Annotated in this window: 49 protein-coding genes, 2 tRNA genes and 1 pseudogene; 26 read left to right on the top strand and 26 right to left on the bottom strand. The window is 58.0% G+C overall.

What is annotated here, in order from left to right:
* The first annotated feature begins 396 nt into the window (after positions 1-396).
* Positions 397-675, top strand: a complete 279-nt coding sequence (locus Q1J43_RS15815) for a hypothetical protein (RefSeq protein ID WP_301103472.1) — start codon at positions 397-399, stop codon at positions 673-675.
* A gap of 20 nt (positions 676-695) precedes the next feature.
* Here the strand turns inward: Q1J43_RS15815 and Q1J43_RS15810 are convergent, their stop codons facing one another.
* The 5 genes from Q1J43_RS15810 to uvrA form a co-directional block, all read right to left on the bottom strand.
* On the bottom strand, positions 696-965 hold the full coding sequence (locus tag Q1J43_RS15810; RefSeq protein ID WP_301103471.1) for a hypothetical protein: 270 nt from the start codon (positions 963-965) through the stop codon (positions 696-698).
* A gap of 241 nt (positions 966-1,206) precedes the next feature.
* Positions 1,207-2,217 carry a Fic family protein gene (locus Q1J43_RS15805; RefSeq protein WP_301103470.1) on the bottom strand — a complete coding sequence of 337 codons (1,011 nt, stop codon included), beginning with the start codon at positions 2,215-2,217 and terminating at the stop codon, positions 1,207-1,209.
* 190 nt (positions 2,218-2,407) lie between these two features.
* Positions 2,408-2,483 (bottom strand) — tRNA-Ala (locus tag Q1J43_RS15800).
* Between the two features lie 188 nt (positions 2,484-2,671).
* Positions 2,672-3,019 carry an HU family DNA-binding protein gene (locus Q1J43_RS15795; RefSeq protein ID WP_301103475.1) on the bottom strand — a complete coding sequence of 116 codons (348 nt, stop codon included), beginning with the start codon at positions 3,017-3,019 and terminating at the stop codon, positions 2,672-2,674.
* A gap of 112 nt (positions 3,020-3,131) precedes the next feature.
* A complete protein-coding gene (gene uvrA / locus Q1J43_RS15790; RefSeq protein ID WP_301103469.1) occupies positions 3,132-5,978 on the bottom strand; it encodes an excinuclease ABC subunit UvrA in 2,847 nt (948 codons plus the stop codon).
* Between the two features lie 119 nt (positions 5,979-6,097).
* On the opposite strand from uvrA, the gene Q1J43_RS15785 reads away from it, so the two are divergent.
* Both Q1J43_RS15785 and ssb read left to right on the top strand, forming a co-directional pair.
* On the top strand, positions 6,098-7,279 hold the full coding sequence (locus Q1J43_RS15785; protein ID WP_301103474.1) for an MFS transporter: 1,182 nt from the start codon (positions 6,098-6,100) through the stop codon (positions 7,277-7,279).
* A 43-nt stretch (positions 7,280-7,322) separates the two neighbouring features.
* A complete protein-coding gene (gene ssb, locus Q1J43_RS15780) occupies positions 7,323-7,799 on the top strand; it encodes a single-stranded DNA-binding protein (RefSeq protein WP_301103468.1) in 477 nt (158 codons plus the stop codon).
* Between the two features lie 87 nt (positions 7,800-7,886).
* Here ssb and Q1J43_RS15775 read toward each other — a convergent pair whose 3' ends face one another.
* The 4 genes from Q1J43_RS15775 to Q1J43_RS15760 all read right to left on the bottom strand — a co-directional run bounded on the left by Q1J43_RS15775 (position 7,887) and on the right by Q1J43_RS15760 (position 10,816).
* Positions 7,887-8,321: a hypothetical protein gene (locus Q1J43_RS15775; protein WP_301103467.1), complete on the bottom strand. Its 435-nt coding sequence runs from the start codon at positions 8,319-8,321 to the stop codon at positions 7,887-7,889.
* 36 nt (positions 8,322-8,357) lie between these two features.
* Positions 8,358-8,690 carry a cytochrome c gene (locus Q1J43_RS15770; protein ID WP_301103466.1) on the bottom strand — a complete coding sequence of 111 codons (333 nt, stop codon included), beginning with the start codon at positions 8,688-8,690 and terminating at the stop codon, positions 8,358-8,360.
* A 22-nt stretch (positions 8,691-8,712) separates the two neighbouring features.
* Entirely contained in the window at positions 8,713-8,967 is a 255-nt protein-coding gene (locus tag Q1J43_RS15765; RefSeq protein WP_301103465.1) for a c-type cytochrome, read from the bottom strand.
* 178 nt (positions 8,968-9,145) lie between these two features.
* On the bottom strand, positions 9,146-10,816 hold the full coding sequence (locus Q1J43_RS15760) for a nitrite reductase (protein WP_301103464.1): 1,671 nt from the start codon (positions 10,814-10,816) through the stop codon (positions 9,146-9,148).
* Between the two features lie 203 nt (positions 10,817-11,019).
* On the opposite strand from Q1J43_RS15760, the gene cobA reads away from it, so the two are divergent.
* The gene (cobA, locus tag Q1J43_RS15755; RefSeq protein ID WP_301103463.1) at positions 11,020-11,802 is read left to right on the top strand and encodes a uroporphyrinogen-III C-methyltransferase; all 783 of its coding nucleotides are present in this window, start codon (positions 11,020-11,022) and stop codon (positions 11,800-11,802) included.
* Positions 11,803-11,812: 10 nt separating this feature from the next.
* Here cobA and Q1J43_RS15750 read toward each other — a convergent pair whose 3' ends face one another.
* The 5 genes from Q1J43_RS15750 to rluD form a co-directional block, all read right to left on the bottom strand.
* Positions 11,813-13,312, bottom strand: coding sequence for a tripartite tricarboxylate transporter permease (locus tag Q1J43_RS15750; protein WP_301103462.1), 1,500 nt, complete (start codon positions 13,310-13,312; stop codon positions 11,813-11,815).
* A gap of 36 nt (positions 13,313-13,348) precedes the next feature.
* Complete coding sequence (locus Q1J43_RS15745; RefSeq protein ID WP_301103461.1) at positions 13,349-13,810, bottom strand: tripartite tricarboxylate transporter TctB family protein; 462 nt, start codon at positions 13,808-13,810, stop codon at positions 13,349-13,351.
* A 36-nt stretch (positions 13,811-13,846) separates the two neighbouring features.
* A complete protein-coding gene (locus tag Q1J43_RS15740; protein WP_301103460.1) occupies positions 13,847-14,824 on the bottom strand; it encodes a tripartite tricarboxylate transporter substrate binding protein BugD in 978 nt (325 codons plus the stop codon).
* A 105-nt stretch (positions 14,825-14,929) separates the two neighbouring features.
* Positions 14,930-15,700, bottom strand: a complete 771-nt coding sequence (gene pgeF / locus Q1J43_RS15735; protein WP_301103459.1) for a peptidoglycan editing factor PgeF — start codon at positions 15,698-15,700, stop codon at positions 14,930-14,932.
* A complete protein-coding gene (gene rluD, locus Q1J43_RS15730) occupies positions 15,666-16,787 on the bottom strand; it encodes a 23S rRNA pseudouridine(1911/1915/1917) synthase RluD (protein WP_301103458.1) in 1,122 nt (373 codons plus the stop codon). Before rluD ends, pgeF begins: the two co-directional genes overlap by 35 nt.
* Between rluD and Q1J43_RS15725 the strand changes: the two genes are divergently transcribed.
* Positions 16,786-17,580: an outer membrane protein assembly factor BamD gene (locus tag Q1J43_RS15725; protein WP_301103457.1), complete on the top strand. Its 795-nt coding sequence runs from the start codon at positions 16,786-16,788 to the stop codon at positions 17,578-17,580. The genes rluD and Q1J43_RS15725 overlap by 2 nt on opposite strands.
* Before the next feature lie 187 nt (positions 17,581-17,767).
* Here Q1J43_RS15725 and Q1J43_RS15720 read toward each other — a convergent pair whose 3' ends face one another.
* From Q1J43_RS15720 to gloB, 7 genes are all read right to left on the bottom strand, one after another.
* The gene (locus Q1J43_RS15720) at positions 17,768-20,173 is read right to left on the bottom strand and encodes a serine/threonine protein kinase (RefSeq protein WP_301103456.1); all 2,406 of its coding nucleotides are present in this window, start codon (positions 20,171-20,173) and stop codon (positions 17,768-17,770) included.
* A 168-nt stretch (positions 20,174-20,341) separates the two neighbouring features.
* On the bottom strand, positions 20,342-20,755 hold the full coding sequence (locus tag Q1J43_RS15715) for a DUF3293 domain-containing protein (protein WP_301103455.1): 414 nt from the start codon (positions 20,753-20,755) through the stop codon (positions 20,342-20,344).
* Positions 20,752-22,104 carry a DNA recombination protein RmuC gene (gene rmuC, locus Q1J43_RS15710; RefSeq protein ID WP_301103454.1) on the bottom strand — a complete coding sequence of 451 codons (1,353 nt, stop codon included), beginning with the start codon at positions 22,102-22,104 and terminating at the stop codon, positions 20,752-20,754. Before rmuC ends, Q1J43_RS15715 begins: the two co-directional genes overlap by 4 nt.
* A gap of 299 nt (positions 22,105-22,403) precedes the next feature.
* Entirely contained in the window at positions 22,404-22,862 is a 459-nt protein-coding gene (locus Q1J43_RS15705) for an AP2/ERF family transcription factor (protein ID WP_301103453.1), read from the bottom strand.
* 106 nt (positions 22,863-22,968) lie between these two features.
* Positions 22,969-23,316 carry a GFA family protein gene (locus tag Q1J43_RS15700; protein WP_301103452.1) on the bottom strand — a complete coding sequence of 116 codons (348 nt, stop codon included), beginning with the start codon at positions 23,314-23,316 and terminating at the stop codon, positions 22,969-22,971.
* A 105-nt stretch (positions 23,317-23,421) separates the two neighbouring features.
* Complete coding sequence (locus Q1J43_RS15695; RefSeq protein WP_301103451.1) at positions 23,422-26,835, bottom strand: DUF748 domain-containing protein; 3,414 nt, start codon at positions 26,833-26,835, stop codon at positions 23,422-23,424.
* Positions 26,836-26,925: 90 nt separating this feature from the next.
* Positions 26,926-27,687, bottom strand: a complete 762-nt coding sequence (gene gloB / locus Q1J43_RS15690) for a hydroxyacylglutathione hydrolase (RefSeq protein WP_301103450.1) — start codon at positions 27,685-27,687, stop codon at positions 26,926-26,928.
* 27 nt (positions 27,688-27,714) lie between these two features.
* On the opposite strand from gloB, the gene Q1J43_RS15685 reads away from it, so the two are divergent.
* From Q1J43_RS15685 to Q1J43_RS15640, 10 genes and pseudogenes are all read left to right on the top strand, one after another.
* A complete protein-coding gene (locus Q1J43_RS15685) occupies positions 27,715-28,428 on the top strand; it encodes a class I SAM-dependent methyltransferase (protein WP_301103449.1) in 714 nt (237 codons plus the stop codon).
* Position 28,429: 1 nt separating this feature from the next.
* A complete protein-coding gene (rnhA, locus tag Q1J43_RS15680) occupies positions 28,430-28,882 on the top strand; it encodes a ribonuclease HI (protein ID WP_301103448.1) in 453 nt (150 codons plus the stop codon).
* Between the two features lie 47 nt (positions 28,883-28,929).
* The gene (gene dnaQ, locus Q1J43_RS15675; protein ID WP_301103447.1) at positions 28,930-29,649 is read left to right on the top strand and encodes a DNA polymerase III subunit epsilon; all 720 of its coding nucleotides are present in this window, start codon (positions 28,930-28,932) and stop codon (positions 29,647-29,649) included.
* A 176-nt stretch (positions 29,650-29,825) separates the two neighbouring features.
* Complete coding sequence (locus Q1J43_RS15670) at positions 29,826-30,110, top strand: hypothetical protein (RefSeq protein ID WP_301103446.1); 285 nt, start codon at positions 29,826-29,828, stop codon at positions 30,108-30,110.
* 504 nt (positions 30,111-30,614) lie between these two features.
* On the top strand, positions 30,615-31,526 hold the full coding sequence (locus tag Q1J43_RS15665) for a recombination-associated protein RdgC (RefSeq protein WP_301103445.1): 912 nt from the start codon (positions 30,615-30,617) through the stop codon (positions 31,524-31,526).
* 21 nt (positions 31,527-31,547) lie between these two features.
* Positions 31,548-31,772, top strand: a pseudogene (locus tag Q1J43_RS15660) (GIY-YIG nuclease family protein); the annotation flags it as partial.
* Between the two features lie 138 nt (positions 31,773-31,910).
* Positions 31,911-33,015, top strand: a protein-coding gene (gene prfB, locus Q1J43_RS15655; protein ID WP_301103473.1) for a peptide chain release factor 2 whose coding sequence is annotated in 2 segments (ribosomal slippage) — positions 31,911-31,991 and positions 31,993-33,015 — 1,104 coding nt in all. Because the reading frame shifts where the segments join, the coding sequence is not laid out codon by codon here.
* A gap of 46 nt (positions 33,016-33,061) precedes the next feature.
* Entirely contained in the window at positions 33,062-34,576 is a 1,515-nt protein-coding gene (gene lysS / locus Q1J43_RS15650) for a lysine--tRNA ligase (protein ID WP_301103444.1), read from the top strand.
* 130 nt (positions 34,577-34,706) lie between these two features.
* Positions 34,707-35,978 carry an aminotransferase class I/II-fold pyridoxal phosphate-dependent enzyme gene (locus Q1J43_RS15645; RefSeq protein ID WP_301103443.1) on the top strand — a complete coding sequence of 424 codons (1,272 nt, stop codon included), beginning with the start codon at positions 34,707-34,709 and terminating at the stop codon, positions 35,976-35,978.
* A 99-nt stretch (positions 35,979-36,077) separates the two neighbouring features.
* Positions 36,078-36,986 carry a GGDEF domain-containing protein gene (locus tag Q1J43_RS15640; RefSeq protein WP_301103442.1) on the top strand — a complete coding sequence of 303 codons (909 nt, stop codon included), beginning with the start codon at positions 36,078-36,080 and terminating at the stop codon, positions 36,984-36,986.
* Between the two features lie 58 nt (positions 36,987-37,044).
* On the opposite strand, the gene Q1J43_RS15635 is transcribed toward Q1J43_RS15640, so the two are convergent.
* Positions 37,045-37,129 (bottom strand) — tRNA-Leu (locus tag Q1J43_RS15635).
* Between the two features lie 87 nt (positions 37,130-37,216).
* Here Q1J43_RS15635 and queA point away from each other — a divergent pair.
* From queA to Q1J43_RS15595, 8 genes are all read left to right on the top strand, one after another.
* Positions 37,217-38,269 (top strand): tRNA preQ1(34) S-adenosylmethionine ribosyltransferase-isomerase QueA, encoded by a 1,053-nt coding sequence (queA, locus tag Q1J43_RS15630; protein ID WP_301103441.1) that lies wholly within the window; start codon positions 37,217-37,219, stop codon positions 38,267-38,269.
* Positions 38,259-39,380, top strand: a complete 1,122-nt coding sequence (tgt, locus tag Q1J43_RS15625; protein ID WP_301103440.1) for a tRNA guanosine(34) transglycosylase Tgt — start codon at positions 38,259-38,261, stop codon at positions 39,378-39,380. Before queA ends, tgt begins: the two co-directional genes overlap by 11 nt.
* A 98-nt stretch (positions 39,381-39,478) precedes the next feature.
* Positions 39,479-39,757: a preprotein translocase subunit YajC gene (gene yajC, locus Q1J43_RS15620; protein WP_366141933.1), complete on the top strand. Its 279-nt coding sequence runs from the start codon at positions 39,479-39,481 to the stop codon at positions 39,755-39,757.
* Between the two features lie 89 nt (positions 39,758-39,846).
* Entirely contained in the window at positions 39,847-41,721 is a 1,875-nt protein-coding gene (gene secD, locus Q1J43_RS15615) for a protein translocase subunit SecD (protein ID WP_301103438.1), read from the top strand.
* Between the two features lie 12 nt (positions 41,722-41,733).
* Positions 41,734-42,678, top strand: a complete 945-nt coding sequence (gene secF, locus Q1J43_RS15610) for a protein translocase subunit SecF (protein ID WP_301103437.1) — start codon at positions 41,734-41,736, stop codon at positions 42,676-42,678.
* A 76-nt stretch (positions 42,679-42,754) separates the two neighbouring features.
* Positions 42,755-43,447, top strand: coding sequence for a cytochrome b/b6 domain-containing protein (locus tag Q1J43_RS15605; protein ID WP_301103436.1), 693 nt, complete (start codon positions 42,755-42,757; stop codon positions 43,445-43,447).
* A gap of 96 nt (positions 43,448-43,543) precedes the next feature.
* Positions 43,544-43,756, top strand: a complete 213-nt coding sequence (locus tag Q1J43_RS15600; RefSeq protein ID WP_301103435.1) for an antitoxin MazE family protein — start codon at positions 43,544-43,546, stop codon at positions 43,754-43,756.
* Positions 43,753-44,079 carry a type II toxin-antitoxin system PemK/MazF family toxin gene (locus Q1J43_RS15595; protein ID WP_301103434.1) on the top strand — a complete coding sequence of 109 codons (327 nt, stop codon included), beginning with the start codon at positions 43,753-43,755 and terminating at the stop codon, positions 44,077-44,079. The genes Q1J43_RS15600 and Q1J43_RS15595 overlap by 4 nt, the downstream gene beginning before the upstream one ends.
* A 46-nt stretch (positions 44,080-44,125) precedes the next feature.
* Here the strand turns inward: Q1J43_RS15595 and Q1J43_RS15590 are convergent, their stop codons facing one another.
* The 4 genes from Q1J43_RS15590 to purB all read right to left on the bottom strand — a co-directional run bounded on the left by Q1J43_RS15590 (position 44,126) and on the right by purB (position 46,720).
* Positions 44,126-44,587 carry a cytochrome c gene (locus Q1J43_RS15590; protein ID WP_301103433.1) on the bottom strand — a complete coding sequence of 154 codons (462 nt, stop codon included), beginning with the start codon at positions 44,585-44,587 and terminating at the stop codon, positions 44,126-44,128.
* Between the two features lie 119 nt (positions 44,588-44,706).
* On the bottom strand, positions 44,707-45,045 hold the full coding sequence (locus Q1J43_RS15585; protein ID WP_301103432.1) for a DUF2322 family protein: 339 nt from the start codon (positions 45,043-45,045) through the stop codon (positions 44,707-44,709).
* Positions 45,042-45,344, bottom strand: coding sequence for a hypothetical protein (locus Q1J43_RS15580; protein WP_301103431.1), 303 nt, complete (start codon positions 45,342-45,344; stop codon positions 45,042-45,044). Before Q1J43_RS15580 ends, Q1J43_RS15585 begins: the two co-directional genes overlap by 4 nt.
* Positions 45,344-46,720: an adenylosuccinate lyase gene (gene purB, locus Q1J43_RS15575; protein ID WP_301103430.1), complete on the bottom strand. Its 1,377-nt coding sequence runs from the start codon at positions 46,718-46,720 to the stop codon at positions 45,344-45,346. Before purB ends, Q1J43_RS15580 begins: the two co-directional genes overlap by 1 nt.
* 104 nt (positions 46,721-46,824) lie before the next feature.
* Between purB and Q1J43_RS15570 the strand changes: the two genes are divergently transcribed.
* The 3 genes from Q1J43_RS15570 (at position 46,825) to Q1J43_RS15560 (ending at position 52,080) form a co-directional block, all read left to right on the top strand.
* Positions 46,825-47,433, top strand: coding sequence for a glutathione S-transferase (locus Q1J43_RS15570; RefSeq protein ID WP_301103429.1), 609 nt, complete (start codon positions 46,825-46,827; stop codon positions 47,431-47,433).
* Between the two features lie 208 nt (positions 47,434-47,641).
* The gene (locus tag Q1J43_RS15565) at positions 47,642-49,288 is read left to right on the top strand and encodes an FAD-binding oxidoreductase (protein WP_301103428.1); all 1,647 of its coding nucleotides are present in this window, start codon (positions 47,642-47,644) and stop codon (positions 49,286-49,288) included.
* Positions 49,289-49,335: 47 nt separating this feature from the next.
* Entirely contained in the window at positions 49,336-52,080 is a 2,745-nt protein-coding gene (locus Q1J43_RS15560; RefSeq protein WP_301103427.1) for a DUF6701 domain-containing protein, read from the top strand.
* Positions 52,081-52,133: the final 53 nt, after the last annotated feature.

The following is a 52,133-nucleotide window of genomic DNA, read 5'->3' as shown; positions in this document are numbered from 1 at the left end:
GGCAAGACGTCCTTTGCAAAAGGGCGAAAAACTGCGCGACAAAATAGAGGCGCAACTTGCAACACTTCAAAAATTGCCCAACCTCGTCCGATCATTTTTCAAGGCGCCGTCTGTCGCCTATATTACCGACTGCTGAGTAATGGTGCTAAGCGCGACGGCCAATAGTTGTGCCAGGTCATGCTTCGAGTGAGAGTTGACCAAAACTGGCGGACAGAATCTAATGGTCGTCAGGTAGCATCCGGTCGATACCGGACGGTCGGGTGTTTGTCCACAGAACCGACATTCGGATGTTTTTTGAGCACGAATAGTATGACTTTTGGGGTTGCCGTGACAAATCGAGAACTGCGCAGCAAAACACGCGTAACCATAGCGAAACAGCCCAAGGGGACGATGTGTATGCTCATCGATGGCAAACGTTTCCCGGTGCGGGCGGTCCGCAATATATCGGAAGACGGCACAAGTTTATTGATGGATGGCGATGCAAGCGACTTTAGCGAAGCGCTTCAGGTTACCCTTGAGTATAAGGCGGTCGATGGTGAAATTACCGTCAATGGAATAATCGTATGGAGCCGCCCATCGGAAAGCATGGCAGATGAGGCATCCAACACGCCGATGTGTGTTCTTGGCATCAGCCTACTCATCCCTCACGTACTGATGGTTTTTACGAATGCTTAGGGATTCAGTTGTCATCGAGGTCATTTCAGATGCTCCTCAATCCAATCCCAGCGCTTGTCCTTGATCATCACGAATCGGCAGCGCCCTTCGGAAAGATTGGCCCACAGCCCACCAATCAATCGGTCATCCTCGGCCGATAACCAGCGGTCGGCGCCCTTGTATTCGACGGCGAGAATCGTTCCAGGCTTGCCGTATTTTTCGGGAAGCTGGCACAGAAAGTCCGGGTAGAAACGCCCGTCCGCCTTTTGCAGGAAGAACGAACTCCCTTCGCGCCGCACCAGATTGCGCACCCAAAACTGAATACGGCCCTGCTGCGCCTGAATATCCAGCCAGCAGGCGCACTCGAATTCCTCCTTGCTGTCGAAATCGCCAATGCGTCCGTAAAAGTGTTTCCTGAAATCGAAATGGCCAAAGCGACCGTCATAATCGCGGCTGGGCGCGTAGGCCTGCGGGTGAAATTCGAGGCGTGTAGGTCGGGTTAGCGTAGCGTAACCCGACAGACGATCTGGGTTCGACCCCTGTCGGGTTACGCTACGCTAACCCGACCTTGCCTGCTGCCTGTTGTTCCCGCAGCACCCGGCGCACCATGTCCCGACTCACTACTGGACAGCGCATTTCCAACTGTGCGACAGAGAATTCCCCGACAACCTGCTCGATGGCCGAGATCACCTGATCTGTTTTCGCACCGCGCGGCGCCTTGGTTTCCCCCACCCGTTCAGCGAACTCCTTGTAGGCTGTTTTCAGGATGAACAACACATAGTTGATGTAGGGCCAAGGATCATGTTTGCCCTCGTGCCAGCCTTGCGAACTTTTTTCCAGCGTTTCGTAATAGCGATCCTTGTTCTGCTCGACCAGTCGTTCGAGGCTGATATACCGACCGACCTCGAAGCCAAGCTGATAGCTCTGCAACAGCCAAATCAGACGCGAGACCCGGCCATTGCCGTCGCGGAACGGGTGGATGCACAGAAAATCGAGGTTGAACGCGGCCAGTGCAATCAGGGGCGGCACCCATCCCTCATTCTGGCAGCGGTGCCAGTCCAGCACCAGATCAACCATTCGCGCCGAAGTCTCTGCAGCCGGCACAGTGCGCAAGCGCACCCGCTCACTACCATCCGGATAGCGTTCAATGATATCGCCATCTTTTTCCTTGTACTGTCCGGCATCCAAAATCTGCCCTCGCGTCAGTGCGTGTAGCCGCTTGATTGTCTGCTCGTCGGACGGAATGTCCAAAGCCTCGGCATGCATCCAGGCCAGTGCATCGCGATAGCCACGTACTTCTTCTTCGTCGCGGTCGCGGAACAGCGGTTTCGGGGCCACCAGAATATCGCGCACACGTCCGGGATCGATAGAGACGCCCTCAATGCGATTCGATGACACGGCACTCTCAATCATCGCGTGTTCACGCAAAGCTTTCAGTCGTTGTGGCGACTGACGCGTATAAAGTTCCTGCTTGCCGCGAAACTCGCCAAGGTCAGAGAGATACCATGCTGTCGCTGGCGGTATCGCAGCTTGCCCGGTGGCGAACTGGCGTAACGTCATCATCTTGAGGTTCCCTCGGTTTTTCGTCTGCCAAAAGAGTGGGTTTCATGCTACTCCACCCAAGAGAAGAACGTCCAAGCGACCGGCCGTAATGGCCGGTTTTCTTTGTCCGTGATTTAAGCAAATTTTCCCATTAGTGTTAGCCCGGCCTAGAAAAGAAAAAGGCCCGCATTGCTGTGAGCCTTAGTATTACTGGTGGAGACGGGCGGGATCGAACCGCCGACCTATTGATTGCGAACCAATCGCTCTCCCAACTGAGCTACGCCCCCCGAACGGCGGAAATTCTACGTGGCGAGGAAAGGCGCGTCAATCGCGATTGCTGTGCCGTATCCAGTTGTCACGCTCTTGGCCGTCAATTTGAAATATGACAACGGTTTCGATTTGCGTTTTTAAAGGAAGCTGTCGAAAAAAAAGGCTTGCCTTGACGCAAGCCTTTTTTATTGAGGCGAAATCCGGATTACTTTTTCTTCTTGCCCTTGGCGGTGGCGACGGTGGCCTTGAAGGTGGCGCCAGCGGAGAACTTCGGAACGGTGGTGGCGGCGATTTTTATCTTTTCACCGGTCTTCGGGTTCTTGCCTTCGCGGGCAGCACGAGCGGCAGCTTTGAAAGAGCCAAAACCAACCAGGCTTACGCCATCGCCCTTGGCGACTGCTTGAACGATTGTTTCGATAACGGCATCCAGAGCCTTGCCGGAAGCAACTTTGGACAGTTCGGTACGAGTAGCAATTGCGTCGATCAATTCAGACTTGTTCATAGTATCTCCTGTTGTTAATTGTTGAGAGCCACACCAGTACTCCGCCGCGATTCTTGCATTCTATGCGCCCGCTGGGAAGGGGGTTAAGCACAGTATTTGCAAAGAAATTTAAATTTCTGTTGTTTTTTGTATGCGAAAACGCTTTACTGGCCTGGCCTCAAGCTTATTTGTTGCGTGCCAGCAGTGGCCGTAGAAACCGTCCAGTATGGCTTCCAGCAGTTTTTGCTACGATTTTAGGCGTGCCTGCGGCGAGAATTCGTCCGCCGCCCCCGCCCCCTTCAGGCCCGAGATCGACGATCCAGTCTGCCGTCCTGATCACATCCAGATTGTGTTCGATGACCACCACCGTGTTGCCGTGATCGGCCAGGCGGTGCAGTACCGTGAGCAGCATTTCGATATCCTGGAAATGCAGTCCGGTGGTCGGTTCGTCGAGAATGTACAGCGTTCGCCCCGTGTCGCGTTTGGAGAGTTCGAGCGCCAGCTTGACGCGCTGAGCTTCGCCGCCGGAGAGCGTCGTTGCCGCCTGGCCGAGAGTGATGTAGGAGAGGCCGACGTCGACTAAGGTTTGCAGCTTGCGCGCGATGACCGGAACGGCGTTGAAGAATTCGCGTGCCAGCTCGACGGTCATTTGCAGAATGTCGTGGATGGTCTTGTCTTTGTAGTGCACTTCGAGCGTTTCGCGGTTGTAGCGCTTGCCGTGGCAGACGTCGCAGGAGACGTAGATGTCGGGCAGAAAATGCATTTCAACCTTGATTACGCCGTCGCCCTGGCAGGCCTCGCAGCGTCCGCCCTTGACGTTGAATGAGAAGCGGCCGGGGCCGTAGCCGCGTGCACGTGCTTCCGGCACGCCGGCAAAGAGGTCTCTGATCGGTGTCAGCAAGCCGGTGTAGGTGGCCGGGTTGGAGCGCGGGGTGCGGCCAATCGGGCTCTGGTCGACGTTTATGACTTTGTCAAAATGGTCGAGGCCAATGATTTCGTCATATTCGGCGGGTTCTGCCGTCGAGCCGTAGAGATGGCGCGCGGCAGCGCTGTAGAGCGTGTCGTTGATCAGCGTTGACTTGCCCGATCCGGAAACGCCGGTGATGCACGTGAATAGGCCGACTGGCAGTTCGAGCGTGACATTCTTGAGGTTGTTGCCGCGCGCGCCAGTCAGCGTCAGTTGACGCGCCGGGTCAGGCTGACGCGGCTTGCCGGGCGCTGCGATGCGGCGCCGGCCGGAAAGATAATCGCCGGTCATCGATGCCGGGTTGTCAGCGACTTCTTGCGGCGTGCCTTCGGCGACGATAAAGCCGCCGTGTACGCCCGCCCCAGGGCCGATGTCAACGACATAATCGGCGCTGCGGATGGCGTCTTCGTCATGCTCGACGACGATCACCGTGTTGCCGATGTCGCGCAGTTGCTTGAGTGTCTGTAGCAGTCGGCTATTGTCGCGCTGGTGCAGGCCGATCGACGGTTCGTCGAGGACGTACATGACGCCGGTCAGCCCCGAACCGATCTGCGAGGCCAGGCGGATGCGCTGCGCCTCGCCGCCGGACAGCGTTTCGGCCGAACGGTCGAGCGAAAGATAGTCGAGGCCGACGTTGATCAGGAACTGCAAGCGGCTGGTAATCTCCTTGAGAATTTTTTCGGCGACCTGCGCCTTGTTACCAAGGAGCTGCAAGGCCAGAAAATGGTCGCGCGCATCGGAGAGCGGCAGGCGGCCTAGTTCGTGCAGGGTCAGCGCATCGGCGTTGCTGCCGATGCGCACATTGCGCGCCTCGATGCGCAGCCTTGCACCCTCGCAACTCGGGCAGATCTTGTTGCTAATCAGTTTGGCGAGTTCTTCGCGCACGGCCACCGAGTCGGTTTCCTTGTAGCGGCGCTCAAAATTGCTGACGATGCCTTCGAAGCTGTGCTCCTGCCGGGTGATCTTGCCGCGTTCGTTGAGGTAGTTGAAGGCGATTGTTTCGCGTCCCGAGCCCTGGAGAACGATTTTCTGAATGCTTTCGGGCAGGCTGGCAAAGGGTGTTTCGACGTCGAAGCCATAGTGCGCCGCCAGCGAGGTAAGCAACTGGAAATAGAACTGGTTGCGCTTGTCCCAGCCGCGGATTGCACCTGCGGCAAGGGATAGATCGGGACGCGCGACGATGCGCTTGGGATCGAAGAACTGGATCACGCCGAGCCCGTCGCAGGACGCGCAGGCGCCCATCGGGTTATTGAACGAAAAGATTCGCGGCTCGAGTTCCTGCAGCGAGTATGAACACACCGGGCAGGCGAATTTGGCCGAGAAGAGGTGTTCCTTCTGCGCATCCATCTCGTAGGCAATGGCGCGGCCATCGGCATGGCGCAGGGCGGTCTCAAACGATTCGGCCAGACGTTGGCGCATGTCGGCGCGCACCTTGAGGCGGTCAACGACCACATCGACCGTATGTTTGCGCGTTTTGGCCAGCTTGGGCAGGGCGTCGATTTCGTAAATTGCACCGTCAACGCGCAAGCGGGCGAAGCCCTGCGCGCGCAGTTCGGCAAACAGCTCAAGCTGTTCGCCCTTGCGGTTGGCGACTACCGGCGCCAGGATCATCAGCCGGGTTTCGGCGGGCAGCGCCAGCACGTGGTCGACCATCTGCGAGACGGTCTGGGCATCGAGTGGCTGCTGATGCTCAGGGCAATAAGGGGTGCCGGCGCGGGCGAAGAGCAGGCGCAGGTAGTCGTGAATTTCGGTGACTGTGCCGACCGTCGAGCGCGGGTTGTGGCTGGTTGCTTTCTGCTCGATCGAAATCGCCGGTGACAGGCCCTCGATCAGGTCGACATCCGGCTTGTCCATGCGTTGCAAAAATTGCCGGGCGTAGGCTGAAAGCGACTCGACGTAGCGCCGCTGTCCTTCGGCGTACAGGGTGTCAAAGGCGAGCGACGATTTCCCCGAACCGGAAAGACCAGTAATGACGATCAGTCGGTTGCGCGGCAGATCGAGATTGATGTTTTTCAGGTTGTGCGTGCGTGCGCCGCGAATCCTGATTTCTCGTAGTTCGTCCATTGGGGTTGTTGCCTGAGGGCTGAAACAAACCTGTTAATATACGCGGTTCCGACCGCTCAAACCAATCCTTGTTCGGCTACTCCTTTGTTGCCCTGATGCTATCTCCTACCAATGATCCGATGACCTTTGCCGAGCGCCGCGCCGGAGTCGGACTGGCGTCCATTTTTGCCTTGCGCATGCTGGGCCTGTTCCTGATCCTGCCGGTCTTCTCGATCTATGCCAAGGACTTACCGGGCGGTGATGACATGGCCCTGGTCGGTTTCGCTCTCGGCGCCTACGGCCTGACCCAGGCTTTCCTGCAGATTGCTTACGGCGTGGCGTCGGATCGTTTCGGGCGTAAACCGGTGATTGTTTTCGGGCTGGTGCTGTTCATCATCGGCAGTTTCGTCGCCGCGCTGGCCGGCGATATCTACGGCATCATCGCCGGTCGCGTGTTGCAGGGTGCGGGCGCCATTTCTGCCGCAGTGACGGCGCTGGCCGCCGATCTGACCCGCGAGCAGCATTTGACCAAGGTGATGGCCATGATCGGCTCCTCGATCGGTCTGGTCTTTGCGCTGTCGATGGTCGGCGCGCCGCTGCTCTATGCGACCATCGGCATGCCGGGAATTTTCGCGTTGACCGGCGTTCTGGCCATTCTGGCGATCTATGTTGTGCTCAAGGTGGTGCCGGCGGCGCCAGTGATTCCTAGACAACCCGGCTGGCCGAGCTTTGTCGAGGTGCTGACTCACCCGCAACTGCTGCGCATGAACTTCGGCGTGTTCACACTGCACCTGATGCAGACAGCGATGTGGGTGCTGCTGCCGTCGGCGCTGGTGCACATGGGCGGGTTTCCCGTTGCCGAGCATTGGAAAATCTACCTGCCGGCGGTGTTCCTTTCGTTTGTCATCATGGTGCCGGCGATCATTGCCGCAGAAAAACACGGCCGGATGAAACTCGTCTTCAATGCCGCGATCACCCTGCTGGTCGTCGTGCAGGTGGGCTTCGGATTTTTCGGGAACAGCATTTATGCGCTGGCTTTCTGGCTGATGCTTTTCTTCGTTGCCTTCAACGTTCTCGAAGCGACGCAGCCATCGTTGATTTCACGCATCGCACCGTCACACGCCAAAGGCGCCGCGCTCGGCGTATACAACACCACCCAGTCGCTCGGCCTGTTTCTTGGTGGAGTGCTCGGCGGTGCGCTGGCCAAGCACTCGGGTGCGCAGGCGGTATGGATCGCCTGCGCTATTCTGGCGCTGGTCTGGCTCGGTTTCGGGCTGTCCATGACCATGCCGGCGGCGCGTGTGCGGCGGCCAGCCGAATAAATCTTTATAATCCCCCGTTTCGCACACCATACATGGAGGCAACATGGCTTCGGTCAACAAAGTAATTCTCGTCGGCAACCTGGGCGCCGATCCGGAAACCCGCTTCATGCCTAACGGTGACGCGTTGGCAAATATCCGTATGGCAACCACAGAATCCTGGAAAGACAAGGTTACCGGCGAGAAAAAAGAACTTACGGAGTGGCATCGCGTTGTCTTTCGCAACAAGCTTGCCGAGATCGTCGGGCAGTACCTCAAAAAGGGCTCGGCGGTGTACATTGAAGGACGTATTCGTACCCGAAAATGGCAGGACAAGGAAGGGCAGGAACGTTACACGACCGAGATTGAAGCCAGAGAAATGCAGATGCTCGGTGGCCGTCAGAATGCAACGTCATCGTCCGAGGGCGAGGCCGAGTACGGTGGCAGCATGCCGTCTTCAGCGGCGCCCACAGCGTCTCGTGGCGCTGCGCCAGCCAAAAAATCGCCGAGTTTCGAAGACATGGATGACGATATTCCGTTTTAGTCAGTCAGCAGTACAGTAAGCGGTAGATGCGCGCAAACAAACCCGGACCGGTTGATAGCCAGGGTAAATCGGCTTCGCATTGATTTTTCAATGCGGCACAAGATATATCCAGACGAACAGAACCTGGCCTTGCGATTCGGCAAGCTGCGCGAGTTCGGCAAGCTCCGTTAACTGGGCAAGAACATCCTCGACGTGCCACTGTCCGCTTTCGAATTCTTCGGTCGCTGCCAGTTCGCTGGCTACGTTGTCCAGCGCATCGTCGTCAAGCGCCACCAGTTTTTCGAGCAATTCATCGGCAATTCGGAGAATGACCGTCTCGCTGGCGGCCACATAAACCGGCTCGTAGATGTCAAGCGCCATCTGCAGCGAGTCACCGGTCAGCAGACAATGCAGCGTGGCGATCTTGACTGTATCCAGGCCGGGCGTCTCGATACCGCTCCATTCGTCAAGCGGGCAGGTCGATTCGCCGACCGCCGTAAATTCGTCGTCATCGGCGGCCACGATGTTGGTCACAATTTCCATGAAATAACTCCCTGAAAAAATACGTGTGGCGAAAAACTACTCGGGAAAGCCCTTCAACAACTGATCAATGACCCACTCGCCTTCGCTCTCGCTGAGGAAACGATGCCAGGGCGGCATGGGTGTTCCGGGGCGTCCGCCCAACACCGTGGCGACCAGCGATTCGACTGGCTTTTCGCGCAATGCCTGCGGTGTAAGCGCTGGGCCGAGGCCGCCCTGCAAGGTCATGCCGTGACACGAACCACAGTCTTGGCGGACCAGATGAACCAGTTCCTTCTGGCGCTCCGGCGTCGGCAGCACCGCCAGCGATGCAGCTTGCACCAGGGCCTGCGGGGTAAACAGCAGAAGGGCAAAAAAATCGGGATAACGCATGGTTCATCCAGCTGGTGCAAAATCAGCGCAGAGTCAAAATCCAATGCACGAGGACGCGGATATTGTCGATCCCGGCGCGCTTGTTGGCCGACATGGTTTCCTTTCCCCAATTGCCCGAACTGCCTTCATGAACGCGCTTGACGAGAGTCTCTTCGATTTCCTTGTGGTCGCGATAGCGTCTGGCCACATCCCGCCAGGCCGGGCCGGTCACCGTAGCATCCACATCGTGACAAACCAGACAACGGCTGGCATCGGCGAGTTCGAGCATCGCTTTCATATCCTTATCCGGAGCCGCCCAGGCCGCTTGAGTCAAGAACAGCATACTGATCAGTAAAGCCCGTCGCTTCATTGGCATTCCCGTTCGTTGGTGGCCTTTGGGACACTTGGCAGGACAATGGGTTCAAAAAAACGGGGGCCGCAGCCCCCGTCATCGGCAAATTTGTCGTAAGCGCAGCTCAGTAGATATCGTGCATGGTGTTGTAGACGTTGAACTTGCCGGTCGGCGTTACCAGACGCTTGTCCTTGATGACCTTCTTCAGTTGTAGGGTCTTGTCATCGAGAACGACGATGGCCGACGGTTCGGTTTTGTTGCCGGTCCATACCGAGTACCAGACTTCATCGCCATCAGCGTTGTACTCGGCATGAACCACGCGCTGTATGCCTTTGGTCTCGCCCAGCGCGGCCATCGCGGCGACATCGATCAGCGTGGCCTTCGGCTCTGGCTGGTCCATGTCGGCAATCTTGTACACGCTGACCGTACCGGCCAATTTCTTGTCCGGGTTTAGCGGTGCGTCAGCCCACAAATTGGACGACTTCGGATGGCTCTTGACGAACAGCGAGTTGGCCCCATGGTTCTTCAGTTCCTGAACCACTTTCCAGGCGTACTGCGGATGGCCGACCGGATCGGTGCCGATCAGGCTGATCACATCGGCGCCAAGGTGCGAGGTGGCCCATACGGGACCAAATTTCGGATGCTTGAAGTTGGCGCCACGACCCGGGTGCGGAATCTTGGCGGTATCGACCAGCGCCGCCAGCTTGCCTTCCTTGGTATCGACAACGGCAATCTTGTTCGAGGCATTGGCCGCGACCAGGAAGTAACGCTTGGTCGAATCCCAACCGCCGTCGTGCAGGAACTTGGCGGAGTTGATTGTGGTTTCCTTCAGGTTATTCAAATCAGAGTAGTCAACCAGCTTGATCATGCCGGTTTCCTTGACGTTGACAACAAACTCGGGCTTGATCTCGGAGGCCACGATCGAGGCTACGCGTGGTTCCGGGTGGTAAACGCCATCAACCGTATTGCCACGAGTCGAAACGTTTTTCAGCGGTTCGAGCGTCAGTCCGTCAAGGATGGTGTACTGCGGCGGCCAGTAAGACCCAACGACGGCATACTTGTCCTCATAGCCCTTGAACTTGGACGTTTCGATCGAACGCGCTTCGAAGCCAGCCTTTAACGTCGCCACCGTGCTTGGCTTTTCGGACCACATATCGATCAGGTCATAGCGCCCATCGCGGCCGATGACATGCACATAGCGGCCTGAGGTCGACATGCGCGAGATGTGCACCGCGTATCCGGTCTTGATGACCGCCCAGATTTCCTTCTTGTCGCCATCGATCAGCGCCACTTCGCCGGAATCGCGCAGGGTCACCGAGAAGACGTTCTTGAGATTCACATTGTTCATCTGCTTGGTCGGTCGCTGATCGACCGGAATGAGCAGCTTCCAACTCCCCTTGATGTCGGCCAGGCTCCACTCGGGTGGCGCTTCGGCCGGCATCTGGAGATAAATAGCCATATTGGCAATCTCCTGTTTCGACAGAATGTCGTCGAAGTTCACCATGCCGCCTTCGGTGCCGTAGGTCATGATTTTTTCCAGGCGCGACGAACCGAGCTTGGCGGTATTGACCGGCTCAAGATTCTTGCCGGTGGCGCCCTTGCGCAGCATGCCATGACAGCCGGCGCAACGCTCGAAGTAGATCTTGCCGGTCGCCGCTTTATCTTCCGCCGATAGCGTCGGCACTGCCGGTGCAGCAGCCGGTGCCTCTTTTACCGCCTTGGTCGCAGCAAAGGCAACGTTCATCGCCAGCGGCAGCAACGCTAGCATCAGCGTATTCCTCACATTTTTTTGCATGCTTATTCCTCTCTTCTTGAAATGACAAACGCCCCCGGTAAACGACGTACTCAGGTACAGAGCATGAGACTGAGGCCCTTGCGCCCTTAATTCCTTGACGCACATCAACTATTTGTTATCGACCTGGGCAAAAGCCAAAAGACCTGTTGAACTCCCGCAGCGCGGCACTTATGCTTACGCTTCGATCAAGCCACCGAAAAACGATGAACCCGACCCAGCGCCCGGCCCAAGCAGGAACCGTTTATCTCGTCGGCAGCGGCCCTGGGGCGCTTGATCTCATGACCGTGCGCGCCACGCGCCTGATTGGTGAAGCCGATGTGGTGGTCCATGATCATCTGATCGCCGATGGGGCTCTGAGCCTGCTGCGCAACGATGCGCAGGCCATCTGTGTCGGGAAAAAAGCCTCGAACCATACGGTGCCACAGAATGAACTGAACCTGCTGCTGGTGCGCCTGGCGCGCGAGGGCAAGAAAGTCGTCCGTCTGAAAGGCGGCGATCCCTTCATCTTCGGACGCGGCGGCGAAGAGATTGAAACCCTGTTTGAGTTCGGCATTCCCTTCGAGGTCGTCCCCGGCGTGACCGCCGCCGCAGGCTGCGCCGCCTACGCCGGGATTCCGCTAACACACCGCGAGCACGCGCAAACCGTGACCTTCGCCACTGGCCATCTCAAGGACGGCAGTGTAGATCTCGACTGGTCAGCCTTGGCGCGTCCGAAGCAGACCGTCGTTTTTTACATGGGGATCGGCGGCATCGGCGAAATCTGCCGCCAACTGATCGTGCACGGTCTGCCCGCGACGCATCCAGCCGCCGTGGTGCAGAACGGCAGTAGCGAACGGCAGCGGGTGCTAATTGCCGATCTGGCGACCTTGCCGGAGCAGATTGAAAAAGCCGGGCTCACCTCGCCGGCACTGATCATCGTCGGCACGGTAGTCAGCCTGCACCGGAAGTTGGCGTGGTACCAGCCGTCCAACTGGCCCCGCGTGTAGGTGGTGGCTCTTACTCGCGGAAGGTCTCTTCGCGTTTCTTGTAAAACATCGGCAGGCTGGCGACGATAATCGCCAGCGCAGCAAGCGCGAGCATGGTCGCGCTGATTGGACGCTGGAGGAAGATCATCGGGTCGCCACGCGAGAGCAGCAGCGCCCGGCGCATGTACTCTTCCATCATCGGGCCAAGAATGAAGGCGAGCAGCATTGGTGCCGGCTCGCAATCGAGTTTGACGAAAATGTAGCCGACCAGCCCGAACAGTGCCATCAGATAGACGTCGAACTCGGTGTTGTTGAGGCTGAAAACGCCGATGCCGCAAAAAACCAGAATGGCTGGGAACAGGTATTGGTAGGGAACGCTGACAATTTTCACCCACATGCCGACCATCGGCAGGTTGAGAATCACCAGGAAAAGATTGCCGATCCACATTGAGACAATGATTCCCCAGAACAGCGCAGGCTGCTCGGTAATCACCGAGGGGCCAGGCTGGATGCCCTGGATGACCATCGCGCCGATCATCAGCGCCATCACCGGGTTGGAGGGAATGCCCAGGGTCAACATCGGAATGAACGAGGTCTGCGCGCCGGCATTGTTGGCCGATTCCGGGGCGGCAACCCCCTCGATCGCGCCCTTGCCGAACTCAGCCGAGTTTTTCGAGACTTTCTTTTCGATGGCATAGGCGGCGAATGATCCGAGGATCGAGCCGCTGCCAGGAAGAATGCCGAGCGCCGAACCGATGGCGGTACCGCGCAAGATCGGTCCGATGATGCGCTTCCAGTCCTCCTTGGTCGGCATCAGCGTAGTGATCTTGCTGATAATCGTTGGCCGGTCGTCCTCGTTCTCCAGATTGCGGATCACCTCGGCCAGACCGAACATGCCCATGGCCACGACGACAAAGCCGATGCCGTCGGCCAACTGCGGAATGCCAAAGGTATAGCGCTGGGTGCCGGTGTTGACGTCAGCGCCAACCAGCCCGAGCAGCAAACCAAGGACGACCATGCCGGTAGCATGAAGCAGCGAACCCCGGGCCAACACCAGAGAGGCGAGCAAGCCTAGAACCATCAGCGAAAAGAATTCGGCCGGACCAAACTTGAGCGCGATCTCGGCCAGCGGCGGGGCAAACAGCGCGAGGATGACGGTGGCGACCGTTCCGGCAAAAAACGAGCCGATCGCCGCAGTGGCCAGCGCTACCCCGGCGCGGCCCTTGAGCGCCATCTGGTAGCCATCCAGCGCGGTAACGACCGAAGCCGCTTCGCCCGGCACATTGACCAGGATTGAGGTCGTCGATCCGCCGTACTGGGAGCCGTAGTAAATGCCCGAAAGCATGATCAGGGCAGAAACCGGCGGCAGGGTAAAGGTCACCGGCAACAGCATGGCAATGGTCGCTGTCGGCCCGAGGCCGGGCAGCACCCCGATCAGCGTACCGAGGAAAACACCTGCCAGGCAGTAAAGCAGGTTAATCGCCGACAAGGCAACCGAGAAGCCCAATCCGATATTGTCAATAAGTCCCATAACACCTCAGCGAGTTCAAGTCCCGGGAAACCGGGGTCAGTCTCCGAACCACGATCCAAAAATCGGCAGCGGAACGCCCAGACCGACCTGAAAGACCAGAATACAGAACACCGTCACGCCAGCGGCCAGAGCCAGCGCATATTTCCAACTGAAGCGGTTGCTGGCATAGGCGCTGATGATGACCAATAGCGGCAAGGCGATGGCCATCCCGGCGCCACGCACGATGAAACCGAACAGGACGGTCGCGCCGATGATCATCGTCAGCCCCTTCCAGGCGACGGTACCGACCGGAGTGCCCGGTTTGATGAACGAGCGGATGACCGAGAGCGATCCGATCAAAATCAGCAGGCCGCTCAATATGACAGGAAAATAAGCCGACCCCATCTTCATGGCCGTCCCCAAGCCATAATCCCGGCCGAGGATAATGGCGGCGCCACCGACCACGATGTAGATAATACCGGTCCAGAAATCTTTGGCATTGCGTGCGATCGGGTTCAAAACATGCTCCTGGTTATGCAGAAAAATCGTCAATCCTTAGTCGGCAAAAACACCGGCATTCTTGATAATCGGCCCCCATTTTTCGATTTCAGACTTAAGCTGCACGCGCAAAGCCTCCGGTGTGGCGCGTTCCTGGGCCACCGGCTCGGAACCCAGATCAGCAAAGCGCTGCTTGAGCGTCGGATCTTTCAGTGCGTCCTGGAGGGCTTTGGAGAGCTGGTCGACGATCGCTTTCGGCGTCCCCTTAGGCGCATACAGAGCGTGCCAGACGGTGACTGTGAAGTTTGGCATTCCTGCTTCATTCATGGTCGGCACTTCGGGCATGGAGGCGATCCGTTTCGGCGTGGTTACACCATAGACCTTGATTTTTCCGGCCTTGATGTGGCTGGTGGTGTTGGTGGTCTGATCGCACATGAAGTCCACCTGGCCGCCAAGCAGATCGTTCATGGCCGGCCCCGTCCCCTTGTAAGGGATGGTGGTGAGATCGGTCTTCAGCGCCGACATGAAAAGCATGCCGCAGAGGTGCGAGGCCGAGCCGACGCCGGCATTGGCCATGTTGACCTTGTCTTTGTTGGCGGCCACGTAGGCCAGAAGCTCCTTGAGATCTTTGGCCGGGAAGTCCTTGCGCGCGACAAACGTCATCGCCCCGTCGTTGATCAGGCCGACCGGTTCGAAGTCACTCATTGCGTCATAGCTCAGCTTGCGATAGAGCGCCGGCGCGGTGGCATGACCAATATGGTGGATGAATAGCGTATAGCCGTCAGGCTTGGCCTGGGTCAGTCGAGCGGCGCCGATGGTGCCGCCGGCGCCAGCCACATTCTCGACAATCATCGTGCCCTTGAGTATCGTGCCCATGGCCTGCGCGGTCAGACGCGCAATCGTGTCCGACGGGCCGCCGGCAGCAAAGGGCACGATGATGGTAATCACCTTGGCGGGGTACTGTTCGGCATAGGCCTGTGCGGCGCCAAGAAAAACGAGAGCACTCACCAGTAATCGCGAAATTCTGTGAATCATGACCCACCTCCGAATCAGTAAACAAGGGAAGAACAGGAAATTCAGGCACCGGCCTTGAGTATCCTAGGCCGGCGCAGTCCAATCAATGCCAAATTTCTTTACTACTCAAACAAGCCAGATCATCGACGCCATGCGTCCGGTCTGGCCGTCGCGCCGGTAGGAAAAAAAACGATCCGACTCGCTGACCGTGCAGTACGCCCCGCCAAACACCCGGTCGATGCCCTGCTCGGCCAGACGCAGGCGCGCCAGCAGGTAAATGTCCGCCAAAAACTTGCCCGCTAGCGCTGGCGTGAAGGCTGCTGCCATTACCCCATCTGCAGCGACAAAGGCCGAACGCACCTCATCACCAACGACGAAGACTTGCGGCCCAATGGCCGGCCCCAGATAGGCCAACAGCCTGGCGGCCGGTACGGCCAGGGCGGCGACAGTTTCTTCCAGCACCCCGGCGAGCAAACCACGCCAGCCGGCATGGGCCGCAGCGACGACGCTTCCCGCATCATCGCAGAATAACACCGGCAGGCAATCGGCGGTCATCACCGCACAGATCGCCCCCGGCTGGCGTGAAAATGCTGCATCGGCCCGCGCCGGAAGCGCATTTGCTGCGCATGCCATCGCATCGACTACGCGCCTGCCATGCACCTGTTCCAGCCAGGCCGGATCGCCCGCTCCCGCCAACCTTTGCCTGAGCCGTGCTCGATTGGTGGCGACCGCGACCGGGTCGTCGCCAACGTGCTGCCCGAGATTGAGACTCGCATAGGGCCCAAGACTCACCCCGCCGTGCCGGGTGGTCAACAGAGCACGCACATTCTGTGGCGCCGGCCAGTCAGGAATAATCCAGGAATCACTGCTCGGCGTCATCATCGCCACCATGAACATAGATGATTTCCGGGCCGCCCTCAAGGTCGTCACACCAATCCGCATCCTCGTCGTCCACCACGCGCGCCTCGAAAGCCAGCATGCGCGCGGTCTGGACCAGTTCAGCCATATCCTCGGGCAGGTTCGACTTCCACAGCATCGGCTTGCCGCTGGCCGGGTGCACCAAACCAAGACGTCGAGCGTGCAGGGCCTGACGATGGAATTCGGGGCCACTGGGCACCCGACTGGTTCCTCCGCCATACACCGGATCGCCGACCAGTGGATGTCCAATCGAGGTCATGTGCACACGAATCTGGTGCGTCCGCCCGGTTTCGAGCGCACAGTCAAGCAGCGTGCAATCCATGAAGCGTTCGACGATTCGATAGTGCGTCCGCGCCGGCTTGCCGGTTTTTACGACGGCCATTTTGGTTCGCTGTGTCGGGTGGCGGCCAATCGGGGTGTCGACGCTTCCGCCGGAACCACTGCACTCGACCTTGCCGCGCACCAGCGCCTGATAGTAGCGCTTGACCGTGCGTGCCTGCATCTGGCGTACCAGATCGGTCTGTGCCTCAAGCGTCTTGGCGACAACCATCAGGCCGCTGGTGTCCTTGTCGAGACGATGCACGATGCCGGCACGCGGCACCTTGTCAAGGGCGGGAGCGTGATAAAGCAGGGCATTGAGCAGAGTTCCGCTCCAGTTTCCGCTGCCCGGATGGACCACCAGACCGGCCTGCTTGTCGAGCACGATCAGCGTCTCATCCTCGTAGAGAATATTCAGTGCAATGGCTTCGGGAGACGACGACTGCATGCTTTCATCGGGTGCTTCGGCCAGTTCGATGCGCTCTCCGCCCCACAGTTTCTGCTTCGCTTCGCTAACCAGTACGCCATCAACCTCAACCCGGCCCTCACGTATCCAGTTCTGCAGCCGGCTGCGTGAATGCTGTGGCCGAAGCCGGGCAAGAACCTGATCCAGACGCTGCCCTCCGCAATCGGCCGGAACGCTCAGAGCAAGCCGGGGGTTTGCGCTATAATCTGCGCGCTCCTTGCTCACGCCAGCATTTTCTTTGGGCAGATCGACTCCTGTTTTTTTATGTGGAATTTTCATCATGCGTAGTCTAGCGGTTATCGCAGCGCTTTTCCTCGCCACGCTCATCACCGGTTGCGGACTTCTCCCCGAAGTAAAAGATGAAACGGTCGGCTGGTCAGCCAATAAGTTGTATACCGAAGCCAAGCAAGCGCTGAGCGAAGAGTCCTACGAGAAGGCGATCAAGTATTTTGAAAAGCTGGAATCGCGCTATCCCTACGGCCGTTTTGCTCAACAGGCCCAGATCGACATCGCCTATGCCTACTGGAAGAGCAACGAACCTGCCTCAGCCGTGGCCGCCTGCGACCGTTTCATCAAGCTGCACCCGAACCACCCGAACGTCGACTACATCTACTACCTGCGCGGACTGGTGAACTTCAACGAGGATCTGGGCCTTCTCGGCCAGATTAGTCAGCAGGACATGACCGAACGTGACCCGAAAGGCGCTCGCGAGTCCTTTGATTCTTTCAGGGATCTGGTAACCCGCTTTCCGGACAGCAAATATACGCCGGATGCCATCCTGCGCATGAAGTACCTGGTCAATGCACTGGCCTCACTCGAAGTGCACATCGCTCGCTACTACATGAAACGCAATGCCTACGTGGCCGCTATCAACCGTGCCCAGTTCGCCTTGAAAAACTACCCGGAAGCACCGGCCACCGAAGAAGCCCTGTTCATCATGGTCAAGGCCTACGACCTAATGGGCATGAACGACCTGCGCGACGATATCGAGCGCGTGATGCGCAAGAACTACCCGAACAGTGCCTACTATACCCGCGGCCTTGAACGCAAAGAACCCTGGTGGAAGCTCTGGTAGCCCACGGTGAATTTGTTCTAACCATCCATCGTCATTCCGGCGCAAGCCGGAATCCAGATTCGTCCATCTGATCAAGGTGTTAAAAGACCTGTTTGATAAACGAACTGGATTCCGGGTCAAGCCCGGAATGACTATAAATCAATAAGTTAGCGGTAGAACAAATTTACCCTGTCTGGTAGCCATCACCTTAGCTTGACTGCTTAATCGCCAGAACCGCCTGATTGCGCAAGGTTCGCAGCAGCGACAACTCCTTCTCGGGGATAACGATCTCGCCGGCGCCATCGCAATCGGCATAGATCATGGCGACCGCATTGCCCTTGATGCACAGGGGAAAGATAACAAAGGTTCCAGCATTGACCCCTTTGCGAAACCACTCCGGGAGGCGAGTTTCGATTTTCGGGTCACGGGTATCGCTGATCAGGATATCCACCCCCTTGGACAAGGCAGCGTGAAAGATATCGGGAGTAAACGTCAGTGAAAAATTAAAGCGCCGTGCAATTTCCGGCGCATCGGGCCCAAAGCCGAAACGGCCAAGCATCGAATTGCTGCGCGCATCGCGAACGCAAAGGATGACCCGCTTGAACCCTTTGGCGCGGTACATGGTTTCCAGAATGATGCGCAGCACATCATTGAGCTTGAAATCTTCAACCAGGGTATTGCTGATATCCTGTATTCCCGCCATCAGGATGACTTCCGGATCGCCAACGCTGGTGTCGGCGTCCATTTCCCCCTGGATAACCGGGCTGCCTGGCGCTCCCGCCGGAACGACGTCGGACAGAACCGTTTCCGCGCTGGTAATGTCTGCCGCCAGAACCACTTCGACATCCGCTCCGGACTCCGGTCGAGCACTCCAGGTTTTCATCTGCCGGCCAAACGTGGATTGCTTCAGATTGATGCCGATGATCGAGGCGAACTGTGCTACCTCCAGAAACGATTTCTCCATCACCTGCAGCAACGACTGCTCGTTGAGCGTGATGTTTTCGCCAAAACGGGCCGTGACCTTGCGCAACTCCTTTTGCCGCTGCTCGGGATCGCCGACCGAAATCATCGTGCACAACTCATTGGACAGCGCCGATAAAATGCGCATGCGCTCATCGACCGTATTGGCCTTGCGCACCTTGCCCTCCGGCAGTCTGCGCATGCTATTGACGATCAGACTGGGGAATCCCCAGGTGCGGGCAATGCCGATACCCAGATCCTCGAACGAAATGCCCAGCACCTGAGCCGTCGCCGCCTCCTCGCTACAGGGCTTTTGATCAATTACGCGCTTTATTTCCTCGTTTTCATCGGGGAAATAATACTGGCACAACAAGCGACCAAGATTATGGAACATGGCACAGATGAACCCTTGCTCGGCGTCCCGCGTCGACGATTTCTCGACGATGTCCTTGGACAGAATGGCCGCCAGATTGGCGCGCAAGAACTCCTCCTTGAGGTGGCTGGCGTTGCCTTTGTTTTGCAAGTGCTCGAAGAGCATGACCGTGATCGAAATATTGCGCACGGCGTCAAAGCCGAGGACCAGCACGGCGCGCGATATCGTACTGATGTTTCCGCCACCCGCCTGGCGGTAATACACGGAGTTGACCAGACGAAGAATCTTGTTGGTCAACGAAAAGTCCTTGAGGATCGAATTTGAGAGATTGGAGATACTCTCCTTGTCAGAACTCGTAATTTTAGTGATTGTGCTGACCGACTCGGACAGTGCCGGGAAATCGCTCTTGTGCCGCATGCGCCGCAAAAGAAAGTCGATGGTACTCTGCTTGGCATCTTCTGAAGGCACGGGATCGTCCGGCTCCAGATAGCGATCAAGCGCTTCGCGCATCTCGCTGACCGAAGCGAATCGCTGCTGCGGACTCCGGGCGATCGACTTGTAGAGTATGCTGACCAGCGGGTCATCGAGATCGCTAAAGGCATTGGTCGGCAATTTGATGTCTTCATTGGCCAGCCGGTGCATGACTTCATAGACCGTGTCACCGTGCACCGCGCGCTGCCCGGTCAGCAACTCATAGAACACCAGGCCGGCCGAAAAGACATCGGTTCGTTCGCTGCATTCGCGGCTGACAATATACTCGGGCGCCATATACGACGGCGTTCCCATAAACGCCTCATCATCACTCGACTGCGCCTCGACACGCGCGGCAATACCAAAGTCCATCACGCGCGGCAAGCCTTCCTTATCGATCAGAATGTTGTTCGGCTTGAGATCACGATGAATAATGCCTGCCGCATGGGCATGGGCAATCGCATCGAGCACCGGATGCAGAATCGCAATCGCCTTGACTGGCGTCAAGCGGCCATTTTTCTTCAGGTAATCGCCAAGATTTTTTCCGGCAACATACTCAAAGACGAGATAGACATCCCCCTGCTCTTCGCCGGCTTCGAAGATAGGAACGATGCTGGGATGGCGTAGCTGGCTGACCATGCGCGCTTCGGCAAGCAGTTGCTGGTTCTTCTGCGGATCAGGACGCGAAAAATGCAGCGTCTTGATCGCCACCTCGCGCTGCAAATGAGGGTCACGGGCCAGATAAACAACGCTCTGGGAACCCCGGCCCAATTCACGAACGATCTCGAAACGTCCTATTTCCTCGCCCATAGCGCCAATCACTCCTGTCCGATCATTGTAACCGGTGGGATATATCGAACGTGGTACAGTTGATTGCATTGCACCCCACGGTGTTCACCGATTCGTGCACTTCGATCCGGGCACTGGCGCCGGGGGGTTGTTACTTACAGAAACGCATCGGCGTGGACATGGAAGCGCTCAGAGCCAGACAAGCCGCCCACCACTCTTCCCAACCTCGCCACAAACCACAGCCAGCTGACCAAAATCAGCGGCCAGAATACACAACGCCGCCTCGTCTGCATCCAGAACACAAAAGCCCGGTTCGTCAGGCCAACCCCCGGAATGAGCGTGATTGACCGCTGGGCAATAACGCCATCCGAGGGCCGTTATCCTGGTCAGCAGGGCGCTTTGACGCTCTGCGTTTTGGTTTGGCGTGGGAATTCCAGCCGGATTGCAGGCGGTCACGATTCCCCAGCGGGAAACACCTTGCCAGCGCAGAAAATTATCAAACGCCAAATCAAACACGCCAATCCGCAAGTCGAACATCCCTGTGGCGGTGTCAACCCGATAGCTCGTTGCCCGGAACGCGGCATCAAGGGCTGGCGTCTTCATTCCTCCTCGTCAACGTCAACCGGCTCAATGTCCTCCAGTGCACCCAGCCTGGCTTGCGCTTCGATCACCGGCAGGGCTTCGACGCCTTTGAGCTTGCGCTCGATCTGGCGGGTCCTTACGCCAGCGGATTCGATGCTGCGGGTGGCCTGCTCAAGCTTCTTGCGCGTGCTTTCCAGAGCTTCGCCAAATTTGCCAAACTCGGTTTTGATCGCTCCCAGGACGCCCCAGACTTCCGACGAACGCTGCTCAATAGCCAGCGTTCGGAATCCCATCTGTAAGCTGTTGAGCAGTGCCGCCAGTGTTGTCGGGCCGGCAATGCTGATGCGAAAATCGCGCTGCAAGCCATCGGCCAGTCCGGGACGGCGCAGTACTTCGGCATACAAGCCTTCGGTCGGCAGGTAGAGAATGGCAAAATCCGTGGTGAACGGCGGCTCGATATATTTGTCGCGGATTTTCTTAGCTTCGTCGCGCAGGCGCATCTCCAGGGCTTTGGCGGCTAGTTCGACGGCCACTGGGTCGGCCCGCTCCTGGGCTTCAATCAGGCGCTGATAATCCTCCATGGGGAATTTTGCGTCGATCGGTAGCCACACTGGACGTTTGTCGTCCTCGCCCATCTCGCGCCCCGGCAGACGGATGGCGAACTCAACGCGCTCGCTACTATTCGGGCGGGTAATCACATTCTTTTCGAACTGTTCGGCAGTCAACACCTGATCGAGGAGCGCCTCCAGTTGCACTTCGCCCCAAGTGCCACGGGTCTTAACGTTGGTCAGCACCTTTTTCAGATCGCCGACCCCGGCGGCCAGCGTCTGCATTTCACCGAGCCCCTTGTGCACCAACTCCAGCCGTTCGCTGACCAGCTTGAACGAGTCACCCAGACGTTGCTCCAGCGTCTCGTGCAGCTTCTCATCGACGGTCTTGCGCATCTCCTCAAGCTTGTTCGCGTTATCGGCTTGCATGACGCTAAGGCGCGCTTCAATGGACAGGCGCAACTGTTCGAAACGCTGCTCATTGCTCTGCGTCAGGCGGGCCAACTGCTGCGCAAACGCTTCGAGTTGCTGCCCCTGCAAAGCGCCCAGTTGCCCGACCTGGGCCGACAACGTCTTGGACAGGCGATCGAGCGCCTGCGACTGTTCCTCACGGTCCCCACGGGCCGCTGTTGCGGCGTCCTGACGCCCGCGCGCCATCTCCTGCCGCAATTCCCGCTCGACCCGTTCCAGACCGCTTTCGAGCGAGCGGAAATAGGGCCCCAGCAAATCGCCCGGACGTCCGGCACGATGCCATAAGAGAAGCTGCAACAAAAGCACGATAAGGCTAAGCGCTGCTAGCCCGTACAACAAATATTCACTCATTGGTTCTTTCAAAATTTTTAGTCAATTCTGCTCGTACTTTACAGTGGATTGAAAGCTTGCTCACTTGGGGCGGCCTGCAAGCACAAGCGATTACTTGTGGGTCACTTTCTGGCAACTGCCCGAGTATTACGTCAACCGCTTTGTATTTCTGCTGTGCCGCCAATTCGTCCAAGGCAGCGGTGTCAAGGTCGGCGGCACAGGCAGCACCACTAATGACAAGCAGAAACAATGCATCACGAGTTCTCATCGAGCCCCAACGTAGAAGTAACCGGCCTGCACGGCTTTTCGCGCAGGTCCGGTTAACTGTCGTTAGGCCAGCCAACTTGAGTTTTTTTGATTTCAACTATCCGTTCTAGCTGGCGCTGTCTCTCGGCAATGGCAAGTTGTTTCGCTTTGCGCTTTCCGTGGATGCTAACCGAGTATGTTCGTGATTTTTTAATTCCATTTTCATCAGTCCAGAAGGCTACCCATTTTTCCGAGTCATTCGTTCCTTTGTAAAGACCAACGCCCGGAATGCCCGATGTGTTGTTGCGCCGAACTATTGTCCGATGCCACAGGTTGTACTCCGCCGAAGAAAGCGAAGTGATAAGAGACTCTCGAAATTCAATGGCAGCCGCAAAAGCCTTTTGCTTCCCGCCAAAAACGCTATCCGAGAACATTTTTTTGATGCTGTTGCCTCCCCGTTGAATCTGTACATGCCAGCCATGCCTATTAAGGGAGGCATTGTCTATGCGGCAAATGTTGCGAAGGCGCTTCATGATTTATGAGATCGCTGATTAACCAAAGGCCTAACGTTTGACATGAAGGACGCCGCGCTGCTTTTGCGCGGCGTCCCGCTCGATGGATGGGTTGAACGAAACCGTCTCACATTGAACGACCATCGAAGTTCTGCACCGGGATAGATGCTATATCAATATCTTCAAGGCAGCGAATATTGATGGCAGCCATTTGATTTCCCTTCGGATCAATCCCTTCACCATACGGATGAATGCCACAAATGGGGCAGAAGCGGTGCTTGATAAGGTGCTTGTTGAATGTGTATGTGCTGGCTGAATCTTCAGGAGTAAGCAAGTGAAGCTTGTCGCGAGGCATAAACCACAAAAGCGAACCTTTGCGTGAGCAAATAGAGCAATTGCATGCCAATGCCTCGTTGATCTCACCTTCAACCTCGAACGCCACTTTGCCGCAGTGGCAGCTACCCTTATAGATCATATAGCTCTCCCTATTTGATGATTGCATATGAAGCGAACAGACCTTTTCAACCCTTCAATCTACATCACAGAATCACTCGCTTCGCAGATCCTTCAGGCTCATACCTCAATTGGAAAATACTTTGAGCGTGAAATCGACACGACTACTCTTGGCCTTTTCGTCCGAGTCCGACTTGGCGCCCGTTTCGACGGGTTTGCTGGGTAGCAGAAAAACGCGGTCAGCAGACACCTCGTGGGCCACCAGCCAGTCGCGCACCGCTTTCGCCCGACGCTCACCCAGCACGCGCAAATCGTCGTCATCCACCGTTGAGTTGGCCAATATCAGTTTCTCCATTTCCTCAACCGGCAGCCCTTTGACCATGCCGACCATATTGCGCGGCTTGGGGAATTTTTCGGCACGATAGACGCGTTCAAGCAATGCCGGATACTCCTGGGCGCTCACCTCGACCGTTTCCGCCGAACCGCTTTCGATAGAATTTTTCGTCAGATCCTCGCGCTTCAAGGCCCGCACTTTGCGTTCGATGCGCGCCTGCTTCAGGCCCTCGCGATCACGCTCGAGATCGACGCGCCCCTCGATCTCAAGCCTGAGCGCCGGCCGGTCGGTCAGTGCCTTGGCCAGGCTCTCGATGCGTTTCTCTGCGGCCGGGGTAATCGCCGCCCGCCCATAGTCGAACTCGACCGTCGACATTTCCTCAGCACTGCCAAACATCGAGCCGAGCAGGGCAAAGGGCGAGGTCACGGCCTTGACGAAGAGATTGACGATGACCTTGATGATCAGGCCGCCAATGCTGAACTGTGGATCATTGAGCGAGCCGGAAATGGGCAGGTTGAGGTCGATCTCACCTTTCCTGTTCTTCAGCAATGAAACGGCAAGCGTCACCGGCAGCTTGGTCGCACTCGGGCTTGCAATGGGGTCACCGAACGTCAGTTGATCGAGAAAGATCCGGTTCTCGGCCGTCAACTGATCATTCTCAATCTTGTATTTGACGAACAGGGAAAGCTTTCCCTTCTCGATCGCATAACCAGTGTACTTGCCGGAGTACGAAGAGAGCGATGTCAATTCGATGCCTTTGATCTCCGCCTGTAAATCAAGATAGGGTTTGGCCGATAGAGGATTGATCTGTGCGCTCACGGTAAGCGGCGCCACGTCATCGTAACTGCCGCGCAACTCAAGATTGGCAATGCTGCTCGGCTCCGACGACAGTCCGGTAATGCGACCGCCAATCTGCTTCAGATTCGCCGAGTAATTCGGTTTGACGAAGTTATCGCTGAATCTGACATGGCCGCCTTGCAGGGTGATCTTGCCGATCTTGATCGGCATTACCGGCTTAGCCACTGGATTCACGTCAACAACGGCCTTGCCATCGCCCGCAGTGCTCACCACCGCGCGTGTTACGCCCTGATCTACCGCCGACGGAACGACGGCAACTGCACCCTCATCATTCTTGCGAACAATCTGCAACAGGTTGAGCTTGCCTTCAGGGCTGATAATGACCCGCGCAAAAAAATCGGACAACGCCACTTCGCCGATGGAAACCGAATCCGGATTCAGATGCACATCCATTTTGCCTAAGTAGAACGATTTCCAGCGCAGAAAATCCGCCGAGTTGAGCTTATCTACCGCATAGAAATCGCCCACTGTCGCCTGCCCGGAAAAACTGCCTGCCAGTGCCGGAGCCTCGGCTTTTTTGCCGGCACCATCCTGACGCAGTTGCACATTGCCATTGACTGTCAACTGTCCGCGGGTCACGGCGATATTAAGTTTCTCGGCAAAATAGGGCTGTAGCGGCAGCAACTCAAGTGTCTTGATATCGAGATTCAGGTTGGCAGACAGCGGAAAGGGGCTCACTGTGCCATCGAGTGAAATTTCACCCTTGCGATTGAGTTTGAGGCGCGCCGTCACTTTGGCCGTCTGCCCGGGCTCGGTCGACAGATTTTCCATTTCAATGCCAAAGGCATCGATGGTTTGTGTCGCCACCGGAGAAACCGACCGGTCTTCAAAACGAATGCCGATATCATCGCCGGTATATTTGGCCAGCGTGATCTTCCAGGGCGCCGAGGTATCCTTCTGCGTCGCCTCGACAACGCGCAGCGCAGGCGGCTCAAGCCAGTCCAGCTTGCCATCGGGCGTGCGCCGGACGAGGCTGCGCACGCCTCGTGCCAAAACGTTGCCTAGCCGCACTTCGTGTTTGCTCAGATCAAGTTGCCCGCCCTTGACCGAGACGGTATCGATTTTCAGCCACTCGTCGGCAATTACTCGCCAGGCAAGATCAAACTCGGCGGGTGTTACGCCTTGGCTGTTAAGCTTCTTCAGATTGACTTCGATGGCTTCAATGCTGGCCTTGAACGGCCTGCCATGCGACTCGTCAAGCCAGCGCAGCACACCGCCGACCACCTTCACCTCGCCGAGTGACCACTCAAGCGGTGCTGAAGGCTCCGGCTTTTTGGCGGCAGGCGGATTTGGCTTGCCAGCCGCCCGCTCATTGCGCAAAAGATCGACCCAGTTGATCGTCCCTTGCCGGCTGACGCGGGCACTGATCTGCGGCGAATCCACGGCAATACGATCGATGACGAACTTGCGGCCCAAGAGATCGGCCGCAGCGATAGCCAGATCAAGTTGCTTGAACGCAAGCAGCGGTGCGCCGGAGGCATCATTGACATTGAGTTGCTTGATGGCCGCCGTACCCGACACAATCAGTGTCGAAGGCTTGTCTTTTTCCTGATGGAAAGCGAGCTTCAGTGTGCTCTCCAGAGTGCCGGATAGCACCTTGATTGGCAATTTGTACGGAACATAATCGAGGTACTTTGCCAACTCCAGATCATCAAGATCAATCGCGACCTCACTCTCCAACGAGCGGGCGAATGGCTTGCTCTTGCCTTTGATGAGCACCGGCGCTTGGTCGATACGCGCCGAAAATACGGGCTCGACAAAGCTTTCAATGGCATAGGCCATGCTTGAAATGAAGGGTAAGGACAGGTTGATGTCGCTGACAACATGCTTTTCGTCAAGCGGGCGGTCGTCGAATTCGATCACCCCGCCGGTGAGTTGAATGTTGTTGAGCGAGAACGGCGGTGTTGGATCGTCGTTCCTGGGTTTGGCCATGAATTCGTCAAACAGGTCTGAGAAGTTGTAACGCTTGTCTGACAGGCGAACGACCCTGAGCCTGGGGTTGAGCAAGCGTACTTCGCCAATGACCGGCCCACCCCGAAAAATGGACGCCGATTCAAAATTCAGATACAGGCGGTCAAAACTGGCAAAGGTCTCCCCGCCTTCACGCTCAGCAATGGCAACGCCCTCAAGGGTAATGGACAGGGCGTACGGGTTGATGCTGACGCTCTTGACGGCAACGGGACGGTGCAGGATTTTGCCCAGTTGCTCAAGCAGCGTCGATTTGACCAGCGGCGGCAGTACAAAAAACCCAAGAACTCCGACAATGACAAAGGCAAGTAGAACCCGAAGCGCATATTTTTTCGTTTTTTGGGAATTCAGAACCGCCTGAAGTTTCGCTTTATTAAGCATGATATCCAGCTGTAATTAAGAAACTGACAAGGATTTCTTCACGTGCAGTAGAGCGAGAAATTTCTCGGGTTTGGGCTTGGAACCCCTTCTTCAAAAGACGTTTTTCCACTCGCGCAGGACGGTAAACACCTCAAGCGCATCGTGTGCCTGCGCCACCCTGGCCTGTGCCGTAGCGACAAGCGCCGCTTCGCGGCAACGCAAAAATGGATTCGTCGCCTTCTCCAAGGCAAGCGTAAACGGTACGGTCGCCCAACCCTTGGCGCGCGCCACCACCACCTCGTCTACCCGCTCCCGCAATGAGCGGTTGCCGGAGTCGACCGCCAGCGCAAAACGCAGATTGGCTTCGGTATATTCGTGTGCGCAATACACAGCGGTTTGCTCGGGCAGTGCCGCCAATCGCGTCAAGGAATCGAGCATCTGCGCCGGCGTCCCCTCAAACAGCCGCCCACAACCGCCGCCGAACAGCGTGTCACCGCAAAACAGACAGCCACAACCATAATAGGCAAGGTGACCAAGGGTATGCCCAGGAACCGCAATCACTTGAAAGTCGGCACCCAGCGAGCTCAGGCAGATCGTTTCTCCACCGCGCAAAGGCTGAGTAAGGGCTGTGATAGACTCAGTCGCCGGACCGAACACCTCGGCCGGAAAATGCGCCAGCAGATCTGCCACCCCGCCCTGATGATCGGCATGATGATGGGTTACAAGGATGGAAACCAGCGTCAGCCCTTCTCGCTCAAGCACCTCGAGTACCGGGCGTGCATCGCCGGGATCGACGACAACCGCTGCGGCGCCCTTGCGCAACAGCCAGATGTAGTTATCCTTGAAGGCTGGAATCCTGATGACGTCAAACATGCCCTGATTGTGGAAGAACTGCGGAAAATGTCAATTCTCGGAATCGACAACTGGTTGCACTCGCCGCAAGGTCGCTACGTGATGGCGTGGGAGCAGGCCAAGGTGGACGCGGTTGTTGCCGATCTGTTCGGCTATAACGCGCTCCAACTCGGACTGCCGCAATACGATTTGCTCGCCCAGAACCGCATACCGCTGCGTCAGATCGCTGGCGAATCGGGGCAGGTCGATGTTCTCTGCGACCTGCGCGAATTGCCTTTCGCAGCGAATAGCATCGATCTCGTCGTCATGCCACATGTCCTTGAATTCCACGACGATCCGCACCAGATCCTGCGCGAAGTTGAGCGGGTGCTGATTCCGGAAGGGCAACTGGTGATTACCGGCTTCAACCCGCTCTCGCTGTGGGGTTTACGCCGGCGCCTGCCCAACTGCCGGAATGAATTCCCGGCCAATGGCGACTACATTTCCGTTCTGCGCCTAAAGGACTGGCTGCAACTGCTCAGCTTCGAAGTCGAACGGGGCAATTTTGGCTGTTATGCACCACCTTGCCATCATGAGCACTGGCTCAAACGCTGGCATTTCATGGAAGCGGCCGGTGACCGCTGGTGGAGCTTTGCCGGTGGTGTGTATCTCCTGCGCGCCGTCAAGCGGGTGCATGGCATGCGCCTCATCCTGCCACCCTGGAACCAGAAAAAATTACCGCACAAGGCGCTCACCGCCGTTACCCAAAAGGAAATTGAATAACGTGGCCAATGAAAAAATCATTGTTGTTTACGCTGACGGCGGCTGCCGTGGCAACCCCGGCCCGGGCGGTTGGGGCGTCCTCATGCAAAGCGGCGACAGCAAGAAGGAACTGTGGGGCGGCGAATCGGACACCACCAACAACCGGATGGAACTGACCGCCGTCATCCGCGCACTCGAAGCACTCAAACACCCGGCCACCGTTCGCGTGCACACGGATTCGCAGTATGTACAAAAAGGGATCAGCGAGTGGATTCACAACTGGAAACGCAACGGCTGGCGCACCACCGACAAGAAGCCGGTCAAGAACGCCGATCTCTGGCAACAGCTCGACGGCCTCGCCAAGCCTCATGAAATCAAGTGGCTATGGGTCAAAGGTCACGCCGGACACCCCGGCAATGAACGCGCCGACGCACTGGCCAATCGCGGCATCGACGAGTTGCTGGCCGCAGGCTGAGCAACATGCGATTTACCCTGAACAAACCTTGACCGGACAAAGCAAGCATGCGCCAGATCTTCCTCGATACCGAAACAACCGGCCTTGAACACAAGCTCGGGCACCGCATCATCGAAATAGGTGGCGTCGAAATGCGCAACCGGCGCCTGACCAATCGGCACTTTCACCGCTACCTGAACCCGGAACGGGACATTGATGCCGGAGCGCTCGCCGTCCATGGCATCAGCCTCGATTTCCTGCAAGACAAGCCGCACTTTGCCGACATCGCCGCCGAATTTCTCGATTTCGTGCGTGGCGCCGAACTGATCATTCACAATGCCGCCTTTGACATCGGCTTTCTCAACGCCGAACTCGCCCTGCTCGACATGGCGCCGATTGACGCCGTATGCCATGGCGTGCTCGACACCTTGCGCATGGCCAAGGATCTGCATCCGGGCAAGAAAAACAATCTCAACGCTTTGTGCGAACGTTATGGAGTCGACAACTCGCGCCGCACCCTGCACGGCGCCCTGCTCGACGCCGAGATTCTGGCCGAAGTCTATGTGGCGATGACCCGCGGTCAGGAAAGCCTGATTATGGACCTGGCCAACGACACCACAGACCAACAGACAAGCGATGAACTGGCGCAGGCTGGCCGACCACGCCGGTCACAGTGCATCCTGCGCGCCAGCGCGGACGAACTCGCCGAACACGCGGCGCTGCTCACCACCATCCAGAAAGAAAGCAAAGGCAATTGCCTATGGCTTGCGGGCGAAACCGGCTCTTGATGCGCAGGCCCGATTCACAACGCCACTGGCGACACGCTCTCTGTGTACGCCAGCGCACGGAATTTTCGTTTTTTCGCGACTATCCTGGTCAAGCACGCAAGGGAACATGACATCAATCCACGCACAGTACTGAGCAGTGCGCGGCCCTGTTTTTTCAATTACCAGGAGCGAATACCATGTCGCAAAGGGATCTGTATATCACCAAAATGAAACTCCAACTCGACGAGTTGAACTTGAATTTGAGCAAACTCGAAGCCAAAGCACGGGAAGCGAAGGAGAGTGCGCGTGAAAAATACAAGGAAGAAATGGACAAGCTGCATCAGCAGTCCAAACTGGCAATCGCCAAACTCGATGAATTGAAAGCTGCTGGTGAAGACGCCTGGGAAACCGCGGCCAGCGAAATGGAAAAAATTCGCGACGCGTTTATCCACTCCTTCAATTACTTCAAATCTCAGTTGTAAGCCGGGCGCAGTAACCGGCTCGAACACGGATAGCCTGAGCCCTTTAAGTGTTACCGGGCGTCTCAGTGGGACGCTTTGGGCGTCGATGCTGTCGCTTTGGCGGCCGACCGTCAGGGCGATTCTCCTGGGGCCGTGCGTCCGGTCGTGGGCCATTGTTGCTCTTGGCCCCCAAGTTATGATCGGGCCGACGAAACTGAGCCGATGAACCACCCGGTCGCTTTTCAGCCTGCCGGGCCGACTCTCTGTTTCCGGGTGCCGTGCGGATTTCGAGCTCGTTCAACTCGTCCCACTGTTCATCGGTACGATCCCGCTCAGGGATGGCAGTCAGTTCGCGAATCCGACGACGCGGATCGATGGGTTCTGGATCGTTCATGCCGACATTATGGACCACTGAGCGGCACTCGTTCAATACTCCCGAAAAATGTAGCAGGCCAATAAACTCAAAACAATCGATTTAGTGCTGCGTTCAGCCCTATAATTCCCCTCTTTTTTTGAGTCCTCCGCATGTGGTTCAGAAACCTCCAGCTCTACCGCCTACCCAAAAACTGGGCAGCCAATCCTGAGCAGCTTGAACAAAAGCTGTCCGCGCAAACCCTGCTGCCCTGCAGCGCAAGCGCCATGCAGAGCATCGGCTGGGTCGCGCCACGCCCTGGCGGGCCGCTGGTCCATGCCGTAAACCGGCAATGGCTACTGGCGCTCGGCGTCGAACAAAAACTGTTGCCCGCCTCGGTGGTCAAGCAGTTCGCCGATGAGCGTGCGAAAGACATCGAGGACCGCGAAGGTCGCCGGGTTGGCCGCAAGGAAATGCGCGAACTGCGCGAAGCGATGAGCATCGAACTGATGCCGCGCGCCTTCATTCGCCGCCGTACCACCTGGGGCTGGATTGATCCGCTCAACGGCTGGCTGGTCATCGACGCCGCCTCCCCGGCCAAGGCCGAGGAATTTCTCGAACATCTGCACAAATCGGTCGACAGCCTGCCAGCCAGGCTGCTTCAGGTCACGCAATCGCCCTCGGCGGCAATGACCGGCTGGGTCGCTGATGGCGAGGCGCCGGGCAGCTTTACGCTGGATCAGGATCTCGAACTGCGCTCGGCTGAGAACGCGACGGTGCGTTATGTCAAGCACACCCTGGAAGGTGAGGAAATTCGCCAGCACATTGCTGCCGGCAAGGTCGTCACGCGACTGGCGATGACCTGGGGCGAGCGCATCTCCTTCCTACTCAACGAGAATCTGCAAATCAAGCGCCTGAGCTTCCTCGATATTCTCAAGGAAGAAGCGGATGGTCAGGCCGAAAACGAAGAGGAACGCTTCGACATCGATTTCGCGCTGATGTCCGGCGAAGTCGCACGCCTGCTTGATGATCTGCTCGCAGCCCTGGGCGGCGAGCAGGAAAAGCCAGCCCGAAACGCTCGGTAGACGGAAGAGGGCGCATCAAGCGTGAAAAATGCCGCTGCGCCGCAGCCGGCCACCTGGTTCCTGTACCTGATTGAATGCCTTGACGGCAGCATCTACACCGGCATCGCCCTGGACGTCGCGGCCCGCTATGCGGCCCACGTCAGCGGCAAAGGCGCCCGCTATACGCGCACCCACCCGCCCGCCAGATTGCTGGCGACCATGGCTTATCCGGATCGCTCCAGCGCCTTGAAGGCCGAATACCGGATCAAGCAACTCAGGCCGGCGGCAAAACGACTTTTGGTTGCGCAGTTGTCTACACACGCGCCCTTAATCATCCGTACAGCCATTCGATCGAACCCTGGCAGCGTATATAATGCACAGTTTATTTCAGTGCTCAGAACAATCATGGAAGCCGAACAGCTCAATATCATCGCCAACCGACTCGTGGATCTCGCCCAACGCGCCACCGAGTTGCGGAGGTATCTTTGACTACGATCAGAAATTCGATCAGCTAGGCGCCGTATCACGCGAGCTTGAAGACCCGAAGGTCTGGGATAACACAGACCGTGCGCAAGAACTTTCCAAAGAAAAGAAATCGCTCGAAAACGTCGTATTGACCATTGACCAGGTCAGCGACGGCCTCAAAGACGCTGACGAGTTGTTTACCATGGCGCGCGAGGAGGGCGATGATGACACGCTAAATGCCGTGGCCAGCGACGTCGACGACATCGAGAAGCGGATTGCGACGCTCGAATTCCGCCGCATGTTCAACAACCCGGCCGACCCGCTCAACTGTTTCATCGACATCCAGTCCGGCGCCGGTGGTACCGAAGCCCAGGACTGGGCGTCGATGCTGCTGCGCATGTACATCAAATACGGCGAGCGCAAGGGCTACACCGTCGACGTGATGGAAGAATCCGAGGGCGATGTCGCTGGCATCAAAACGGCGACAATCAAGCTGACCGGCGACTACTGTTTCGGCATGCTGCGTTCGGAAACCGGCATTCATCGCTTGGTCCGTAAATCGCCGTTCGACTCCAACGCTCGTCGCCATACCAGCTTCTGCTCGATCTTCGTCTACCCGGAAATCGACGATTCGTTCGAAATCGACATCAACCCGGCCGATCTGCGCGTCGACACCTACCGCGCCTCGGGAGCCGGCGGTCAGCACATCAACAAGACCGACTCGGCGGTGCGTATCACGCACATCCCGACGGGAATCGTCGTGCAGTGCCAGAACGACCGCTCGCAACACCGCAACCGCGCCGAGGCGATGGCCATGCTCAAATCGCGCATGTACGAAGCCGAGATTCGCAAGCGCCAAGCCGAACAACAGAAACTCGAAGATTCGAAGACCGACATCGGCTGGGGTCACCAGATACGCTCCTACGTGCTCGACCAGTCGCGCATCAAGGATCTACGCACCAACGTCGAAGTCGGCCACACCCAGAGCGTGCTCGACGGCGATCTCGACCAGTTCATCGAAGCCAGCTTGAAACAGGGCGTCTGAGTCCGGCGCCTTCCCCTCACTTCAAACATTGATTGCGAGACACACTATGTCCGAACCAAGCAACGCGACGCCCGCCCCCGCTGCGCAGGACGAAAACCACATCATCGCCGAGCGCCGGGTCAAACTCGCTGAATGGCGCGCTACCGGCAAGGCCTACCCGAACGATTTTTCCCGCGAAAACACTGCCGGCAAGATCGCCGAGGTTTACGCCGCCAAGCCCGGCGAAGAACTCGAAGCGGCGCCGGTCGAGGTCAAGATTGCCGGCCGTATCATGCTCAAGCGCGTCATGGGCAAGGCCTCCTTCATCTCGATCGCCGACCTCTCCGGCCGCATCCAGCTCTACGTTGCCCGCGACAAGGTTGGCGAAGAGAGCTACGCCACCTTCAAGCGCTGGGATATCGGCGACATCATTGGCGCAGTCGGCACCCTGTTCCGCACCAAAACCGGAGAACTGACCGTCCAGTGTTCGGAAATCCTGCTGCTCTCCAAGTCGCTGCGCCCGCTGCCTGAAAAATTCCACGGCCTCACCGATCAAGAACAGAAGTACCGCATGCGCTACCTCGACCTGATCATGAGCGAGCAGTCGCGGTTCACGTTTGTCGCGCGCAGCCGCATCGTGCAGTCGATCCGCAACTACATGACCGACCACGGCTTCCTCGAAGTCGAAACGCCGATGATGCACCCGATCCCCGGCGGCGCCTCGGCCCGCCCGTTCAAGACGCATCACAATGCACTTGACATGGAACTGTTCCTGCGCATCGCGCCGGAGCTCTATCTGAAAAAACTGGTTGTTGGCGGCTTCGAAAAAGTCTTCGAAATGAACCGCAATTTCCGCAATGAGGGAATGAGTCCACGACACAACCCCGAGTTCACCATGATGGAGTTCTACGAGGCCTATACCGAATACCGCAAGTTGATGGATTTCACCGAAGGCCTGCTGCGCCACGCGGCACGCGACGCACTGGGCACTGAAGTCTTTGCGTATCAGGGACGCACGCTCGACCTGTCCAAGCCTTTTGACCGGCTAACGATGGTCGAAGCGATCCACAAATACCGCCCTCAATACACGCTCGAACAATTGAATGATGGCCAGTGGCTCAGGCAAAAACTCACAGCGATGAAGGTTGAGGTCAAGAATGACATGGGGCTGGGCACGCTGCAACTATTGATGTTTGAAGAAACGACTGAAGCCGATCTGTGGGATCCGACCTTCATCATCGACTATCCGGCCGAAATCAGCCCATTGGCGCGCAGCAGCGACAGTAATCCGGAGATCACCGAACGCTTCGAACTGTTCATCGTCGGTCGCGAGATTGCCAACGCCTTCTCCGAGCTTAATGACCCGGAAGACCAGGCGGCGCGTTTCATGCAGCAAGCCAAGGCCAAGGACGCTGGCGACGAAGAAGCAATGTTCTACGACGCCGACTACATCCGCGCTCTCGAATACGGCCTCCCGCCGACCGGCGGCTGCGGCATCGGCATCGACCGCCTGGTCATGCTGCTCACCGATTCAGCCAACATCCGCGACGTAATCCTTTTCCCACAGATGCGCCCTGAGTAAGGTAGCGAACGCTACCTTACGAAGAAGTACTCTTGGGGTGCGCCCTGAGTGACGCAGCGCAGGCTGCGTCGCGAAGAAGCGCAAGTGCTAGTATTCGACTGTCACATCCAACACCGCCTCTGGAGACACCATGAAACTCGAGACCCTCGCCGTACACGCCGGCTACAGCCCAGAACCGACGACCAAGGCGGTCGCCGTCCCGATTTACCAGACCACTTCGTACGCCTTCGACAGTACGCAGCACGGCGCTGATCTTTTCGATCTCAAGGTCCCGGGCAACATCTATACGCGCATCATGAATCCGACGCAGGACGTGCTCGAGAAGCGCGTCGCCGCGCTGGAAGGTGGGATTGCCGGACTGGCGCTGGCCTCCGGCATGGCCGCCATCACCTACGCCATCATGACTATCGCCGAAGCTGGCGACAACATCGTCTCTGCGTCAACGCTCTATGGCGGCAGCTACAACCTCTTTGCCCATACCCTGCCGCAGTACGGCATCGAGGTGCGTTTTGCCGATTACAGCCAGCCGGCATCCTTCGAAACGCTGATCGACGCCCGGACCAAGGCCATCTTTTGCGAGTCGGTCGGCAATCCGCTAGGCAACGTCACCGACTTCGAACAACTCGCCGAAATTGCCCACCGCCATGGCGTGCCTCTGATCGTCGACAACACCGTACCCTCACCCTACCTGTGCCGCCCCTTCGAACATGGCGCCGACATCGTGGTGCATGCGCTGACCAAATACATTGGCGGTCACGGCAACTCGATCGGCGGCATCATCGTCGATAGCGGGAAATTCCCGTGGGCCGAGCACAAGGCGAAGTTCAAGCGCCTCAACGAACCGGACGTCTCCTACCACGGCGTCATCTATACCGAAGCACTTGGCGCTGCCGCCTTTATCGGACGTGCGCGCGTCGTCCCCCTGCGCAACATGGGCGCCGCCCTGTCACCGTTCAATGCCTTTCTCATCCTGCAGGGCCTGGAGACACTGCCCCTGCGCATGGACCGCATCTGCGAAAATGCGCAGAAAGTTGCCGAATTCCTCAAAGGCCACACCAGAGTGACGTGGGTCAATTACGCCGGTCTGCCCGAACACAAGGATCATGCCCTGGTGCAAAAATACATGAGTGGCCGCGCTTCCGGCATTCTCACCTTCGGCGTCAAAGGAGGAAGTCAGGGCGGCGGCCGCTTCCAGGATGCACTGCAACTATTCACCCGCCTGGTGAACATCGGCGACAATAAATCTCTGGCCTGTCACCCGGCGACAACCACTCACCGCCAGCTCGGGGCGAACGAAATGGCCAAGGCTGGCGTCTCGGAAGACATGATCCGCCTATCGATCGGTATTGAGCACATCGACGATCTACTGGCCGATCTCGATCAGGCACTGGCCGCCACATGATCCCGTTCGTCTGCTCATTCAAACCTATTGTCAGGTTTATGCCTGATCATCGCCTTCTTTGCGCTACGATTCGGAAATTCGCTTAGCCATAGCCCCAGAATGAATTCTGCCAACAGCTATTCGCCTTTGCCCAACGCCTGTGCTGAGGACGATGAAATCAGACGCTACGCGGGATTGCTCGACAGTCTGGGCGTCGGTTTGATGGTCTTTTCCTCCGACGCTTCGCCTTTCCTGAACAACAATATGGCCGGCAAGCTGCTCGGAGGGGCCACGCCCAACTGGTTGAACGAAAGCGGCCAGACCATGGTCAATGACGACCTGCCGCTCACCCTGGCGCTGCGCACGTCACAACCGGTTTTTGACTGCATTATGGCCTTGACCAACGAGCAGGCCCACACCACCTGGCTCAGCGTCAATGCACTGCCTGTGTTCTCGGAAAATGGGAGCGTTCGCCGTGTTCTCCTGACACTCGACGACCTGACCCGTCTGAAAGACCTGCAACGTGAAATCGGCGATTTGACAACGCATGACCCCCTGACAGGCGCCTTCAACCATCGCTTCATCACGCAACTGCTCGAAAACGAAATACACCGCGCACAACGTTATGGCACCCCGTTCACAGTCGCACAACTTGACGTCGATTTTTTCCAGTCACTATGCCAAAAGCATGGTCAGGAAAAAGGCGAGTTGGTACTTGCCGGCATTGGCAAGCTACTGCGCGAAAGTGTGCGCGAGATGGATATGGTCGGCCGCATCGGCAACGATGAATTTCTGCTGATTTTACCGAATGTCCGACTTAATGACGCCATCATCGGGATGGAGCGCCTTCGCTCGCTTATCGAGTTGCAGGCCGTCACCGACGACAGGCTGTTTGTAACGGTCAGCGGGGGCATCACCGAATACTCTGGAGAGAATTCGACGGCGATTCTGGAACGCAGCAAATCCCTGCTCATCAACGCACGTGAAGCGGGGCGCAATCGTTTCTGCCTGGATCCAGATATTCTTTAGCCGGTTCTAGTGAACTGCTGCTGGCCTTATCAACCAACTCTATCAGACAAGTAATCTTTGGTGCCCCGACCCAGAGTCGAACTGGGACGCCTTGCGGCGCGGGATTTTGAATCCCGTGCGTCTACCGATTCCGCCATCGGGGCCAAGGTTCGCACGAGACGAACTGAAGGAGGCCGAATTATCCTCGATTCGACCCTAACCGACAAGCCACTCTGCCGACAATTTTTCACATGCTCACTCTCGACGATTTTGATTTCGATCTGCCGCCCGAATTGATCGCCCAGCACCCGGCCAGCGAGCGCACGGCCAGCCGTCTATTGCATCTTGAACATCTTGACCGGGGAGTGCTGCGCGACAGGCAATTTGTCGACCTGCCGCAACTCATAGCGCCCGGCGATTTGCTGGTTTTCAACGACACCCGGGTGATCAGGGCCCGCCTGTACGGGCAAAAAGACAGTGGCGGCAAGGTCGAGGTGATGATCGAGCGCATCATTGACGCGGGTCATGCCGTGGCGCAAATTCGCGCCAGCAAGTCACCCAAACCCGGCAGCCGGATCATCATTGAAAACACCTTTGCCCTGACGGTGACTGGCCGCAGCGGAGAACAGTCCGAATTCTTCGCTCTCGAACTGGTCGGCCCTGGCGACCTCTACATGCTGATCGAGCAGAACGGCCGCTTGCCGCTGCCACCCTACATCACGCACGGCGCTGAAAGTGACGATGAAACACGCTATCAGACGGTATTCGCCCGCCATAGTGGCGCCGTCGCAGCGCCAACGGCCGGCCTGCATTTCGACGCAGCCATGCTGGCGAAACTTGGCGAGCGCGGCGCCGAACTCGCCTGGCTGACACTGCACGTCGGCGCTGGCACCTTCCAGCCGGTACGCGTGCACGATCTCTCTGCGCACCGCATGCATAGCGAGCACTTCGCCATTCCGCAAGCGACGGTAGAGGCCATCGCGCGCACCCGGGCCGGTGGCGGCCGCGTCATCGCTGTCGGCACCACCAGCCTGCGCGCGCTCGAAGCGGCGGCTCAGAGCGGGGAACTTCGTGCAGGAGCCGCCGAAACCGACATTTTCATCACGCCGGGTTACCAATTTAGCGTCGTCGACCGCCTGATCACCAATTTTCACCTGCCCAAGTCGACGCTGCTTATGCTCGTCTGCGCCTTTGCCGGAACGGACAGGATACGCGCAGCCTACCTTCACGCGGTTGCGCGGCGCTACCGCTTCTTCAGTTACGGCGACGCCATGCTTCTTGAAAGATATGACAATGAAATTTGAACTGCTCGCCACCGACGGCGCCGCCCGCCGTGGCCGACTTGCACTCGCCCACGGCGTCGTTGAAACGCCGGTCTTCATGCCGGTCGGCACCTATGGCACGGTCAAGGCCATGATGCCGCGCGACCTGACCGCGATCGGCGCGCAGATCTGCCTCGGCAACACCTTCCATTTGTGGCTGCGCCCCGGCCTGGAAGTCATCGCCGCGCATGGCGGCCTGCACCGCTTCATGGGCTGGAATGCGCCCCTGCTCACTGATTCGGGCGGCTTTCAGGTTTTTTCGCTGGGTGCGCTGCGCAAGATTTCCGAGGAAGGCGTCAGATTTTCATCACCGATCAACGGCGACAAGTTGTTCCTGACGCCCGAGGAGTCGATGCGCATCCAGCATGTGCTTGACTCGGACATCGTCATGATTTTCGACGAGTGCACGCCCTACCCAGCTAGCTTTGACGAAGCCGCCCAGTCGATGCGCCTTTCGCTGCGCTGGGCGCAGCGTTCGCGCAATGAACACAATCGACTGGACAATGCCAACGCCCTCTTCGGCATCGTCCAGGGCGGCATGTACGAAGAACTGCGCGACGAGTCGCTGGCCGGCCTCGCCGACATCGACTTCGACGGCTTCGCCATTGGCGGCCTCTCGGTCGGTGAACCCAAGGCGGAAATGTCGCGCATCCTCGCCCATACCGCGCCATGCCTGCCACAACATAAGCCACGTTACCTGATGGGCGTCGGCACGCCGGAAGACCTGGTCAATGCCGTGCAGGCTGGTATCGACATGTTCGACTGCGTGATGCCGACGCGCAATGCGCGCAACGGCCACCTGTTCACGCGCTACGGCGACATCAAGATCAAGAACGCCCAGCACAAGAATGACCTGCGCCCACTCGATGAAGGCTGCGCGTGCTACACCTGCCGCAACTTCTCGCGTGCCTATCTGCACCACCTGCACCGCATCGGCGAGATTCTCGGCGCCCAACTCAACACCCTGCACAACCTGCACTATTACCAGGTGCTGATGGCTGAACTGCGTACGGCGATTGCTGATGGCAAACTAGCGCAGACAGTCGCCCTATTCCATGCCGGGCGCAACCAGCAGACCAGGGTGATACAATAGGCGGCTCATTTTCTATCGTTTTTTTGTTTTTCCCCCAGGAGACTAATGTGCTGATCAGTAACGCCTACGCTCAAACTGCGGCTGCCGCCGCCGGACCAATGGATAGCGTCACGCAGTTCCTGCCGATCATTCTGATGTTCGCTGTGCTTTATTTTCTGATGGTTCGCCCACAGATGAAAAAAGCCAAGGAACACAAAACACTGCTCGGCGCCCTCGGCAAGGGCGACGAAGTCGTCACCCAGGGTGGTCTGGCTGGCCGCATCACCAAGGTCGGCGATGACTTCGTTTCGATCGCCATTGCTGACAATGTCGAGATCCAGATGCAGAAGGGCGCAATCACCTTAGTTCTGCCCAAAGGCACGCTCAAAAATCTGTAAGAAGACAGGGGGGCGGAAGTGAGGCGTAAAGTGCTCCACTCCGTCACGTCCTACGCCGCAGCACTTACTCTTCACTCCTCACTGCCCACATGAACCGCTATCCGCTCTGGAAATACCTTATCGTCGCCTTCGCACTGCTGTTCGGCTTCATCTATACCCTGCCGAATTTCTTTGGCGAGTCTCCTGCCGTCCAGGTGTCCAGCGCCAAGGCTACGCTCAAGGTCGACGCCAAAACACTCGAACGTGTAGTGGCGACGCTCAAGCAGGCAAACGTCGAAAGCAGCGGAACCTTCCTCGATACCAATGGCGTCAAGGTTCGCCTCAATGACACCGACACTCAGTTGAAGGCCAAGGATCTGCTCGAAAAGCAGTTCAACCCCGATGCCAGCGACCCGCAGTACGTCGTCGCCCTCAATCTGCTCTCCAGTTCGCCGCAATGGCTGACCAGTATGGGCGCGCTGCCGATGTACCTCGGCCTTGACCTGCGTGGTGGCGTCCACTTCCTGTTGCAAGTGGACATGAAAGGCGCGCTGACCAAGCGCCTCGATTCAATCAGTGCCGACCTGCGCAGCCTGATGCGCGACAAGAATATTCGTCACGGCGGCATCAGCCGTGAAGGTGAGCGCATCGTCATCCGCTTCCGCGATGAAGACACGCGCAACAAGGCACGCACCATACTCGACGACAATCAGCCGGATCTGCTGCTCGCCGACCAGGGCGATGGCAGTGATCTGAAGCTTAACGCCACACTTAAGCCAGCGGCGATGAAACGCATTCAGGAATTCGCCATCAAGCAGAACATGGGCACGCTGCACAACCGGATCAATGAACTCGGCGTTGCCGAGCCGGTAATCGCCCAACAGGGCGCCGACCGCATCGTGGTCCAGTTGCCGGGTGTGCAGGACACGGCCAAGGCCAAGGATATTCTGGGCCGCACGGCAACGCTGGAAATCCGCATGGTCGACGACAGCCCCGGTGCGCTGGAAGCCGCCACCACCGGCCAGGTCCCGTTTGGCACCGAGCTTTACGTTGAGCGTGGCGGTCGCCCTCTGCTGGTCAAAAAGCAAGTGGTATTGACTGGCGACCGCCTGACCGATGCCCAGCCCGGCTTCGACAATCAGACTCAGGAAGCGGCGGTACACCTTAGCCTCGACTCAGCCGGATCGCGCATCTTCAAGGAAATCACGCGCGAAAACGTCGGCAAGCGGATGGCCATCCTGCTCATTGAAAAAGGCAAGGGCGAGGTCGTGACGGCACCGGTGATCCGCACCGAAATTGCTGGCGGGCGGGTACAGATTTCCGGCAGCATGAGCACCATGGAAGCCAACGACACGGCACTGCTGCTGCGTGCCGGATCGCTCGCGGCGCCGATGGAGATCATCGAGGAACGCACCATCGGCCCCAGCCTCGGTGCAGAAAACATCACCAAGGGTTTCCATTCGACGATGTGGGGCTTCGCCGCCATTTCCGTCTTCATGATTTTTTATTACATGCTGTTCGGATTCATTTCGGTGATTGCCCTGGCCTCCAACCTGCTATTCCTGGTTGCCCTGCTCTCGCTGCTACAGGCCACGCTGACCCTGCCGGGCATCGCCGCCATCGCGCTGGCGCTGGGCATGGCGATTGACGCCAACGTCCTGATCAACGAACGCATCCGCGAGGAACTGCGAAACGGATCAACGCCGCAGGCGGCCATCCATACCGGTTACGAACGCGCTTTCGACACCATTCTCGACTCGAACATCACCACGCTGATCGCCGGCATTGCGCTGCTGATCTTCGGTTCCGGCCCGGTACGCGGCTTCGCCGTGGTGCACTGTCTGGGCATTCTGACCTCGCTGTTTTCCGCCGTGGTCGTTTCGCGGGCGCTGATCAACCTCATTTACGGCCGTCGCCGCAAGCTCGAATCACTGGCCATCGGTCAGATCTGGAAGCCGGGCAACAAAGCGGCTCCAGCCAAATAAGGACTCAAGAAGATGGAATTTTTTCGCATCAAAAAAGACATCCCGTTCATGCGCCATGCGTTGATGTTCAACGTCATTTCGCTGATCACCTTTCTACTGGCGGTGTTCTTCCTGTTCAGTCGCGGATTACACCTCTCCGTCGAGTTCACCGGCGGCACGCTGATCGAGGTCAATTACGCCCAGACGGCCAATCTGGAACAGATTCGTCAGGGTCTGGACAAATCGGGCTACACCGATATCGCCGTGCAAAACTTCGGCTCCAGCCATGACGTCATGATTCGCCTCCCGCTCAAGAGCGAACTTAACTCGACAAAAATCGGCGAGGCGGTGATGGCAGCACTCAATACTGAAGCTCCGGGCGCCACGCTGCGCCGGGTCGAATTCGTCGGTCCGCAGGTCGGTAAGGAACTTGCCGAGAATGGCTCGCTGGCGCTGCTGCTGGTCGTTGTCGGCATCGTCATCTACTTGGCGCTGCGCTTCGAGTGGCGCTTCGCGGTCTCGGCGATCATCGCCAACCTTCACGACGTCGTCATCATTCTCGGCTTCTTTGCCTTCTTTCAGTGGGAGTTTTCGCTCTCCGTACTGGCCGCAGTGTTGGCCGTGCTCGGCTACTCGGTCAACGAATCGGTCGTCGTCTTCGACCGTGTTCGTGAAACCTTCAAGAAAATGCGCGGCCTGAGTACCCCGCAGGTGCTTGACCACGCCATCACCAGCACCATCTCGCGCACCATCATCACGCACGGCTGCACACAGTTGATGGTGCTGTCGATGCTGCTGTTCGGCGGCGCGACCCTGTACTACTTCGCACTGGCGCTAACCATCGGCATCTGCTTTGGCATCTACTCCTCGGTTCTCGTCGCCAGCCCGCTGGTGATGTGGCTGGGCGTTTCGCGTGAACACTTCATCAAGGCCAAGAAGCAGATCGCAGGCGCCAACGAGGACGGCGCGGTCGTCTGAGGTCGAACACCACGGCGGCAATCCTGTTTTACGGGCGCCAGATCGGCGCCCGTTTCCGTAATATTGGGAGAATTGCATGAGCATCAAACGCATCAAGTTGTGGGACCTACCCACCCGCCTCTTTCACTGGCTGCTGGTCGTTTTTGTCAGTGCCGCCGTGATCACCGGCAATATCGGCGGCGGCGCCATGGACTGGCACGGGAGAATCGGCCTGGTCATTCTTGGTTTGGTCGTCTTTCGCCTGGTCTGGGGCCTGGTCGGCTCAAGCCATGCGCGCTTTGCGAGTTTTTTTCCGACACCAGCCACGCTTCGCGCTTATCTGCGCGGCCAATGGCAGGGGGTCGGCCATAACCCGCTGGGCGCTTTCTCGGTCTTCGGTTTGTTAACGCTGATTGCCCTGCAACTCGTCACTGGCCTCTTTAGCAATGATGACATCGCCTTCCGTGGCCCGCTCTACGACCTGATCAGCAAAGACCTTTCCGACCGCCTGAGCGGATTCCACGGACTCACCAGCAATGCCTTGATCGCGCTGATTATTCTTCACCTGTGCGCCATCGCATTCTATGCCCACGTCAAGAAGGACAATCTGGTCAAGCCGATGATTACCGGCTGGAAGGATGTAGAGCAAGGCGAATCGGCCACCGGTGGCGGCGCCATCGCCTTCATCGTCGCGCTGCTGATCGCTCTGGCCGCCGTCTACGTCGGCTCTGGCGCTTGGCTTCCAGCCCCACCGCCACCGGCCGCAGCGCAGACCACACCGACCTGGTAACAACAATAACGGGACATCCGGATCTATCGGTCTACGAGTCGTTGCATGTAACGTAACGTTGGCCTATATTGCTACATGTAACCAACGGAGGTTGATATGGCTACATCGGTTAGCGAACGAGTTCACAAGCGCAGGGAAGCGCTCCGCATGGCCGGACTTCGTCCGGTTCAGCTTTGGGTGCCAGATACCCGTCGCCCTTCTTTCGCAGAAGAATGTCATCGCCAATCCGAATCGTTGCGTAGCGACGATCAGGAGCGAGAAGTTTTGGATTGGATTGAAGCGGCTTCCGATACCAAGGGCTGGAAATGAAGCGTGGCGACTTGGTTACGATTGCGCTGCAAGGCGACTACGGCAAACCGTGGCCAGCACTGATCATGCAGTCCGATTTTTTTGACGCCCATCCGTCGGTTACGATACTACCGGTAAGCAGCGACTTGCGTGATATGCCACTGTTCCGCGTGACGGTAAAACCAAATCTCACGAATGCCTTGCGCAAACCTTCTCAAGTCATGGTGGACAAGAGCATGACTGTGGCCAGGGAAAAGATTGGCGACAGCTTTGGCCGTCTCGATGCTGGCCAGATGCTTGAAGTCGAACGTTGCTTGGCGGTTTTTTTGGGAATAGCAAAATAACGCCATCACTCCGGTAAAAAGGCCGCCCACTGGCGGCCTTTTTACCTCAGTCCTTGCGAAACTCGTCGTGACAACCCTTGCAGGCACTGCCGGTCTTGCCGAATTGCACCTTGATTGCCGCCACATCGCCGGTCGCGGCAACCTTGGCTAGCTCGTTGGCTTCCCGGATGTAGTTCGTGGCCACTTCCTTGAGCTTGTCCTGATTCTGGGGCATGAAGAACTCTGGCTTGACGCGTGTCTTCTCGTCGCCAACTTCCTTTTCCGTTCCTGGTCCGAAGAGTGCGCCCATACCCGAGTTGGCCGTTGCCGCAACAACGTTGGCGGCGGCAATAACCTGATCTTTGTTGAAGTTGCCATCAAGGTTAGCCTTGATTTTGCCCATGTTCCACGACATGAAGCGGTAGCCGGACTTGCGGATTTTGATCATTTCCTCGGGTTTGAGGGGCTGCTGGGCAAACGAGGCGCTGGCAATGCCGGCAAGGACAAGCAGGGCAACTAATTTTTTCATGCTTATTTCTCCGTTGTGGTTGATGAGGAAGTCGAAAAACAGTAGCTTCGGTCAGGGTAACAGACCAGCGTCAGCCTTTTGTATCAAAGAGGCATAATTTCAGCAAGAAGTTTCACCGCTCACAGCGCAAAGACATGCTTGGTTCGCAAGGTTCTGTTTTCCTCGATCACGGCCAACAGCCGGTCGATATTCGGATGTCTTCCCGGATGCTCGCGCGCATCCACGCTGTGCTCGGCAAAAAGCTCAAGCCCCTTTCTTGCTGCTTCCGGGCTTATCGCCCCGTAGGTCTGCGCCAGATGGTTATAAACGGACAGCGACCCCTGGCTGCCTGGCTTGTTTTCAATGGCTGCGATGACATTGCCCTCGGCATCGAGTAGATTGATCGCCGCCAGATGCGAAATTCCCGGCAGCTTCTTCAGATTCAAGGCAAATTGCGACACGTAATCGACTCCATTCATTGCTGCCCGCGTTTGCGCAGCATTCCCCACAGCATTCCCGTTGTCATGCAGGCCACCGCGACGCCGAAGGTCACGCCCCAGGTAGCGCGCTCCGGGCCAACAAGCGAAGACCAGATGGCGGCAAGCACGCCGCCGACCATCAGGCCGCAGATGCCACCAATGAATCCGCCACGCTTGATTGCCCCGTCCCGGCCATCGGCGCCGCAGCAATACGGGCAATAGATCGAACCGTTGGGAACTTCACGTTCACACCCCGGACAGACGACGACCCGTGAGATGGAGTCAACGAGCTCGTCCATCAAATCCGCCTAGCGAGTTCAGCCGCCTTGCCGGTGTACTCCCAGGGCGTCAGTTTGAGCAACTCATTCCTCGCCGCCTGTGGGATGTCCAGAGTCTGTACAAACTCCTGCATGCCGGCACTGGAAACCCGGTTGCCGCGAGTGAGCTCCTTGAGCTTTTCGTAGGGATTGGCAATGCCGTAACGGCGCATCACCGTCTGAATCGGCTCGGCGAGTAACTCCCAGTTGGCATCCAGATCCATGCGCAGGCACTCAGGATTGGCTTCGAGCTTGTTCAGACCACGCAGCAGCGAGTCATAGCCGAGCAGGGTGTAGCCCAAAGCAACGCCCATATTGCGCAGTACCGTCGAATCGGTGAGGTCACGCTGCCAGCGGGAAATCGGCAACTTCTCGGAGAGATGCCGCAGCAGCGCATTGGCCAGACCGAGATTGCCCTCGGAGTTCTCGAAGTCGATCGGATTGACCTTGTGCGGCATGGTCGATGAACCGATCTCGCCAGCCTTCAGCTTCTGCTTGAAAAACCCCAGCGAGATATAGCCCCAGACATCACGATTGAAATCAATCATGATGGTATTGGCCCGCGCGAAAGCATCGTAAAGCTCGGCCATGGCGTCGTGCGGCTCGATCTGTATGGTGTAGGGGTTAAATTCGAGGCCGAGGCTTTCGACAAAACGTCGGGCGAAGCTCTCCCAGTCGTAGCCCGGATAGGCCGCCAGGTGGGCGTTGTAGTTGCCCACCGCGCCATTGATCTTGCCCAGCAGGCTGACCCCGGCAATGCGCGAAGCGGCCCGTTCAAGACGATAGACGACGTTGGCCATTTCCTTACCGAGAGTCGTCGGGGTGGCCGGCTGACCGTGGGTACGCGCCATCATCGGCAGATCGGCATGCTCGTGCGCCAGCTCACGCAGACGCGCCGCCACCCGGCCCTGCATCGGAAGCATCGTTTCATCGCGGGCCGCCTTTAGCATCAGGGCATGAGCCAGATTGTTGATGTCCTCGGAAGTGCATGCAAAGTGGATGAACTCGGAAACGCGCATGACCTCGGCATTATCTGCCAGCTGCTCCTTGATCCAGTATTCCAGGGCCTTGACGTCGTGATTGGTAACCGCCTCAATGGCCTTGACCGCAGCCGCCTGGGGCGGAGCAAAGTCGACTAGCAGTTGATCAAGCCGCGCCAGGGTGGCCGGCGAAAAGGCCGGGATCTCGGCAAAATGCGGTTCTGCAGCCAGCGCCTTGAGCCATTCGATCTCGACTTGCAGGCGACGGCGAATCAAACCGAATTCTGAAAACTGGTCGCGCAAGGCATCGACCTTGGCGGCATAACGGCCGTCAAGCGGCGAAAGCGAGGTAAGGGTATTGAAAGACATGGCACTCATCCTTTGCGGTAAGCCGCCTATTTTACCCGTCCGGCAAAATCTCCAGTCAATTGATCACCTCGGCGATGCTATAATCTGCTCAAATTGTTCTCCTGCAGGAAGCCATGAAACTCATCGGATCACTCACCAGCCCTTACGTCCGCAAGGTGCGTATCGTTCTGGCCGAAAAGAAAATCGAATACGAGTTTGTTCTTGACTCACCGTGGACGCCTGAATCGGCTGTTCCGAACCTCAACCCGCTGGGAAAGATTCCGGTGCTGGTGCTTGACGACGAAACCGTTCTCTTCGATTCGCGGGTGATCAGCGAATACCTCGACAATGTCGCGCCAAACAACAAGCTGATGCCCGCGCCGAATCGTGAGCGCACTGAGGTCAAGCGCTGGGAGGCCCTTGCTGATGGCATTTGCGACGCCGCCGCACTGGCCTTTCTCGAAAAAAAGCGTCCGCCCAAACTGCAAAGTCCCGACTGGATTGCCCGCCAGGAAAGCAAGATCATCCGCGGACTCGACTACATGGCTGAACAACTTGGCGAAAACGTCTGCTGCATTGGCACGCACTTCTCACTAGCGGATGTCGCCGCCGTTTGCGCGCTCGGCTACCTCGCCTTCCGCTTCCCCGAGATCGAGTGGAGCCAAAAGCACCCCAACCTCGCACGCCTATACGCCAGACTGATGCAGCGTCCAGCCTTTGCCGACACTGTTCCACAAGGCTGATATCACGCAGCCAACGCCAAAGAGCCGCATAACGCGGCTCTTTTCACATCAAGACCCAGATGCGGGAATGCTCCACCGGTCCAACCGACTGCTTGCCACACGAGTTGTTGACCAACAGCCTATGCTATCCTACTCAAACGCTGCAATACGTAGGACTGAAAGCTTGCCACTAGCGAGTTGACGCTTTATCCCCGCGAAAGGATCAGTGATGGAAACACGTCCCGGCACACCGCGCATTGATGACGAAGTCGCCAACGAGTTGCGCGCAGCCCTAGGTTCCGCAAACGTATGCACCAGCGCCGACGATCTGGACCGCTACTCGCGGTGCACGATACCCTGGCAAAGCCTTTGCGCAGCGGTGGTCTTCCCGGCCTCTGCCGAGGACGTCGCCGCAGTCGTCCGCATCGCCGCCCGGCACCGGATTCCCGTGTGGCCATCGAGCACGGGGCGTAACTGGGGTTACGGGACGACGCTCGCCATCGACGACGGCGCGATCGTCATGATCCTCGAACGCATGAATCGCATCCTCGAAGTCAATGAGGAACTCGCCTACGCGGTGATCGAACCGGGTGTCACCTACACGCAGCTCAATGCACATCTGCGCAGCAAGGGCCACAAGCTGTGGATTGACTGCACCGACGGCTCGGGTCAGGGCAGCGTCATTGGCAATGCCCTCGAACGCGGTATCGGCGAAACGCCCTACGGCGACCACTTCGGCAATCTGTGCGGACTGGAGGTCATTCTCGCCGACGGCGAACGGGTGCAACTCGGTAGCACAACCCAGGGACTCAAGACCTGGCATACGCACAAATGGGGTGTCGGGCCGTATGTGGAGGGACTGTTCACCCAATCCAACCTGGGTATCGTCACCCAGGCGGGCATCTGGCTAATGCCGCAGCCCGAATCCCACAACTCCTTCGTCTTTGAGGTCAGCGACGAACGGCATCTGCCGAAGGTGGTCGACGCCTTCCGCCGCTTGGCGCTGACCGCTATCGTCAACACCAAGCTGCACATGATCAACGATTTTGTTTCGATGGCCATCCTGACGCAACGCATCAGTGAGCAGGTCGCACAGCACGGGCCGCTGACCGATGCCGACCTGGCCGCCTTGCGGCGCAAGTACTGCATTGTGCCGTGGAGCTGTGCTGGCGGCATTTACGGCACGCGTGGCCAGGTCAAACTCCAGCGTTCCTTGCTGCGTGAAGCGCTCTCGCCGTATGGGCGCCTGATCTTCATTTCGGACGCGCTGCTGCCCTACCTGCAACGGCTCATCGACTGGTCGTGGAAAAGCCCTCTTGTGCGCCGCCTGATCGAACTGGGGGCACGCACCTCGCTCCCGATGCTCGACTCCGCACCTTACGTGCACAAAATCCTGCAGGGTATCCCGACCGAGTACTTCGTCAAACACGCCTACTACCGCTACCGCCGCCCGCGACCGCAAGAGGGCGTTCAGCCGGCGCGCGACCGCTGCGGACTGATCTGGTTCGCCCCCATCCTGCCTTTTTCCAACACTCATATCTGGCCATTCCTTGATGCCTGCAAGCTGCGTTTCGCCGCGCATGGCTTCGACTTCTATGTCGCGATGCTGCTGATGAATCCGCGCTCGATAATCTGCCTGATGGCCATAATCTACGATCGGGAAGACGCCGACGAAACGGCGCACAGCGTGCAACTCTATGAGGAACTTCTGGCCATCATGCGTGAGCGGCAATTCCAGCAATATCGCGCCGGCCTGCAAAGCTGGGGCGAGCTGTTCAAGGATGCGCCAGAGATGCAGCGCCTGAATGCAAAGATCAAGGCAGCGCTCGATCCCGACAACATCCTTGCTCCGGGCCGCTATGGCGTCGACCTCTAGGGAAAAACTGATTGTCATGACAGCCCGTTCACTTCGGAGTTGATCCCATGCCCAAGGCCACGCGCAACCGATGGTTTCGAATGCTCGCCCTCCTGGTGTTCGTCTTCGGCGCGCCGGGCGCTTACGCCGACCTGACGCAAACCGTCATCAACACGCTGGACAGCGGCGCCGGCTCGCTGCGCCAGGCGATCATCGATTCGAATGCCGCCAGCGGCACCAGCATCATCAACTTCGCCGTGGTCGGTGCTGGCTGCGCCTCCGGTATCTGCACGATCACGCCCGCCTCAGCGCTGCCGGTCATCACCTACCCGGTCACCATCGACGCGACCACGCAGAGCGGGTACACCCTGACGACACCAAAAGTGGTCATCAGCGGCGCGTCGGCCTCTGATGCAACTGGACTCGATATCACCGCCGGCAATAGCACCGTCCAGGGGCTAGTCATTAATGGGTTTTATAAGCAGATCTCCCTGAGAACCAATGGAAGCAATAATGTTCAGCGCTGTTTCATCGGCGTGACTTCGGGTGGGACAACTTCAATTTTCGGACAAAACTATGGGATCGAAATAACGTCATCCAATAATCTGATCGGAGGCGCCACTAGCGCTTCGCGTAATGTGATCGGCGTTACGCATTATGGCATAGACGTTAGGGGCTCCAACAACACGATCTCGTTCAACTATATCGGCATCAACGCTGCCGGGACCGCCGCACTTACAAAAAAAACTAGCTATGGCATCTACGAATGGGGATCGGGTACTGTCATCGGGCCCGGCAACGTCGTGTCTGGTACATCAGCGACTGGAATCACCAGCACCAGCTGGAATGCCATTATCATAGGAAACTATATTGGTACCAATGCGGCAGGGACCGCAGCGGTGCCAAACGGATTCTATGGCATCTCTGCGGGCGGCCTAGGTCCCACCAGAATCGGCGGGACCATCGCTTCCGAACGCAATGTCATCTCTGGCAATACGACAGGGTACGGCATTTACGCTCAGGGACGTACAGTGCTGATCCAGGGGAACTACATCGGTACCAACGCTGCCGGGACCGCTGCGTTGCCAAACAACATCGGCGTTGCTGCCTTTGGTTACGGCGGCATTATTGGCGGAACAACCGCGGCAGAACGCAACATCATTTCCGGCAACTCAACCGCAGGCATTCACCTGGAAAGTTCTGCGGGTAGGGTGCCTGGTGAACTTGTGCAGGGCAACTACATCGGCGTTCTTGCCGATGGCACGACGGCGCTGGCCAATGGCAAGGGCATCGAGATTGCGCTCAACAATCAAAGCATACCGATGGTGATCGGCGGCACAGCAACTGGCGCCGGCAACGTCATCGCCCGGAACACCGGTCGCGGCATCGAGATCGCGAACGACAGCACGCTGGTGAGCATCCGCGGCAATTCGATCCATCACAACGGTGCCCTGGGCATTGATCTGGGCGCTGACGGCGTAAGTGGCAACGACGGGGCGTTCGGCGCCACCGCCAACAACGGCATCGACTACCCCATCTTCACCACCGTCGGCGTCATTGCCTCGACCCTGCAAGTGGCCGGCTACGTAGGCTCCGCCGCCAACCAGAGCACCTTTGCCAATGTCCTGGTCGATGTCTACCTGGCCAGCGACGACGGCAACAACAATGGCGTTATCGTCGCTGGCGACGGACAAAACGTCGCCCATGGCGAAGGCCAGACCTATCTGGGCACCGTCACCACCGACGCCAACGGCAACTTCAGCGGCAGCTTCACCATCGCCAGCACCGTCATTGTCGGCGACAAAGTCACTGGCACCGCGACCGATGCCAGTGGCAATACCTCGGAGTTCGGGCCCAACATCACGGTCGGCGTCGGCGTGATCACCCCGCCGGCCAGCTTCAACTGTGTCGAGTCGGGCGCCACGGCGGCCACTGGCCACCTTTACACCAAGCTCGCCGGCACCCCCTTCAGCGTTGATGTCGTCGCCCTCAAGGCCGACAACAGCGTCGAAACCGGCTACGCCGCCGGCGTCGACCAATCGGTGACCGTCGAACTGGTCGACGGCTCCGGCGGCACCGCCTGCGACAGCCGGGCGGCGGTCAATCCGGCGGTGTCGCAGACACTGACCTTCAGCGCCGCCAACGCCGGGCGCAAGGCCTCGGCCAGCATGACGGTCAGCAAGGCCTACGCCGACCTGCGCTGCCGGGTCACCGACGCCAACCAGACGCCGAACATCGTCGCCTGTTCGAGCGACGATTTCGCAGTGCGCCCGAGCGCCTTGAGCGTCACCTCGACGGCCTCGGCCGACGCCACCGGCGTGAGCACCAGCGCGACGCCGCGCATCAAGACCGGGGCCAACTTCACGCTCACCGCCGACAGCGCGGTGGTCGGCTATAACGGCACACCGGCAATTGACACCAGCACCCTCGCGGCGCACAGCGGCGCCGTGCAGGCCGGCACACTGTCCGGCAGTTTTTCCAGCGCCAACCCGGCGACCGGCATCGCCACCGGCGCCGCCTTCAGCTACACCGAGGTCGGCTACTTCCGGCTGGGCAGCACGGGGGTCTATGACAACACCTTTACCGCCGTCGATTCGGCGGCCGGCGACTGCACCAATGATTTCTCCAACGCCCTGGTCGGCGGCCAATACGGCTGCAAATTCGGCAACACCTCGGCCACCAGCTACTTTGGCCGTTTCATCCCCGATCATTTTGCCCTGGCGCCCGGCGCCGCCACGCCGGCCTGCGGTGGCTATAGCTATTTCGTCCAGGATGGTTTTACGACGGCGTTTAGCCTCACGGCGCAGAATTAGGGCATTACCTCCGCACAGAACGACCCCGGCTGTTGGGCCAAGCTCGGCTTGGG

Source organism: Propionivibrio sp. (assembly GCF_029255185.1).
GTDB lineage: Bacteria > Pseudomonadota > Gammaproteobacteria > Burkholderiales > Rhodocyclaceae > Propionivibrio.
This window is presented reverse-complemented; position numbering and strand designations above follow the sequence as displayed.

Bases quoted from the DNA above. Each gene is read 5' to 3' on its own strand.
- Q1J43_RS15760 (WP_301103464.1), bottom strand. From the start codon at position 10,816: ATGCAAAAAAATGTGAGGAATACGCTGATGCTAGCGTTGCTGCCGCTG.
- yajC (WP_366141933.1), top strand. From the start codon at position 39,479: ATGGATAGCGTCACGCAGTTCCTGCCGATCATTCTGATGTTCGCTGTG.
- dnaQ (WP_301103447.1), top strand. From the start codon at position 28,930: ATGCGCCAGATCTTCCTCGATACCGAAACAACCGGCCTTGAACACAAG.
- Q1J43_RS15775 (WP_301103467.1), bottom strand. From the start codon at position 8,321: ATGGAAATTGTGACCAACATCGTGGCCGCCGATGACGACGAATTTACG.
- Q1J43_RS15645 (WP_301103443.1), top strand. From the start codon at position 34,707: ATGAAACTCGAGACCCTCGCCGTACACGCCGGCTACAGCCCAGAACCG.
- Q1J43_RS15750 (WP_301103462.1), bottom strand. From the start codon at position 13,312: ATGGGACTTATTGACAATATCGGATTGGGCTTCTCGGTTGCCTTGTCG.
- Q1J43_RS15770 (WP_301103466.1), bottom strand. From the start codon at position 8,690: ATGCGTTATCCCGATTTTTTTGCCCTTCTGCTGTTTACCCCGCAGGCC.
- gloB (WP_301103450.1), bottom strand. From the start codon at position 27,687: ATGTTTGACGTCATCAGGATTCCAGCCTTCAAGGATAACTACATCTGG.
- ssb (WP_301103468.1), top strand. From the start codon at position 7,323: ATGGCTTCGGTCAACAAAGTAATTCTCGTCGGCAACCTGGGCGCCGAT.
- Q1J43_RS15815 (WP_301103472.1), top strand. From the start codon at position 397: ATGCTCATCGATGGCAAACGTTTCCCGGTGCGGGCGGTCCGCAATATA.
- rmuC (WP_301103454.1), bottom strand. From the start codon at position 22,104: ATGAGTGAATATTTGTTGTACGGGCTAGCAGCGCTTAGCCTTATCGTG.
- rluD (WP_301103458.1), bottom strand. From the start codon at position 16,787: ATGATGAAAATTCCACATAAAAAAACAGGAGTCGATCTGCCCAAAGAA.
- lysS (WP_301103444.1), top strand. From the start codon at position 33,062: ATGTCCGAACCAAGCAACGCGACGCCCGCCCCCGCTGCGCAGGACGAA.
- Q1J43_RS15585 (WP_301103432.1), bottom strand. From the start codon at position 45,045: ATGAATGGAGTCGATTACGTGTCGCAATTTGCCTTGAATCTGAAGAAG.
- Q1J43_RS15595 (WP_301103434.1), top strand. From the start codon at position 43,753: ATGAAGCGTGGCGACTTGGTTACGATTGCGCTGCAAGGCGACTACGGC.
- Q1J43_RS15565 (WP_301103428.1), top strand. From the start codon at position 47,642: ATGGAAACACGTCCCGGCACACCGCGCATTGATGACGAAGTCGCCAAC.
- Q1J43_RS15685 (WP_301103449.1), top strand. From the start codon at position 27,715: ATGTCAATTCTCGGAATCGACAACTGGTTGCACTCGCCGCAAGGTCGC.
- Q1J43_RS15725 (WP_301103457.1), top strand. From the start codon at position 16,786: ATGCGTAGTCTAGCGGTTATCGCAGCGCTTTTCCTCGCCACGCTCATC.
- Q1J43_RS15720 (WP_301103456.1), bottom strand. From the start codon at position 20,173: ATGGGCGAGGAAATAGGACGTTTCGAGATCGTTCGTGAATTGGGCCGG.
- Q1J43_RS15715 (WP_301103455.1), bottom strand. From the start codon at position 20,755: ATGAAGACGCCAGCCCTTGATGCCGCGTTCCGGGCAACGAGCTATCGG.
- Q1J43_RS15700 (WP_301103452.1), bottom strand. From the start codon at position 23,316: ATGATCTATAAGGGTAGCTGCCACTGCGGCAAAGTGGCGTTCGAGGTT.
- Q1J43_RS15570 (WP_301103429.1), top strand. From the start codon at position 46,825: ATGAAACTCATCGGATCACTCACCAGCCCTTACGTCCGCAAGGTGCGT.
- Q1J43_RS15665 (WP_301103445.1), top strand. From the start codon at position 30,615: ATGTGGTTCAGAAACCTCCAGCTCTACCGCCTACCCAAAAACTGGGCA.
- pgeF (WP_301103459.1), bottom strand. From the start codon at position 15,700: ATGTTCATGGTGGCGATGATGACGCCGAGCAGTGATTCCTGGATTATT.
- Q1J43_RS15740 (WP_301103460.1), bottom strand. From the start codon at position 14,824: ATGATTCACAGAATTTCGCGATTACTGGTGAGTGCTCTCGTTTTTCTT.
- Q1J43_RS15805 (WP_301103470.1), bottom strand. From the start codon at position 2,217: ATGATGACGTTACGCCAGTTCGCCACCGGGCAAGCTGCGATACCGCCA.
- Q1J43_RS15670 (WP_301103446.1), top strand. From the start codon at position 29,826: ATGTCGCAAAGGGATCTGTATATCACCAAAATGAAACTCCAACTCGAC.
- cobA (WP_301103463.1), top strand. From the start codon at position 11,020: ATGAACCCGACCCAGCGCCCGGCCCAAGCAGGAACCGTTTATCTCGTC.
- Q1J43_RS15590 (WP_301103433.1), bottom strand. From the start codon at position 44,587: ATGAAAAAATTAGTTGCCCTGCTTGTCCTTGCCGGCATTGCCAGCGCC.
- Q1J43_RS15560 (WP_301103427.1), top strand. From the start codon at position 49,336: ATGCCCAAGGCCACGCGCAACCGATGGTTTCGAATGCTCGCCCTCCTG.
- uvrA (WP_301103469.1), bottom strand. From the start codon at position 5,978: ATGGACGAACTACGAGAAATCAGGATTCGCGGCGCACGCACGCACAAC.
- Q1J43_RS15785 (WP_301103474.1), top strand. From the start codon at position 6,098: ATGACCTTTGCCGAGCGCCGCGCCGGAGTCGGACTGGCGTCCATTTTT.
- Q1J43_RS15640 (WP_301103442.1), top strand. From the start codon at position 36,078: ATGAATTCTGCCAACAGCTATTCGCCTTTGCCCAACGCCTGTGCTGAG.
- secD (WP_301103438.1), top strand. From the start codon at position 39,847: ATGAACCGCTATCCGCTCTGGAAATACCTTATCGTCGCCTTCGCACTG.
- tgt (WP_301103440.1), top strand. From the start codon at position 38,259: ATGAAATTTGAACTGCTCGCCACCGACGGCGCCGCCCGCCGTGGCCGA.
- secF (WP_301103437.1), top strand. From the start codon at position 41,734: ATGGAATTTTTTCGCATCAAAAAAGACATCCCGTTCATGCGCCATGCG.
- queA (WP_301103441.1), top strand. From the start codon at position 37,217: ATGCTCACTCTCGACGATTTTGATTTCGATCTGCCGCCCGAATTGATC.
- Q1J43_RS15580 (WP_301103431.1), bottom strand. From the start codon at position 45,344: ATGGACGAGCTCGTTGACTCCATCTCACGGGTCGTCGTCTGTCCGGGG.
- Q1J43_RS15765 (WP_301103465.1), bottom strand. From the start codon at position 8,967: ATGAAAGCGATGCTCGAACTCGCCGATGCCAGCCGTTGTCTGGTTTGT.
- Q1J43_RS15605 (WP_301103436.1), top strand. From the start codon at position 42,755: ATGAGCATCAAACGCATCAAGTTGTGGGACCTACCCACCCGCCTCTTT.
- Q1J43_RS15695 (WP_301103451.1), bottom strand. From the start codon at position 26,835: ATGCTTAATAAAGCGAAACTTCAGGCGGTTCTGAATTCCCAAAAAACG.
- purB (WP_301103430.1), bottom strand. From the start codon at position 46,720: ATGAGTGCCATGTCTTTCAATACCCTTACCTCGCTTTCGCCGCTTGAC.
- Q1J43_RS15705 (WP_301103453.1), bottom strand. From the start codon at position 22,862: ATGAAGCGCCTTCGCAACATTTGCCGCATAGACAATGCCTCCCTTAAT.
- Q1J43_RS15600 (WP_301103435.1), top strand. From the start codon at position 43,544: ATGGCTACATCGGTTAGCGAACGAGTTCACAAGCGCAGGGAAGCGCTC.